At 61.6% G+C, this 57,671-nt stretch carries 49 protein-coding genes and 1 pseudogene (1 of these 50 only partly in view); 29 read left to right on the plus strand and 21 right to left on the minus strand.

Annotation, left to right across the window (positions count from 1 at the left end):
- Positions 1-284: 284 nt before the first annotated feature.
- Complete coding sequence (locus PMX60_RS02405) at positions 285-914, minus strand: response regulator (protein WP_271746744.1); 630 nt, start codon at positions 912-914, stop codon at positions 285-287.
- Positions 911-2,056 (minus strand): sensor histidine kinase, encoded by a 1,146-nt coding sequence (locus tag PMX60_RS02410; RefSeq protein ID WP_271746745.1) that lies wholly within the window; start codon positions 2,054-2,056, stop codon positions 911-913. The genes PMX60_RS02405 and PMX60_RS02410 overlap by 4 nt, the downstream gene beginning before the upstream one ends.
- A 197-nt stretch (positions 2,057-2,253) precedes the next feature.
- On the opposite strand from PMX60_RS02410, the gene PMX60_RS02415 reads away from it, so the two are divergent.
- From PMX60_RS02415 to PMX60_RS02440, 6 genes are all read left to right on the plus strand, one after another.
- Positions 2,254-3,192 carry an ABC transporter ATP-binding protein gene (locus tag PMX60_RS02415; protein ID WP_271746746.1) on the plus strand — a complete coding sequence of 313 codons (939 nt, stop codon included), beginning with the start codon at positions 2,254-2,256 and terminating at the stop codon, positions 3,190-3,192.
- A 9-nt stretch (positions 3,193-3,201) separates the two neighbouring features.
- Positions 3,202-4,389, plus strand: coding sequence for an ABC transporter permease (locus PMX60_RS02420; protein WP_271746747.1), 1,188 nt, complete (start codon positions 3,202-3,204; stop codon positions 4,387-4,389).
- On the plus strand, positions 4,376-5,581 hold the full coding sequence (locus PMX60_RS02425; RefSeq protein WP_271746748.1) for an ABC transporter permease: 1,206 nt from the start codon (positions 4,376-4,378) through the stop codon (positions 5,579-5,581). Before PMX60_RS02420 ends, PMX60_RS02425 begins: the two co-directional genes overlap by 14 nt.
- Positions 5,582-5,834: 253 nt before the next feature.
- Positions 5,835-6,548, plus strand: coding sequence for an ABC transporter ATP-binding protein (locus tag PMX60_RS02430; RefSeq protein WP_271746749.1), 714 nt, complete (start codon positions 5,835-5,837; stop codon positions 6,546-6,548).
- An 8-nt stretch (positions 6,549-6,556) separates the two neighbouring features.
- On the plus strand, positions 6,557-9,223 hold the full coding sequence (locus tag PMX60_RS02435) for an ABC transporter permease (protein ID WP_271746750.1): 2,667 nt from the start codon (positions 6,557-6,559) through the stop codon (positions 9,221-9,223).
- A 109-nt stretch (positions 9,224-9,332) separates the two neighbouring features.
- Positions 9,333-10,538, plus strand: coding sequence for a DUF362 domain-containing protein (locus PMX60_RS02440; RefSeq protein WP_271746751.1), 1,206 nt, complete (start codon positions 9,333-9,335; stop codon positions 10,536-10,538).
- Positions 10,539-10,789: 251 nt separating this feature from the next.
- Here the strand turns inward: PMX60_RS02440 and PMX60_RS02445 are convergent, their stop codons facing one another.
- Entirely contained in the window at positions 10,790-11,755 is a 966-nt protein-coding gene (locus tag PMX60_RS02445) for an alpha/beta hydrolase (protein WP_271746752.1), read from the minus strand.
- Positions 11,756-11,941: 186 nt separating this feature from the next.
- On the opposite strand from PMX60_RS02445, the gene trhA reads away from it, so the two are divergent.
- The 8 genes from trhA to PMX60_RS02485 all read left to right on the plus strand — a co-directional run bounded on the left by trhA (position 11,942) and on the right by PMX60_RS02485 (position 21,213).
- Positions 11,942-12,625: a PAQR family membrane homeostasis protein TrhA gene (gene trhA, locus PMX60_RS02450; protein WP_271746753.1), complete on the plus strand. Its 684-nt coding sequence runs from the start codon at positions 11,942-11,944 to the stop codon at positions 12,623-12,625.
- A gap of 107 nt (positions 12,626-12,732) precedes the next feature.
- Positions 12,733-14,106, plus strand: coding sequence for a hemolysin family protein (locus PMX60_RS02455; RefSeq protein ID WP_022094555.1), 1,374 nt, complete (start codon positions 12,733-12,735; stop codon positions 14,104-14,106).
- Between the two features lie 24 nt (positions 14,107-14,130).
- Positions 14,131-14,964: a cyanophycin synthetase family protein gene (locus PMX60_RS02460; protein ID WP_271746755.1), complete on the plus strand. Its 834-nt coding sequence runs from the start codon at positions 14,131-14,133 to the stop codon at positions 14,962-14,964.
- A 136-nt stretch (positions 14,965-15,100) separates the two neighbouring features.
- Entirely contained in the window at positions 15,101-15,490 is a 390-nt protein-coding gene (locus PMX60_RS02465) for a YtxH domain-containing protein (protein WP_195568958.1), read from the plus strand.
- On the plus strand, positions 15,490-16,245 hold the full coding sequence (locus PMX60_RS02470) for a PRC-barrel domain-containing protein (protein WP_271746757.1): 756 nt from the start codon (positions 15,490-15,492) through the stop codon (positions 16,243-16,245). The genes PMX60_RS02465 and PMX60_RS02470 overlap by 1 nt, the downstream gene beginning before the upstream one ends.
- Positions 16,246-16,317: 72 nt before the next feature.
- Positions 16,318-17,724 carry a polysaccharide deacetylase family protein gene (locus PMX60_RS02475; RefSeq protein WP_271746758.1) on the plus strand — a complete coding sequence of 469 codons (1,407 nt, stop codon included), beginning with the start codon at positions 16,318-16,320 and terminating at the stop codon, positions 17,722-17,724.
- A gap of 373 nt (positions 17,725-18,097) precedes the next feature.
- The gene (locus PMX60_RS02480; RefSeq protein ID WP_271746759.1) at positions 18,098-19,942 is read left to right on the plus strand and encodes a magnesium transporter; all 1,845 of its coding nucleotides are present in this window, start codon (positions 18,098-18,100) and stop codon (positions 19,940-19,942) included.
- Between the two features lie 74 nt (positions 19,943-20,016).
- Positions 20,017-21,213, plus strand: coding sequence for an Nramp family divalent metal transporter (locus tag PMX60_RS02485; RefSeq protein WP_006235731.1), 1,197 nt, complete (start codon positions 20,017-20,019; stop codon positions 21,211-21,213).
- 517 nt (positions 21,214-21,730) lie between these two features.
- Here PMX60_RS02485 and PMX60_RS02490 read toward each other — a convergent pair.
- The gene (locus PMX60_RS02490) at positions 21,731-23,947 is read right to left on the minus strand and encodes an acyltransferase family protein (protein ID WP_271746760.1); all 2,217 of its coding nucleotides are present in this window, start codon (positions 23,945-23,947) and stop codon (positions 21,731-21,733) included.
- Positions 23,948-24,133: 186 nt separating this feature from the next.
- Between PMX60_RS02490 and PMX60_RS02495 the strand changes: the two genes are divergently transcribed.
- The 7 genes from PMX60_RS02495 to PMX60_RS02525 all read left to right on the plus strand — a co-directional run bounded on the left by PMX60_RS02495 (position 24,134) and on the right by PMX60_RS02525 (position 31,649).
- Complete coding sequence (locus tag PMX60_RS02495; protein ID WP_271746761.1) at positions 24,134-25,096, plus strand: ribokinase; 963 nt, start codon at positions 24,134-24,136, stop codon at positions 25,094-25,096.
- Positions 25,097-25,126: 30 nt separating this feature from the next.
- Positions 25,127-26,101, plus strand: coding sequence for a nucleoside hydrolase (locus PMX60_RS02500; protein ID WP_022094391.1), 975 nt, complete (start codon positions 25,127-25,129; stop codon positions 26,099-26,101).
- A gap of 103 nt (positions 26,102-26,204) precedes the next feature.
- Positions 26,205-26,693 carry an S-ribosylhomocysteine lyase gene (locus tag PMX60_RS02505; RefSeq protein WP_270226280.1) on the plus strand — a complete coding sequence of 163 codons (489 nt, stop codon included), beginning with the start codon at positions 26,205-26,207 and terminating at the stop codon, positions 26,691-26,693.
- A gap of 144 nt (positions 26,694-26,837) precedes the next feature.
- Positions 26,838-27,482, plus strand: a complete 645-nt coding sequence (locus PMX60_RS02510; protein WP_271746762.1) for a DUF4867 family protein — start codon at positions 26,838-26,840, stop codon at positions 27,480-27,482.
- Positions 27,483-27,735: 253 nt separating this feature from the next.
- Positions 27,736-29,535 (plus strand): histidine kinase N-terminal 7TM domain-containing protein, encoded by a 1,800-nt coding sequence (locus tag PMX60_RS02515; protein WP_271746763.1) that lies wholly within the window; start codon positions 27,736-27,738, stop codon positions 29,533-29,535.
- A complete protein-coding gene (locus PMX60_RS02520) occupies positions 29,532-31,031 on the plus strand; it encodes a sensor histidine kinase (protein WP_271746764.1) in 1,500 nt (499 codons plus the stop codon). Before PMX60_RS02515 ends, PMX60_RS02520 begins: the two co-directional genes overlap by 4 nt.
- 159 nt (positions 31,032-31,190) lie before the next feature.
- Complete coding sequence (locus tag PMX60_RS02525) at positions 31,191-31,649, plus strand: response regulator transcription factor (RefSeq protein WP_271746765.1); 459 nt, start codon at positions 31,191-31,193, stop codon at positions 31,647-31,649.
- 108 nt (positions 31,650-31,757) lie between these two features.
- Here the strand turns inward: PMX60_RS02525 and PMX60_RS02530 are convergent, their stop codons facing one another.
- The 4 genes from PMX60_RS02530 to PMX60_RS02545 form a co-directional block, all read right to left on the minus strand.
- Positions 31,758-32,600 carry a hypothetical protein gene (locus tag PMX60_RS02530; RefSeq protein ID WP_271746766.1) on the minus strand — a complete coding sequence of 281 codons (843 nt, stop codon included), beginning with the start codon at positions 32,598-32,600 and terminating at the stop codon, positions 31,758-31,760.
- Between the two features lie 80 nt (positions 32,601-32,680).
- Positions 32,681-33,922: an SPFH domain-containing protein gene (locus PMX60_RS02535; RefSeq protein WP_089573532.1), complete on the minus strand. Its 1,242-nt coding sequence runs from the start codon at positions 33,920-33,922 to the stop codon at positions 32,681-32,683.
- 48 nt (positions 33,923-33,970) lie between these two features.
- Positions 33,971-35,293 carry a hypothetical protein gene (locus PMX60_RS02540; protein ID WP_271746767.1) on the minus strand — a complete coding sequence of 441 codons (1,323 nt, stop codon included), beginning with the start codon at positions 35,291-35,293 and terminating at the stop codon, positions 33,971-33,973.
- Between the two features lie 24 nt (positions 35,294-35,317).
- Positions 35,318-36,055, minus strand: a complete 738-nt coding sequence (locus PMX60_RS02545; protein ID WP_271746768.1) for a DUF4428 domain-containing protein — start codon at positions 36,053-36,055, stop codon at positions 35,318-35,320.
- 370 nt (positions 36,056-36,425) lie between these two features.
- Here PMX60_RS02545 and PMX60_RS02550 point away from each other — a divergent pair, with 370 nt between their 5' ends.
- Positions 36,426-36,908 (plus strand): hypothetical protein, encoded by a 483-nt coding sequence (locus tag PMX60_RS02550; RefSeq protein WP_271746769.1) that lies wholly within the window; start codon positions 36,426-36,428, stop codon positions 36,906-36,908.
- A 33-nt stretch (positions 36,909-36,941) separates the two neighbouring features.
- Positions 36,942-37,961: a helix-turn-helix transcriptional regulator gene (locus tag PMX60_RS02555; RefSeq protein ID WP_271746770.1), complete on the plus strand. Its 1,020-nt coding sequence runs from the start codon at positions 36,942-36,944 to the stop codon at positions 37,959-37,961.
- Positions 37,962-38,142: 181 nt separating this feature from the next.
- Here the strand turns inward: PMX60_RS02555 and mgtA are convergent, their stop codons facing one another.
- Positions 38,143-40,911 (minus strand): magnesium-translocating P-type ATPase, encoded by a 2,769-nt coding sequence (mgtA, locus tag PMX60_RS02560; RefSeq protein ID WP_271746771.1) that lies wholly within the window; start codon positions 40,909-40,911, stop codon positions 38,143-38,145.
- Between the two features lie 437 nt (positions 40,912-41,348).
- On the opposite strand from mgtA, the gene pyrE reads away from it, so the two are divergent.
- Entirely contained in the window at positions 41,349-42,032 is a 684-nt protein-coding gene (gene pyrE / locus PMX60_RS02565; protein WP_006236284.1) for an orotate phosphoribosyltransferase, read from the plus strand.
- Between the two features lie 513 nt (positions 42,033-42,545).
- On the opposite strand, the gene PMX60_RS02570 is transcribed toward pyrE, so the two are convergent.
- Positions 42,546-43,100 (minus strand): MurR/RpiR family transcriptional regulator, encoded by a 555-nt coding sequence (locus tag PMX60_RS02570; protein WP_050766130.1) that lies wholly within the window; start codon positions 43,098-43,100, stop codon positions 42,546-42,548.
- Positions 43,101-43,286: 186 nt separating this feature from the next.
- On the opposite strand from PMX60_RS02570, the gene PMX60_RS02575 reads away from it, so the two are divergent.
- On the plus strand, positions 43,287-43,823 hold the full coding sequence (locus PMX60_RS02575) for a PTS sugar transporter subunit IIA (protein ID WP_006235238.1): 537 nt from the start codon (positions 43,287-43,289) through the stop codon (positions 43,821-43,823).
- Positions 43,824-44,059: 236 nt separating this feature from the next.
- On the plus strand, positions 44,060-44,617 hold the full coding sequence (locus PMX60_RS02580) for a hypothetical protein (protein ID WP_271746772.1): 558 nt from the start codon (positions 44,060-44,062) through the stop codon (positions 44,615-44,617).
- 469 nt (positions 44,618-45,086) lie between these two features.
- On the opposite strand, the gene PMX60_RS02585 is transcribed toward PMX60_RS02580, so the two are convergent.
- From PMX60_RS02585 to trxA, 8 genes are all read right to left on the minus strand, one after another.
- Positions 45,087-45,755 carry an HAD family hydrolase gene (locus tag PMX60_RS02585; RefSeq protein ID WP_271746773.1) on the minus strand — a complete coding sequence of 223 codons (669 nt, stop codon included), beginning with the start codon at positions 45,753-45,755 and terminating at the stop codon, positions 45,087-45,089.
- 123 nt (positions 45,756-45,878) lie between these two features.
- Positions 45,879-46,913 (minus strand): hydrogenase expression/formation protein HypE, encoded by a 1,035-nt coding sequence (hypE, locus tag PMX60_RS02590; protein ID WP_271746774.1) that lies wholly within the window; start codon positions 46,911-46,913, stop codon positions 45,879-45,881.
- A gap of 84 nt (positions 46,914-46,997) precedes the next feature.
- Positions 46,998-48,110, minus strand: coding sequence for a hydrogenase formation protein HypD (gene hypD / locus PMX60_RS02595; RefSeq protein ID WP_271746775.1), 1,113 nt, complete (start codon positions 48,108-48,110; stop codon positions 46,998-47,000).
- Positions 48,110-48,370: a HypC/HybG/HupF family hydrogenase formation chaperone gene (locus PMX60_RS02600; RefSeq protein WP_022094793.1), complete on the minus strand. Its 261-nt coding sequence runs from the start codon at positions 48,368-48,370 to the stop codon at positions 48,110-48,112. The genes hypD and PMX60_RS02600 overlap by 1 nt, the downstream gene beginning before the upstream one ends.
- A gap of 134 nt (positions 48,371-48,504) precedes the next feature.
- A complete protein-coding gene (gene hypF / locus PMX60_RS02605) occupies positions 48,505-50,976 on the minus strand; it encodes a carbamoyltransferase HypF (RefSeq protein ID WP_271746776.1) in 2,472 nt (823 codons plus the stop codon).
- Positions 50,977-51,093: 117 nt separating this feature from the next.
- Positions 51,094-51,606 carry a nickel-responsive transcriptional regulator NikR gene (nikR, locus tag PMX60_RS02610; RefSeq protein ID WP_197032176.1) on the minus strand — a complete coding sequence of 171 codons (513 nt, stop codon included), beginning with the start codon at positions 51,604-51,606 and terminating at the stop codon, positions 51,094-51,096.
- 1 nt (position 51,607) lies between these two features.
- Positions 51,608-51,856: a hypothetical protein gene (locus tag PMX60_RS02615; RefSeq protein ID WP_006235225.1), complete on the minus strand. Its 249-nt coding sequence runs from the start codon at positions 51,854-51,856 to the stop codon at positions 51,608-51,610.
- A gap of 231 nt (positions 51,857-52,087) precedes the next feature.
- Positions 52,088-52,408: a thioredoxin gene (gene trxA / locus PMX60_RS02620; RefSeq protein WP_117735375.1), complete on the minus strand. Its 321-nt coding sequence runs from the start codon at positions 52,406-52,408 to the stop codon at positions 52,088-52,090.
- 136 nt (positions 52,409-52,544) lie between these two features.
- Here trxA and PMX60_RS02625 point away from each other — a divergent pair, with 136 nt between their 5' ends.
- Positions 52,545-53,120, plus strand: coding sequence for a hypothetical protein (locus PMX60_RS02625; protein ID WP_271746777.1), 576 nt, complete (start codon positions 52,545-52,547; stop codon positions 53,118-53,120).
- 64 nt (positions 53,121-53,184) lie between these two features.
- Here the strand turns inward: PMX60_RS02625 and PMX60_RS02630 are convergent, their stop codons facing one another.
- The 3 genes and pseudogenes from PMX60_RS02630 to PMX60_RS10215 all read right to left on the minus strand — a co-directional run.
- On the minus strand, positions 53,185-54,462 hold the full coding sequence (locus PMX60_RS02630) for a sensor histidine kinase (protein ID WP_271746778.1): 1,278 nt from the start codon (positions 54,460-54,462) through the stop codon (positions 53,185-53,187).
- Positions 54,462-54,887, minus strand: a complete 426-nt coding sequence (locus PMX60_RS10210; RefSeq protein WP_416377936.1) for a LytTR family DNA-binding domain-containing protein — start codon at positions 54,885-54,887, stop codon at positions 54,462-54,464. Before PMX60_RS10210 ends, PMX60_RS02630 begins: the two co-directional genes overlap by 1 nt.
- Positions 54,830-55,168, minus strand: a pseudogene (locus PMX60_RS10215) (LytR/AlgR family response regulator transcription factor); the annotation flags it as partial. The gene PMX60_RS10210 and the pseudogene PMX60_RS10215, both read right to left, overlap by 58 nt.
- Before the next feature lie 292 nt (positions 55,169-55,460).
- Here PMX60_RS10215 and nadA point away from each other — a divergent pair.
- Both nadA and PMX60_RS02645 read left to right on the plus strand, forming a co-directional pair.
- The gene (gene nadA, locus PMX60_RS02640; protein WP_271746780.1) at positions 55,461-56,486 is read left to right on the plus strand and encodes a quinolinate synthase NadA; all 1,026 of its coding nucleotides are present in this window, start codon (positions 55,461-55,463) and stop codon (positions 56,484-56,486) included.
- A 56-nt stretch (positions 56,487-56,542) separates the two neighbouring features.
- Positions 56,543-57,671, plus strand: partial view of an FAD-binding protein gene (locus PMX60_RS02645; protein WP_271746781.1) — the 5' portion only. Its footprint extends 248 nt past the window's final position; the window shows 1,129 of its 1,377 coding nt (coding positions 1-1,129); it begins with the start codon at positions 56,543-56,545; its stop codon lies off the right edge, out of view.

Genomic DNA, 57,671 nt, shown 5'->3' on the forward strand with positions numbered 1-57,671 from the left:
GGGGACGGAGGAAAACGGATCATTTTGGTCCCGCGAGGCTGGCGGAGGCACTCGTCCAGGGCCGCCCGAACAAAACTATGCCGGTTTACGGGGCTGAGCCATGAGTTCCCAACCATACCGATATTCGTGAAAATAAAACCGCAGGTAGACAAGCCATCATTTGGCGGAAGCAATGGGTGTGGATGGGGGCCCTGAGTTTAGCCCCGTAATCCGGCATAGTTTTGAAATGGCATTAAATCGGTAGCAGCCATTTTGCTATGCCGGGGCGGTCGGTCGTTGGGTAATTACCCTCGCAGATAGGCGATGGCGATCTGCGTGCGGTTGCGTAGGCCCATCTTTGCCAGGATCGAGCTGATGTGGTTGCGCACGGTGCCTTCGCCCATATAGGCGGTGGCGGCAATCTCCTTGTTGTCGAGGCCGCGGGCGATGAGCTCTGCGACTTCGAACTCGCGGTCGGTCAGGCTGACAAAGGCCGCGGGCCGGCGGGTCGTGCCGGCCTCGACGCCCGCCCCATCAAAGTTGATATCCTCGATCGCCTTACCCTCGAGCACGCGTTTGCCATCCATGACCTGTGTCAACGCGGGAGGGATGGCAGCGACGTCGGTTTTAATCAAGTAGCCGCGGGCGCCCAGCTTGAGCGCCGACACAATGTACTCGTCATCCGAGAACGTCGTCAGAAACACCACGCGCGCCGCAGGGTCGTGCTCAAGGATCTCGCGCGCGGCCGAAAGGCCGTCGCGTCCCGGCATCTGGATGTCGAGCAGCGCAATATCGGGTGCGTGCTCGGCGTAGAGCGCCACCGCATCGTTGCCGTTGGCACCGGTGCCCACCACTTCGATCTGCGGCTGGGCGCCCAAGATAATCTTGAGCGAATCGACCACCAAGCGGTCGTCGTCGACAACGATGAGCCTCATCGGCCCTCATCTCCTTGCTGTTTGGGAACGGTGGCAAACACACGCCAGCCGCCGGCGCCGGCACGCGGGCCGGCGGTGAAGGTGCCGCCAAGCGCCTCGATGCGCTCGCGCATGGAGGCGAGCCCCATGCCCTCCGCGGTGCCGCGGCCGCTTGCTTGGACCTCACCCACGCCATCGTCGGTAACAATGAGCTGGTAAAACGACGGATGCTCCATGCACCGTACGGTGACGGTCTGGGCGCAAGCGTGGCGCATGGTATTGGAGAGCGCTTCGCGCAGGACCGCTGCAAAGCAGTTGGCGACGTTTGCGGGCGCATGTTCGGCCATAACTTCAAGCTCAATCTGCGGGCCGCCGTCCGAGCGTGTGCCTTCGACAATGCGTTCGAGCTGCACGGAAAGGTCGACGGCGTTGTCGTTGAGCGCGTGGACGCTGGTGCGCACAAGCTGGAGCGCCTCGTCAACCGTGCGTTTAACGTCGGCGAAATCGGCTGCGACGCCAGGCTCGTCGGCGTGGACCACGCGTAGGGCTTCGGCCTGCAGTGAGGCGCGCGTGAGCTGGTGCCCGACGTTATCGTGGATCTCGCGCGCGATGCGGGCGCGTTCGGCGAGCGTCGCGAGCTCGACTTCGTAGTCCTGGCGATCGGCAAGATCGCGGTTGCGCGCCTCGAGCGCGAGGGCTCGTTCCTGCAGCTCGTCGCGGGTGCGGCGCATGCGCCGCTGCTCGCGCTCCAACTGGGCGGTGCGTAGCGATAGCAAGGTGGCGGCAACCGAAAGGATGGCGGTCAGCAGGAGCGTTCGGGCGGTGAGCGCATCGGCGCGAAGGTCCGCGACGAGCGCAAAGACAAAGGCGATGCCAATGCCCAGCACGACCCAGGCGTGCTCGCGGCGCACGCGTCGCGCGATGTCATAGAGGGCGAGAGGCGCAAACGGCACAAACGGCGGCACGAAGACGGCCGCGATGATGTAAGCGTAGCTCGCTGCCTCGCTTGCGCGCCGGGCGCGTTTCCCCTGCGCGAGCTCGGCCAGCGAGGTGGTAATAACGCCAAGGCAAAACGCTGCGACCAAGCGAGCATCCACAGCATGGCCCGTGGCGGCCGCAATACAGCACGCCAGAACGATCGATTTGTCGAAAAGCCTGTTCATACGGATATTGTACGCGAAGTCGCGCGTGGTGGAGGGGCCATCTGCGCAACCGTGACATTCCTCCCGCGCGGCAAAGTGGGGGCACCGGCGGGCCGCGCGACCAAGCCCTACACTCGTGACAAAGCTCACTGGCGCGCGCCGCCGGCTCCTGCGATGATGCAATCGTACCGGGCCGCAATCAACAGAAGGGCCGCCTCATGACAGACATCGTCCACGTCGAAAACCTCGTCAAGCGCTATGACGACCTTATTGCGCTCGACCACTTTAACCTGAGCATCGCCCCCGGCGAGATCTTTGGCCTGCTGGGCCCCAACGGCTCGGGCAAGACCACGTCCATCAACTGCATCCTGCAGCTGCTCGCCTGCGACAAGGGCACCATCGAGCTGTTCGGCGAGCCCATGACGCCCGCCCGCTACGACCTCAAGCGCCGCGTCGGTGTGGTGCCGCAGCAGGTGGCAGTGTTCGACGAACTCACCGTGCGCGAGAATATCGACTATTTCTGCAGTCTCTACGTCAACGACCGCAAGCGCCGCCGCGCGCTGGTGGACGAGGCCATCGACTTTGTGGGCTTGGGCGACTTTACCAAGTTTCGCCCCGGCAGGCTCTCGGGCGGCCTGGCGCGTCGCCTCAACATTGCCTGCGGCATCGCGCACAAGCCCGAGCTCATCTTCTTTGACGAGCCCACGGTGGCGGTCGACCCACAGAGCCGAAACGCCATACTGGAGGGTATCTGCCGCCTGCGCGACGAGGGCGCCACGGTGGTGTATACCAGCCATTACATGGAGGAAGTCGAGCAGATCTGCAGCCGCATTATGATCATGGACGGTGGCCGCGTGTTGGCGCAGGGCACCAACGACGAGCTCAAGCGCATGATTCAGATGGGCGAGCGCGTGACCGTCGAGGTCGGCGCCGTCGAGCCCGTCACGGTCGAGCGACTGCGCGCCCTCGAGCACGTGCTTTCGGTTGAGCTTTCCGGCGGCGAGCTCGTCTGCACCTGCGAGGCGAGCCCGCACAACCTGGTCGACATCCTCGACACGCTGCGTGCCGCCGACGTGGCACTCGGCCGCGTGTGGAGCGAGCCGCCGACCCTCAACGACGTGTTCCTTGAGATCACCGGCCGCGAGCTGCGCGACTAGGGGGCGGCCATGTTCAGCACCATCATCACTACGGTCAAGACGCTGCTGCGCCGGCCGAGCACGTGGGTCTGGGGCGCTCTCTTTCCCATCGCGCTTTCCACGATGTTCATGTTTATGTTTGCGAACCTCAGCTCCGACGGCACGGTCGACCCGGTGCCGGTGGCCGTCGTCGCCGACGAGGCCTGGGACGCCTCGACCTTTAAGGACGTGGCGACGTCGCTTGCCAAGGAGAGCGACAATCAGCTGCTCGAGATCCACGAGTGCGACGACGCAGCCGATGCGAACCGCGCGCTTAAGGCCGGCGAGGTCGCGGGCATCTATACGGTCGACGCCGAAGGCACGCCCAAACTCACGCTGCTATCGAGTTACGACGGTTCACGTGCGTCGTCGGTGCTCACCGACCGCAGCATCCTTGAGACGGTGGCGAGCTCGTATACGCAAAATGCCGAGCTCATGTCCCAGATTGCCCAGGACAACCCGGCGGCGCTCGCCGACTCCGAGGCGGTTGCGCGCGCCCTGTCGCTCGAGGGCGGCACCCGCCGCGTAAGCCTGACACGCACCACGCCCGACGGCACGGTCATCTACTATTACGCGCTCTTTGGCCTGGTCGCGATGATGTCTGCCGAGTTTGCCGCCTTGAGCGTCGTCGATTTGCAGCCCAATCTGTCGGGCCTTGGCGCGCGTCGCTGCGTGGGCGGTCTTTCCAAGACGGCATCGCTGGCCGGCATCTTTGTCGGCTCGTGGCTGGTTTCCTTTGCCTCGATGGCGGTTGCGATTGGCTACGTGCGCCTGGTCGTTGGCGTCGAATTTGGCGGGCGCGAGGGGCTGTGTCTGGTGGGCGGCGCCGTGTCTGCGCTTGCCGCGACGGGCCTGGGGCTCTTTGTGGGCACGCTTCCCGTTAAGGGCGGCAAGGCGTCCAAGTCCGGTATCCTCACGGGCTTTGCCACCACGTGCGCCCTGTTTGCCGGGCTCTACGGCGAGCCGGCGATGGCGCTTGCCGACGACGTCGCCCGCGCCTGCCCGGCCGAGTGCTGGTTCAACCCTGTCAGGCTCATCTGCGACATGTTCAACCGCCTGTATTTCTTTGAAGACTTGGGACCTTTTGCCGTTCGCGCCGGCGCGCTGGTCCTCATGACGCTGGTGTTTGTCGCCGCCGCTACGCTGATCTTTGGAAGGAGCCGCTATGAGTACCTTTAAGACCGCGCTTCGCATGGCGCTCGCACACCCGTTCTACCTGCTCATCTATACGGTGTTCATCTCGCTCATGGGCGTATTCATCGCGGCCTCGGTGAGCTGGAACTCGTCACAGCTTACCGAGTACAAGCCCTACGACACCAACGTGATCGTGGTCGACCGCGACGACAGCGACCTTTCGCGTGCGCTTACCAAGCATCTGGGTTCGCGTTTTGAGCTGGTCACGGGCATCGGCGACGACACCTACGACCTTGCGGACGCGCTCTCCAAGAGCAACAGCGCCAAGGGCAGCGCCGACTGCGTGTTCTTTATCCCGGAGGGGTTTGAGGACGATCTTGTTGCAGCCGCCCGTGCGGGGGAGGCCCTGCCCAAGCTCGACGTGACCTATGGTTCCGGCACCATGGCGGCGGCGCTTTCGTCTGCCGAGGCCTCGCGCTGGATCTCGCTCGCGGGCGCTGCGGCCGCACTTGAGCCCGCCGCCTCTAACGGTAGCGTCGCCAAGGCTGCCGAGCATGCGGCCGCGAAGCGCGCCAAGGTCGAGATCGAGCAGGTCAAGGTTGACTCGGCTGCTGCCGCCACGCTCGAGTCGTACTTCAACTTTGGCGCGTACGCGATTATCTCGTCGGTCATCGTATCGGTGGGGTTGGTGTTCTCGGGCATGAACGAGCCCGAGCGCGTGCGTCGCATGGACGCCGGCCCAATCTCCGAGCGCCAGCGTTCACTCGCCGTGTTTGCCGCCGCCGCCGTGCTCACCGTCTGTATCTGGTTTGTGTCGAGCATGATGGGCGTCGTGGGCTTTGCCGGCGCGGTCGCCGAGGTCGGCGTGGGCCGTGTGTGTCTGGCGCTGGCGGCGACGTTTGCCCTGGCGTGCACGCCGCTGGCCGTTGGCTTTGCCCTTTCGAGTCTGGGTGCGCGCGAGGAGCTGCTCAACGGTGTGGGCAACTTGCTTGGCATGCTCATGACATTTTTGGGCGGCGCCTGGATGCCGCTGTCGCTGATGGGGCCGGCCGTGCAGACCGTGGCGCACTTTGTGCCGACATATTGGGCGAACGACGCGATCAACAAGGCGCTCGCCTCGGACCTGACGTCTGCCGTGCTGGGCGACATCGCCTGCGACCTAGGCATCACGGCACTCTTCGCCGCCGCCATCGCCGCCGTAGGCCTAGCCCTCGCCCACAACAAATCCCACGCCTAGACACCTACTCATTGGGGACAGACTTAAACGACCAAAAGTATTCATTGGGGACAGACTTAAATGACTAGCCATCGGGGGCAGATAAGGAGCGTCCCCAACTGCCGGGTGGCGAAAGAGCGTCCCTTGTGACTGGTCATTTAAGAACGTCCCCAATGACTAGTCTGAAACAAATCCCCACTCTCGCCCCAAAATAGTTCGCCAAGGTTTACTATTACGCTCATAAAGTAGTACGAGGCTAACAATGGGGGATACCATGGCAACGCGGGAAGCCTATGTCCAGGTTAAGGATCTCAAAAAGCACTACGGCGACGGTGACGCGCGCCTGACGGTGCTCGACGGCATCGACACGTCCATCAATCGCGGCGAGATCTGCGTCATGCTGGGGCCCTCGGGCTCGGGCAAGTCGACCTTCCTTAACCTGATTGGCGGCCTGGAGGATGCCGACGCCGGCTCTATTCTGGTGGACGGCTGCGACCTCACAGTGCTCAAGCCTGCCGACCTGGGTGAGTACCGCCGCCGCGAACTGGGCTTTGTGTTCCAGTTCTACAACCTGGTGCCCGATCTCACCATCAAGGAGAACATCGAGGTCACGGCGCACCTGTCCAAAAACCCGCTCAATGTCGACGGCCTGCTGCGTTCGCTGGGCCTCTACGAGCACCGCAACAAGTTCCCGCGCCAGGTTTCGGGCGGTCAGCAGCAGCGCTGTGCCATCGGTCGCGCGCTGGTCAAAAACCCGGGCCTGCTGCTGTGCGACGAGCCTACCGGCGCGCTCGACTACAAGACCTCCAAGGAAATCCTGCAGCTCATGGAGGATGTCAATCACGAGTACGGCTGCACCATCATCATTGTCACCCACAATGCCGCCATCGCGCGCATGGCCAATCGCGTGCTGCGCCTGCGCGACGGGCGCATCGTCGAGGATGAGCTCAACGATGCGCCCGTCGCGGCCGCCGAGCTCGATTGGTAGGCGGCGCCATGACACCTCTCGCAAAACGTCTCCCGCGCGAGCTGCGCCGCAATATCGGCAAGTACCTGGGCATCTTTTTGCTTATGTGCGGAAGCATCGCTCTCACCTCGGGCTTTTTGCTCGCAGCGCATTCCATCGGCTGCCTTATCGACGACATGCGCGATGCGTACACGATTGAGGACGGCCGCGTGACCACCTCCTTCGAGGCTACCGACGATCAACTCAAGGGCGCCGAGGATGCGGCCGGCGACGTCGGCGGCGTCACGCTCTACAAGAATTTCTCCATCGACGCCATCATCAAAAAGACCGCCGGCGACGATGGCACCAAGCGCACGCTGCGCACCTATGCGCACCGCACTGAGGTCGATATCGCGTCCTACTGCGAAGGCAAACAGCCCAAGGCAGACGACGAGGTGGCCATCGACCGCGTCTTTGCCACCAACAACGACCTCGCCGTGGGCGACAAGGTCGAGCTCGAGGGCCGCATCTACACCATCTGCGGCATCATGACCCAGCCCGACAGCCAGGCGCTGTTCCTCAACAATTCGGACTTTACGGTGAACACCATCACCTATGGCGTGGCCGAGGTCAGCGACGCCGGCTTTGCCGTGCTCGAGGATGCCGGTGGCGCACCCGCCTACACCTACTCCTTTACCTTTAACGACCGCGACCTCTCCACCGCGGACCGCATCGACGCCGAGCAGGATATGGTCGAGGCACTGACCGACGCCGATGCGCGCGTGGATGACCTTATCGACGCCGATTCCAACCAGGGCATTGGCTACGCGCGCGACGACGTGGACGGCGACTCCATGATGTGGATGACGTTGCTCGACATCATCATCGTGATCATGGCATTTGTCTTTGTGGTCCTTACCGACGCCACCATCGAGGAGGAGAGCGCCATCATCGGCACGCTGCTCGCCAGCGGCTATCGTCGACGCGAGATCGTGCTGCATTACCTGGCGCTTCCCGCCATCGTGGGCGTGGTCGCGGCTCTTTTGGGCACCGCGCTCGGCATTGCGTTCTTTACCGAGCCCATGCGCAGCCTCTATTACGGTTCGTACAGCCTGCCGCCCTTCCAGGTGTACTGGAGCTGGGAGATCTTTGTGAAGTGCGCCGTGGTTCCCGCCGTCGCGCTCATCCTCATCACGCTGGTGGGTCTGCTTCGCAAAATGGGCAAGACGCCGTTGCAGTTCCTTCGTCACGAGGCGAGCGGCAAATCGGGTACCAAGCGCGGCTTGCAGCTGCCGGAGCGCATGGGTTTTGTTTCCCGCTTCCGCCTGCGTATCTTCCTGCGCAACCTGGGCAACTTCGCCACGCTCTTTGTGGGTATTGCGTTTGCCTCGCTGCTGCTGCTCTTTGGCCTGGCGATTCTGCCCACGATGACGCACTACGCGGACAATCTCGAGACGAGCCTGGTCGCCGAGCACCAGTACACGCTCAAGGCTCCGCTGGAGCTCGAGGGCACCGCCGAGGAGCGCGAGCAGTGGTCGGCACTCGAGCGCTTGCAGTCGGTTGACGGCGCGCTGCTTTCTGCCGCCCAGGATGCCGATGACGAGCTTGACGACGCGGCCGATGCGGCGCAGACGGCAGCCGATGCCGCGACCGCATCTCCGTCTGCCGAGAGCCTGACCGCAGCGCAGAACGCGCTTGCCAAGGTCCAGGACAAGAAGAATGCACTCTACGCGCGCCTTGACGATCTTGCCGATGCCCTCGGCCGCAACCGCGACGAGGCTATCGACCTAATCGACAAGGCCTCTAAGATCGACACCGACAACGACGATATCCACCCGGTCAATACGACCGACAACGGCGCGGGCGCAATTGCGCAGGCCGAGAAATATGCCGTTTACCAGCTGCAATACAACCGCGGCGATGGTAATGGCGAGGAGACGATTTCCGTCTACGGCATCTCGCCCGATTCGCGCTACTGGAAAGACCTCAACGTCGGCGACGGACGCGTCGTCTTTGGCGGCGGTCTGCTCGATAAGTTTGGCTGGAGCGAGGGCCAGAAGGTCACGCTCAGCGACAAGTACGAGGACGAGCATTATTCCTTTGAGTACGCGGGCAAGGACTGTGCCTGGGGCTCCAAGTCGGACATGAATATCTATATGAGTATCGACGACTTTAACGAGCTGTTCGACAACGACGCCGCCTACTTTAACGGCTATGTGAGCGACGAGAAGCTCGACCTCGATGCGCGTTACTTTGCCGGCGACACCACGCCCGACGACATGCGCGCCGTGGGCGACCAGTTCATCGGCATGATGAGCAAAATGATCGGCATGATGGTTGGGCTCGCGGTGTTTATCTTCCTGCTGTTTATGTACCTACTGACTAAGGCTGTGATCGACCATAGCGCCCGGTCGATTAGCTACATGAAGGTCTTTGGCTATCGCGATGGCGAGATCTCGCATCTGTACATCCGGTCGATCACACTGTGCGTGGCGGCGTCGCTTGTGCTGAGCTTGCCGGTCATTATCGGCTCGCTCACGGCCATCTTCCGCTCGATGCTGCTCGCCTACAACGGCAATATCGAGATCTACGTGCCCGCTTGGTCTATGGCTGCATGCGTCGGCATTGGCTTTGCGACCTACCTGGTCGTGGCACTGCTGCACACGCGCTCCATCAAGCGCGTCAGCCTGGCCGAAGCCCTCAAGGTGCAGGAGTAGTCATTTAAGAACGTCCCCAATGACTAGGTGCCGTACTTGACTTTAACTCTGCTTTAACTGGTACCATCTCCTATGTCTGTAACGCCATATAGACCGAGGGGATAGATCTATGACCGCAACTGCACCCGCAGCACCCGCTAAGGTGTACTTCACCAACCTGCGCACGCATGCTCGCGAGAGCCAGCTCGACAAGCTCAAGCGCCTCATCCGTCATGCCGGAATTGAGCAGATCGACTTTGAGAACAAGTTCGTCGCTATCAAGATTCACTTTGGCGAGCTGGGCAACCTGAGCTTTTTGCGCCCCAACTACGCCCGTGCCGTCGCGGATGTCGTGAAGGAGCTGGGCGGCAAGCCCTTCCTCACCGACTGCAACACGCTCTACGTCGGTAGCCGCAAAAACGCGCTCGAGCACATCGATACCGCCTACCAGAACGGCTTTACTCCGTATGCCACGGGTTGCCAGATCATCATCGCCGACGGCCTCAAGGGCACCGACGAGGCGCTCGTCCCGGTCGAGGGCGGCGAGTACGTGCGCGAGGCCAAGATCGGTCAGGCACTCATGGACGCCGACATTGTGATCAGCCTCACCCACTTTAAGGGTCATGAGCAGGCCGGCTTTGGCGGTGCCATGAAGAACCTGGGCATGGGAGGCGGCAGCCGTGCCGGCAAGATGGAGCAGCATGCCGCCGGCAAACCGAACGTCGCGACCGAGCACTGCATTGGCTGCCGTGCCTGCGAGAGGATCTGCGCGCACAACGCTATCTCGTTTGACGACACCCGCGAGCGCGAGCTTGCCAGCGGCGCTACTCGCACGGTGCACGTGGCCGCCATCGACCATGATCGCTGCGTGGGCTGCGGACGCTGCATTGCGGCATGCAACCAGGACTGCATCAAGCCCGGCTATGACGCCGCGGCCGATGTGCTCAACTGCAAGATCGCCGAGTACACCAAGGCCGTCGTCGACGGCCGCCCGAGCTTCCATATCTCGCTTGCTATGGACATCAGCCCCAACTGCGATTGCCATCCCGAAAACGATACGCCTATCGTCAACGACATCGGCATGTTCGCGAGCTTCGACCCGGTCGCCATCGACCAGGCCTGCGCCGACGCCGTCATGGCGTCCGAGCCGCTGCCCAACACCGAGCTCACCGATAGCGCGGCCAAGATGGAGCACAATCACGAGCATCTGGAGGGCGAGCAGGCGCGCGACCCCTTCTGCATCACGCATCCCGACACCGACTGGCGCGCGTGCATCGTGCATGCCGAGAAGATCGGCCTGGGCACGAGCAAGTACGAGCTCATCGAGGTTAAATAGCGCCTAGCTATTGGACAAAACAAGCGCTTTTGTAGCGTAAGAAGAGCAAAAACCGCCCGCGAGCACAACGCTCACGGGCGGTTTTTCGGAAGTGCGGTGAAAAATCGAATACCGCCGACCACAAACCGATTTTTGGCAACAAAACCCCTGATAAATTCCTGGTAAAACTGTGGTCTGGTCGGGCTTCGCGCGATTTCCCCCGCACTTCCGAAAATAGGGGGTTAGATAGACCAGTAAACCGTGCTTTTTGCCTAAAAATGTTCGTCGAGGAAGTCGTCGACCGTGTTCCAGTAGAGCTCGGGATCAACTTGCGCACTCTTGGCGTGGGTGGCGCCATGGATGGTGAGCTTCTGCTTGACCTTGCTGGCGCACGCGTCGTAGTTTTGGTCGAGCATGTCGTACGGCACAAAGGTGTCCTGGTCGCCGTGGATAAACAACATGGGAACCGTCGCGTGTTTGAGTTGCTCCACGCTGCTCGCCTTATGAAAGTCGTAGCCCGCGCGCACGTTGCACACCAAGTTCGCTACATCGAGCAAGGGAAAGCTGGGCAGGCCGAACACGTCCTTGAGCTGCAGAGAAAACTCGTCCCAAGCACTCGTATAACCGCAGTCCTCGATAATGCATTTTACGTTTGCGGGCAGAGATTCCCCCGCGACGTTCATGGCGGTCGCCGCGCCCATCGACTCGCCAAAGACCAGGATGCGCGCCTCGGGGTCAGCCTGAACGATTCGCTCGATCCATGCGACGATGTCGAGGCGCTCGGGCCAGCCCATGCCGATATAGTCGCCGCCGGAGCGCTCGTGGGCACGGGCGGCGGGTGCGAGTACGTTCATGCCGCGGTCGTGGAATCGCTTGACGTATCGGGCCATACCGATGGGCTCGTTGGTATATCCATGCAGGCAGACGGCGTAGTCGTGCGTGCTCTCCGACGCAGCAAAATACCAAGCGGCAAGCTTGGTTCCGTCATCTGCGGTGAGGCTGCTGCTCTTGCGGTTCTCTTTAAACCACGCCCGCGCCTCGGTGTCCTCGGCATCTGGCTGCTCACCTTCTTTGTCGTTCTTGCTATCCTGCATCATCTTCATGGTGTACGGCGCTTGGGGGTTCAGGGCAAAGTCAAACAAAAAGTTGCCGGCAAACCCCAGCAGCGCGACAACGACTACCAACGTAACAATGCCGGCTATCTTGAGCTTTCGATGGGGGTGTGCGCTTTGAGGCATTTACTGTTCTCCTTAAAGATGTTAATACATCAACATTTAATGCAAGCGCATTATGGACGTTCGCCGTTGATGCGTCAACAGGCAAAGAATGGGTAAACAAAGGGTCACGTATGGTGCAAATTTCGCACGTACCCAGACGCTTTGATATAGTGTTGAGAATTCTTTACGTTGGAGGATGTAACCGGCATGTCCGATTCGAGCGACAGTTCTAAGCCGCGACCTAAGACCGCGGCCGTTCCGCAGTACACGGTGGGCGAGGAGATCATGAACTCCGTCACCCATGGTGTCGGCTGCCTGCTGGGTATCGCGGGCTTGGTGCTCCTGATCGTATTCGCTGCCCTGCGCGGCGGAGGCCCGGCCCACATGGCCGCGGCGATTGTCTATGGCGTCAGCATCATTCTCGAATATCTGGCCTCCACGCTCTATCACGCGATTCAGCCCGCGCGCGCCAAGCGCGTGTTTCGCATCATCGACCACAGCTGCATCTACCTGCTCATAGCCGGCAGCTATACGCCGTTTTGCCTCATCACGCTCGCAAACGACGGCGGCCCTGCGCTGTTCTTTGCCGTGTGGGCCATCGCCATTATCGGCATCGCCCTCGAGTGCTTTATGCGCGAGCGCCAGCCGCACTGGGTAAGCGGCTTGGTCTACCTGCTGATGGGTTGGCTCGTCGTCTTTAAACTGCCCGAGCTCGTGGCGCTGCTGAACCCCGTCGCGCTTGCCCTGCTCGCCGTCGGCGGCGTGTGCTACACCGTGGGCGTGCCGTTCTATATCGCCAAAAACGTGCGCTATCTGCACAGTGTGTTTCACTTGTGGGTGCTCGCCGGCAGTATCTTCCAGTTCATGGCGGTGATCCTCTTCGTAATCTAGCGACCGCGTCCACGGCCCCGCTCGCACGGGCGACCGGCGCAATTGCCGTATCCGCCATCAACGTTTTACCTTAACGTCCCGAATCTTGGAGGTTCGAGAAACTCCCGATGGACATAACCATCTCCCTTATTACCACGCTCGTCCTGACGCTTATCAACGGCTACTTCTCCATGTCCGAGATGGCTCTCACCACGGCAAAGCGCGCCGTGTTGGAGCACGATGCCGAGGAGGGCGATAAGCGCGCCGAGCGCGCCGTCCAGCTCGCCGCCGACTCCGATCAGCTGTTGGCCACCATCCAGGTCGCCATCACGCTCGTGGGCTTCGCCTCGTCTGCCGTCGCCTCGACGAGCCTGTCCGACCCGCTTGCCACGTGGCTCATGAGCTTTGGCATCGCGCCGCTTTCCGCCATCGCGCGCGGCCTGGCGCCGGTCATCATCACCGTCGCCGTCGCCTTTGTGTCCATTGTGATCGGCGAGCTCGTGCCCAAGCGCATCGGCCTCGCTAACGCCGAGGGCGTATCCAAGCAGGTCGTGGGGCCGCTTTCCGTGTTCCAAAAGATCGCCCGCCCGCTCGTGTGGCTGACTGGCGCCTGCTCTGACGGCCTGGCCCGCATCCTGCGCATCAAGAGCGCCGACGACCGCCAAAACGTCTCGGAGGAAGAGATCAAGTACATGGTCTCGGAGCAGGACGACCTGCTCGACGAGGAAAAGCGCATGATCCACGAGATCTTCGACCTGGGCGACACTGTTGCCCGCGAGGTCATGGTCCCGCGCGTGGACACCACCATGTGCGAGGACGACGAGACGGTCGCCGACGTGCTGTCCACCATGCGCCAGACCGGCTTCAGCCGCATCCCCGTCTATCACGAGGACCCCGACAATGTCGCGGGCATTGCGCACATCAAGGACCTGATCCAGCCCGCGCTCGACGGCAAGGGCGACCAGCCCATCGCCGGCTTTTTGCGCGACGCCACCTTTGTGCCCGATACCAAGGACATCCTGCCGCTGCTGTCCGAGATGCAGACCTCGCACGACCAGATCGTGGTCGTCGTGGACGAGTACGGCGGCACGGCCGGCATCATCACCATCGAAGATATCGTCGAGGAGATCGTCGGCGAGATCGAGGACGAGTTCGATCCCGACAACAAGTACCTCACGCGCCTTTCGCGCCGTGAGTGGCTTGTCGATGGGCGTTTTTCGTGCGATGACGCGATTGAGCTTGGTTGGCCGCTCGAGGAAAGCGATGATTATGAGACCATCGCCGGCTGGATTCTGGAGCTTTGCGACTCGGTGCCCGACATCGGAGAGGTGTTTGAGGTCGCGGGGTACAAGTTCAAGGTACAGTCGATGCGTGGCCAGCGCATCTCGCTCATTCGCGTGATCGCTCCGGCCGAAACCGATAAGAAGGATTCCGAGTCCTCGGCAGAGAAGCCGGCGGCGTCGGGTGCGGGCTCTGCGGATCCGCACGATGGGGACGAGTAGGGCAAGGAAGAGTAGGGGAGAGTTATGGCAGGCCTGTTCAACATCCTTAAGGTCACCGTCAGCGAGGACAAGATTTGCGCGCACGTGCTGGTGAACCCCGGCATGCCGCTCATGACCTCGGAGGATATCGAGGCCACGGCGCGCGTGTACTACCTGGTGCCGGCGATTGCCAAGCACCTGTGCCTGGGCGATTCCGGTCGCGAGTTCCAGGACTGCATGGGCCAGACCGAGCTTTGCCACCTGCTGGAGCACGTGACGGTCGAGCTCATGAACGAGACCGGTCTTGCCGGCAGCATCTCGTGCGGCCGCACGCGCGTGAGCGAGCATGACGAGCGTGTCTTTGAGGTTGAGCTTTCGTGTCCCGATGACGCGTTGGCCATCGGCGCGCTGTCGTCGGCGACCTTTATGATGGACTGGGCGTACCTGCACGCCGACCAGCCGGCCCCCGACGTGGAAGGCACGGTCGCGGGCCTGCGCAACCTGGTGCTGGGCATGCGTGCCGAGGCCGAGGGCAAGGACCCGCACGAGGCCGTTGCCGCTGCGAGCGGCGAGGACGTGGCCGAGGATGTGCCCGAGGGCGACGCTCCTGCCGACGCCGACACTGAGCCCGTTGCCGAGGCGCCCGTTGAGCCCGAGTCTGCGGAGCCCCAAGGCGTCCCGAGCTTTGACGACGAGCCGCAGATGCCAATCGATACCGAGGGCGCGGTCGCCGAGAACCACGAGGCCCCCGCGGCCGTCTTTGGCGGTGCGGCAACGGCTCCGTCCGGCTCGGCGCACGAGGGCAACCTGCCGCTGGTCGATGGCGCCGGCGAGGACCCGGCCGCCACGGTCGCCATGCCTGCCATGCCGCAGGAGTAGGTTCGCTCGCTTATCACCATCATGTACCTGCGCTTTTACCGTACGCAGATGAGCGCGACGGCAAGTGTTGCGCTGCGGGTATAATGGACAGCATTCAAACGGTGGGCATCGAGGTGCCCGCAGGAGAGGAATGATCATGGGAAAGACTTTCAGCTTTGTCTCCGGTGCGCTTTTCGGTGCTGCCGCCGGCGCTATCATCGGCGTTGCTCTGGCCCCGCGCTCGGGTGCCGAGACCCGCGCCATGGCTGCCGATATCGCCAACGATGCCTGGGACAACATGCGTGACACCTACGAGCACAGTGCCGAGGAGGCTCGTGCCGCGGTCAGCGACTTTGGTCCGATGGTCGATGCCAAGACCGATGACCTGCGCGCCAAGGTCGATCTGGCCCGCGAGCGCATGGATCAGCTTCGCGAGCAGCTCAACGACGCCATCTCGGGCGGCAACGTGACGCCCGCTGCCGACGTCGTAGTCGAGAACGTCGCCGAGGCCGACACCGAGGCCACGGAGCCCTCGACCGAGGCATAATGCGCGCAGGGGATTTTGTCGGCGTCAAGGTTTATCGTAAGCCTGCCGAAGACAAGCGCACCAAAAAGGACGGCACGCCGCGCAGCCCTAAAAAGCTCGGCAAGATTCACTTTCCCGTCTTTACCCCGGGCGGCACGCGCGTGGTGGGCTTTATGGTCCGCCAGTCCGATATTGCGGGTATGATCGAGCGCCCCGACCGATTTGTGGCGCTCGATGCCATCGGCGTCTACGAGGGTGCTGTCGCGGTCGACGACGTCAAGGGCACCTACGATGCCGCCGCGGCCAAGCGCCTCGATATCAACCTGGACGATTGCATCATCTGGGTTGGCATGGACGTGCGCACGGAATCGGGCGATGTCGTGGGCTACTGCTCGGACGTTGAGTTCAAGCCGCGCTCGGGCATTGTGCAGACGTTCTATGTGACCGCCAGCGCCGCATCGAGCATGTTGGTGGGCGACACGCAGGTGCCGCCGACGATGCTGCGCGGCTACGAGAACGGCGCGATGATTGTCTCGGACGAGGTCAAGTCGCTCGGGTATTCGGGCGGCGCGGCCGCTAAGGCTGCCGAGGCCAGTGTCGTGGTGGGCGATAAGGTCAAGAAGGGCGCCAAGGTGCTCGATGACAAGGGGTCGGTCGCCGTGGACAAGGGTAGCCGCGCACTGGGCAAGCAGCTCGGCAAGACGCGCGGTATGTTCAAGGCCTTTAAGGACGAATATCAAAAGGCGAGCGGGGGCTCGTCAAAAGCTAGCAAATAGCGACGTACCAAATGATGGGAGGCGAGCCGGAGACATGTTGCTCCGGCTCGCTGTGTTTATGGGGGAGGGCACATGCGCCAAAACGGATCTAACTTAAACGGGCGCTCGGGTGCGCGTCCGACGGCGCGCCGCGACCTGGGGCAGCTGCCCAGCGGTCAGCGTCGACGTCGCCGTAAGCCCGGCGCGATGTACCTCAACCATAGCCGTGGGTTTAGCGATCGCAGCGCGCGCATCGGCAACGGGCGCTCGCCGCGCCGACCGTCCCGCCTGCCCTATGCGCTCATCGCCGTGGGTTGCGCGCTCGTGCTGTTTATCGCTGCCGTCGTGGGCTACGTCAACCGCAGTGTGGACGTGGAACTCAACGGGCAAAAGACCGCGGTGCGCGTGGGCTCTACGTTGCAGAATCTTATCGACGATCAAAGCCTGACCGAAACGTACGACGCCGGCGATCTGCTGGCCGTCGACGACAGCGTGCTCAAGCGCCATGGCGGCGAAAAGCTGTCGGTGAAGGTCGACGGCAAGCGCGTGAAGCAAGGCAAATGGGATAGCCGCGAGCTTACGGGTGGCGAGAAGGTGACGGTCAAGGACGGCCGCAACGCGTACGAAAAGCACGAGGTCCAGGCCACGACTATCGAGCCAAAGCTTAAGGTCGAGGGCACGGGTGCCATTGAGTATGTCAAAACCTGGGGCGTTCAGGGCCGCTCCGAGGTATGGGTCGGCGAGCAGTCGGGCAAGACGCAGGACCGCGGCGAGGTCGTGCCCGCCACCGACTGCGTAGTCGAGTGCGCAAGCGTAGCGCCCAAGGGTAACGAAAAGTACGTGGCCCTGACATTTGACGAGGGTCCGAGCGGCGCGACCAAGCAGATCTTGCAGGTGCTCAAGGAAAAGGGCGTCACGGCGACGTTCTTCCTTTCGGGCGATGCTGCGGAAGCCTCGCCTGCTACCGCCAAAGCGATTGTCGATGCCGGGTGCGAGGTCGGCTCCAACAGCTACAGCGATGATTCGCTCAAGGGCGAGGATCGCGAGACGGTGCGCAAGCAGATCACAAAGGGCACCGAGGCGATTAAGTCGGCGACCGGCGTCGAGACGATGTTGCTGCGTGCCCCCTACGCCGCGTTTGACGAGCAAAACTGGATTGACTCGATGGACCTGGTGTCCGCCGTGGTTTCGTGGAATATCGATTCGGGCGACTGGCTGCTCAACGGCGCCGACGAGCAAGTATCGACCGTGCTCGACTCGATGACGCCGGGCAATATTGTGCTGCTCACCGATAGCGATGAATGCGCCGAGCAGACGCTCGAGGCGCTGCCGCAGATTATCGATGGCCTTGTCGCCGACGGCTACAAGATCGTGACGCTCAGCGACCTGGTCAAGACGGACACGGCATTGAGTAAAAAGCTCACCTCGCTCACCAAGGTTTCCATGCCCAAAAACGCCGTGTTCCCCCAACTCCCCGAGGACGACGACACCACAGAGTAGTCATTAAGACCGCCCTAAACGACTGGTCGTTTAGGGCGGTCTTAATCGCTTTGTCCCACCGTGCTCATCTGGCTCTATGTCACGGATACGTCAGCGTTTGGTATGCCTGCGATGTGCAGCGCATAAATTCGGTGCCGCAGTGCGATGCTGATGCTATAGTTACTGCGGTTAATGAGGGTCAAGAGAAAGGTTACAGGTGAAATCCAAACCTCGACCATACAGTCGATGACCCCATGCAGGTGCTTTCTGCGCGTGCACGGGGTGTGAGCGCCGAGCGGCGTGCCGCCCGCGCATGCGTATACATATCTAAAAGTCCACGGATTGCGTGCCGGCATGGTCACGCGGTCCGCAGGAATAATGATGGGGAGCACCATTGAATTATCTGAGTGAGATGCTCAAATTGCCGGTCTTGGACGTCGACGGCGAAAAGCTCGGCGTGGTTAACGATTTTGGCATTGCAACCGGCGAAGTTTTTCCGCACGTGACGTCGCTCGCGTTCCGTGGTCCCGGCAAGACGCCGTTTATGATCAGCTGGCGCAAATGGGTCGACCGTATCGACGAGACGGGTGTACACCTTAAGGCGTCGGCCACCGAAATCCGTTTTTCGTACCTGCAGCCGACCGAACTCTTGCTTGCCCGCGACGTGCTCAACAAGCAGATCGTCGACACGCAGGGCATGAAGGTCGTGCGTGTAAACGACATCAAGTTTTCCATGTCGGGCGAAAATCAGCTGCGTCTGCTGGGCGCCGAGGTCGGTGCCCGCGGTCTGCTACGCGCCATCAGCCCCGCGCTCGAGCATATCGTCGAAGGCTTTATGAAGCACCTGGGCAAGCCGCTCAGTGAGGACATCATCGCTTGGTCCTACATGGACCTGCTCGACCGCTCGACCAAGAACATTCAACTCTCGGTGTCGCACAAGACGCTTGGCGAGCTGCATCCTGCCGACATCGCCGACATTATCGAGCAGCTCGACCCGCGCCTACGTGCGCAGGTGTTTGCGCAGCTCGATACTGCCCAGGCCGCCGAGGCCATCTCGGAGTTCGATGACGACGAGCTTATGACCGAGATGCTCGAGGGCCTGTCCGACACGGACGCATCGTCGATGCTGGCCATGATGGACCCGGACGATGCAGCTGACCTGATCGACGAGCTCGATTACGAGAAGGCCGAGAAGCTCCTGCGCCTGATGGGCGTCAAGGAGGAGAAGGCGATTCGTAACCTGCTGGGGTATGAGGACAACACCGCCGGCCGCATCATGACCTCGGAGTTTGTCTCCCTGCCCGCCACGGCAACGGTCGGTGACGCCATCGAGGCGATTCGCGAGCTCGACGAGGACTTCGAGAGCGTCTACTACGTCTATACCGAGGATCCGAGCGGCATGCTGACGGGCGTGCTTTCGCTGCGCACGCTGATCGTAGCTGACCGCGATGCCACGCTGGGACAGCTGGCCTATCGCGACCTGGTCTATGTGTCGCCCGACGAGGACCAGGAAGACGTGACGGACGAGATGACCAAGTACGACCTGGTTGCCATCCCTGTCTGCGACGAGAACCGCCACATCCTAGGTATCGTGACCTTCGATGACGCCATGGACGTTATCGCCGAGGAGCACCAGGAGGACCTGCAGATCGCCGGTGTCGGCTCGGGCGATAGCGCGTCGGACGACTCGACGAACGTGCTCAGCTGGTTTGTGCATCGCCAGTACTGGGTTGTCGTGTGGGGCATTGCCTCGTGCATCATGGCAACGGTGCTGGGGACGGCGCTCGGCTCCGCGCATCTGGTGGTGTTCCCCATGTGCGCCATGCCACTCGTGCTGCTGGCGGCCTCGCGCATGGTGTCGTTCGTCAAGAACTACTTCCTGGAGTATGACGGTCACGACGACGAGCCCAAGCCGTATCTGGGGTTCTTCTTCCAGAGCACGGGCATGGGCCTGATTCTGTCACTCGTGACCTACCTGTGCGCCCAGCTGGTGCGCACCGCTGCGTTCCCCGATGCGCCCATGTTTGAGGAGCAACTCTTTACCGGGTGCTTTAATATCGCTGCCATCATTTGCCTAGTTGGCAACATGAGCGCCGTGATTTACCTGATGGTGCTGTTCTGGCGTGACGAGCATGACCTCAACACGTCGGGCACCGCCATGAACGTTGTTGCCGTCATGATCTCGTGCGTGGCGTACTGCGCCGCTGCGGTGCTGCTCGCCATGTCGGTCATGGGCTAGGTGGTCGCGTGCAAAATACCAAGCAAAAGTCGGGCACCAAGCAAAAGTTGACCATCGCGGCCATCTTTGGCGCTATGGGTCCCGGTCTGTTGGCGGCGCTTTCGGGCAATGACGCCGGCGGCATTGCAACGTATTCCAGCGCGGGCGCCAGCTATGGCTACAAGATGCTCTGGATGCTTCCCGTCATGACTGTGCTGCTCATCGTGACGCAGGAGACCGCGGCGCGCTGCGGCTGCGTCACGGGCAAGGGCCTGGCATCGCTCATTCGCGAGCGCTTTGGCGTGCGCAAGAGTGTACTTGCTATGGCGGCGCTGTTGATCGCCAACACGGCTGTGACCATTTCGGAGTTTGCGGGCATCGCCAGCGGCCTTGCCCTCTTTGGCGTGCCGGCGAGCATTTCGGTGCCGCTGGTGGCGCTGCTGGTGTGGATGCTTACCATGTCGGGCAGCTTCCAGCGCATCGAGAAGATTCTGCTGCTGGTGAGCTGCGTGTTCGTGACCTATATTGTCGCCGCGTTTATGGCTGGCCCCAACTGGGGTGAGGTCGCGGTCGACCTGGTCGTGCCTAACATTCAAAATGACCCCAGCTACGTGTCGCTCGTGGTCGCAACGATCGGTACCACCATCGCGCCGTGGATGATTTTCTTGGCGCAGAACAACGTGGTCGATAAGAACGCGGGCGAGGACGATATCGTGCTGCAGCGCATCGATACCGTGAGCGGCTCGCTTGCCGCCGATGTCATTGCCGGCTTTATTATCATCACGACCGGTACGGTGTTGTTCCCGGCGGGTATTCAGATTAGCGATGCTGCCGATGCCGCCCGCGCGTTGGAGCCTATTGCGGGTCAGTGGTCCACGGTACTGTTTGCCTCGGGCCTGGTCGCGGCGAGCTTCTTGGCTGCCTGTGTGCTGCCGGGCGTTACGTCGAGCGCTATCTGCGAGGCATTTGGCTGGGAGCGCGGTGCCGACCGCAGCTGGGACGAGGCTCCGGTCTATCGCGGCATCATTACGGCCATCATCGGTATCTCTGCCGTGCTGGTGCTTATGCCCGGCGTCGATCTGTTCCAGATTATGATGACCTCGCAGGTCATCAATGGCGTGCTACTGCCCGTGGTTCTGGTGTTCCAGGTGGTTATTGCCGCTGACCGTCACATTATGGGTGCCAACCGCAACGGCCGCGTGTGGAATGTGCTCACTTGGGCGACTATCGGTGTGATTACGGTGCTCACGGTCGTCATGTTTGTTCTGCAGGCGATGGGCTACAGCGCTTAACGCCCACTTTTGCTTCCGAACAGGCCGCAGCGATGGGCTGCGGCCTGTTTTTTGTCTGCTATAGGGTGTTAGTTATATAGCAATGGACAAAAAATGCCAAATATGAGTACTGTTGCTAAGTGAATAGCATTTACATCCTAAAAGATAATGAACATAGCCTTTAGTATGTTCATTAAAATTGGCTCCAATACGCCTTAAACCAGTCAGGTTGGCTGCTTTAGGGGGTTGTAGGGGTCGCTCGGACGTCATTTTGGGTGGTTTTGCCTGCTACTAAAATGGTAACAGTACTCATATTTGCCCTTTTTTGCCCACAGACCTTTGAGGGTGCGGCGAAAAGGGCTTGTTTTGATTGTTTGGGGCAGGCACGAGGCGCGGAAACGATGTCTGGAGCGACGGAGCGGCCTGGAATTCATCCGTAGAGGTCTTCATTGGCTGCGCCAGGAGTGTCCCTAACTGCCGGAGGGGGTGTCTGCCGTGGCAGACACCCCCTCCGGATGTGGGAAGTTTGCGCTGCAGGTTACTTGTCGGTGCCCAGCTTGTGCGGCTTGAGAGCGAGCGCATTGACGAGTGCGTCGGTGGCAGACTTGACGGCTGCCGGCTGCGGATCGTTGACGTGATCCTCGGGGTGTACGGGCAGGTCCTTCTTGACGGCATCGTGGATCAAGTTGAGGTACTCAGTCACGCCAGTGGTCGATAGGTGCGTGCCATCGCCATCGAACAGGTCGTTGCGGTTGGCACTGTATCCGTACCAATCGATAACGCGCACGTTCTTGTAGCGCGTAGCGGCGTTGGCGATGGCCTGGTTGGTAGAGCCAACCCACGGCTGCGGGCTGCGCGTGTTCACAAACACCACAATACGCTTATCTCCTGCATCGGCCATGATGGCGTCGATCTGGTCGTCGGTTACCAAGCCGTTGGTGCCCAGGGCAAAGACCACGATCTTGCCGGCAAGGTTCTGCTGGATATAGCCCTCAAATGTCGCGCGCCCCGCATCAAACTGGCGGCCCTTTTCGGCATCGATATGGCTGTGCGGGAACACGCCGTCAAAGGTGTCTACGGCACGCAGCGACACGGAGTCGCCGATCATAAGCAGATCGTAGGAGCCATCGGGGAAGCCGCCGTTGTCCTTGTCGGTGTCGTCGGCCGCCTGCTGGTCGGTGGGCGCGGTGTTCTTGGCTTCCTTGTTCAGAACTTCGGCGCCCTCGCCGCTCAGCGCAGACGTCTCGGGCACAAAGATCAGGCCGCCCAGTGCAACGACCAATACGACAGCGCAGGCTGCGCAGACGGGGACGTGCGTGCGTGCCCAGTTGGCGGGCGTGGTGGTGCCATCGCGGAATTCGGCAACGGTGCGCCTAAAGGCGCCCTTCCTAAACGGCGTCTCGATAAAGCGATATGAGCATTCGGCCACGGCGACCACCAACAGCACCTGCAAAATGTACTGCCACCACGGTGTATCGTTGATGTTGGCGACCGGGTTCATGAGCAACAGCAGGGGATAGTGCCACAGGTAGATGCTGTACGAGCGCTTGCCAACCCATACGAGCGGCTCGGCGGACAGCGCGCGGGCAACCATTCCCTGGGGCTGCACGCAGGCCGCGATGACCATGAGTGTGAGGATCGAGCACAGCAGCGTGCCTCCGCGATACTGGAACGCGGTGTAGCCGTTGGTGAGCGCGACCATGGCGGCAAGGCCAACCAGACCCACGACGCCCAACACATCGATGGATGCGGGCGAGGACCAAAAACGCACGAGGGCGCTCGGCTGTGCCGGGGCGGTCTCGGCTGCTTCGTCGGCCTTCTCGCCAGGCTTGCCCTCGGCGTTCTTGCCGTGCTTGGCGGCGCCAGCTAGGCGATTGAGCCCCAAACGACGAGCGAGACGCACCGGCGCCAAGTCGCGATCGGGGATAAAGGCCATCCAGGCACCCAGCAGCAGCGAGAACACACGGGTGTCGGTGCCGTAGTACACGCGGCTGGGGTCGGCGGCAGGGTTATAGAGCACCATCATGGCGATGGCGGAGACAGCAGCCAAGCCCAGAACCACGCGGCGCGTGTTGGGCTTGCTCACATGCATGGATACCATGGCAAACAGCAGTGGCGGCCAAATCAGGTAGAACTGTTCCTCGATGGCAAGCGACCAAAAGTGCGTGAGCGGCGAGGGGTCGCCCAGGGCATTGAAGTACGAGACGTTTTGGGCAATCTGCCACCAGTTGTTGAAGAACAGCAGCGACGGCAGAATGTCGGGACGCATCTTGGTGAGCATCACGTGGTTAAAGATAGTGCACAGCGCGCAGGTTACAAACACTACCGTTACCACGGCAGGGACCAGGCGACGGATGCGGTGAATCCAGAAGCTCTTGAGGTCGATGTGGCCGGTCTTAGCGACTTCGTTGAGTAGCAGGCGTGTGATCAGATAGCCCGAAAGCACAAAGAAGATCGTGACGCCGAGCAGACCGCCCTGCGCCCACGTGAGGTTGAGGTGATAGAGCACCACCGCGACGACGGCAAGCGTGCGCAGGCCGTCAAGGGCGGGGATGTAGCGGGACTTGGGGCGAGCAGGCGTCTGCTCCGCGGCGGGAGTGTTGGCGCGGCCCGCGTTGTTGGCAGAAGCGCGATGGGGGCTCGCGGTGCGTCGCGGCTCGTTGGCACGGCGTTCGCTCTTCACGCGTTCGTGCGGCGCCGGCTCGTTGCCCGTGCGGCGTCGACCGCGCGAGCCCGATTGCGAGAATTGTTCCATAAAACATCATCCAATGACGAGAATAATCAGCACGTATTCATTGTAGCTGCCTGCTCCTGTGAATGCTTGCTGCTGGCGCAACCTCAAGGGTGCGTTCACATCAAAGTGAACTAAAGTTATAGAGGTGCGAAGGCGCGCAATCGACGGTCGACGGTGGGTGCAAAGCCCGCAGATGAGGAGGTTTCCATGGCAGATCGCGGCATCGTTGCGGTGTTCGGCAGCATGAACATGGACCTTTCGGTGGCGTGCGAGCGCATGCCGCGCGCGGGCGAGACAGTCGGTGGTAGCGGTTTTATCACCAACGCCGGTGGCAAGGGCGCTAACCAGGCCGTCGCCGCCGCGCGCATGGGTGCGCGCACGTGCATGATCGGCGCTGTCGGTCGCGACGCGTTCGGCGCGTCGCTCGTGGCGGGGCTTCAAGACGCCGGCGTGGACTGTGACTTTGTAGTGCATCGCGATGACGTGGAGACGGGAACGGCGACCATCATTCGCTGCGAGGGCGACAACCGCATCATACTGTCACCGGGCGCCAACCATGCGCTTGCGTGCGCGGACGTTGCCTGCGCGCTGAGGCGTCTGGTGGCCCATGAGCTCGACGGCGACGCCAGCGAGATTGCCCCGGCTGCCGGAAGCGTCTTTATCGCCCAGGGCGAATGTGACCTTGCGGCGACGGCCGAGGCGCTTGTTTGCGCTCACGAGCTGGGGTTCTATACGGTCTTTAATCCAGCGCCTGCCTGCGAGCTGCCTGCGGAGGTCTGGCCTGCGGTCGATCTGGTCTGTCCCAACGAGACCGAGTGCCAGGTGCTGACGGGAATCTTGCCCGCGGACGATGCAAGCTGCGTCGCGGCGCTCAACGCCCTGCTCGCTAGGGGTGCCGGAGCTGCGGTCGTCACGTTGGGCGGTGCCGGCTCGGTTACGCTCGGCGATGTCGGTGAGCTGCTGCGCATGCCGGCACTTTCGAGTACGGTAGTCGATACCACGGCCGCCGGCGATACGTTTATCGGCGCGTTGGCGGCGGCTCGCCTAGAGGGCTTGCCGCTCTTTGAGTGCATGGCCGCGGGTGCTCGCGCCTCGGCAGTGACGGTGTCGCGCCTGGGCGCTCAGCAATCGATTCCCACGCGCGCCGAAGTTGAACATTGGTTTGGTTAAACGATAAAGACGGAGAAGCGGAGTAGAACAATGGCAATCAAGAAGCTGATCCTTGATCTGGATATGGGAGTGGACGATGCGATGGCGCTGGCCTATGCCATCGCGAGCCCCGAGGTGGAGCTCGTGGGCATCACCACGTGCTTTGGCAACGTGCGCGTCGAGCAATCGGCGCACAATTGCCTGGCGGTGCTCGATCTGCTGGGTCGCCCCGAGGTTCCGGTGTACCTGGGTGCCGACCGTCCTCTGCAGGCGACTGAGCCCTATACGCCGCCGGCGTCCACCGCGCTCATTCACGGCAAGAACGGCATCGGCGGCGCGAGCGTGCCCGCGTCGCCCTACGAGCCGGTGGGGGCGACCTCGGCCGACGGCAACGCTGCGGTCGATTATCTGATCGATGCCGCGCGCACCTATGGTCCCGATCTGGTCTACGTAGCGACTGGCCCGCTCTCCAACCTGGCACTCGCCCTGGAGCGCGATGCGGCGGCGATGATGTCCATCGGCCGCGTGGTCGTGATGGGCGGCGCCCTTACCGTGCCCGGTAACGTGAGCGCGGGCGCCGAGGCCAATATGGCGAGCGACCCCGAGGCAGCCGACGCGGTGCTGCGCTCGGGCCGCAAGCTCACTATGGTGGGTCTGGATGTGACGCATCGCGTGGTGCTCACGCGTCGCGACATTGCCGGTTGGACGGGCTCGGGCACCATGGCCGGTTGCGCGTTTGCGAGTATGGTGGAGCACTACATTGGCTCGTACGAGATGAACGCCCCCTACCTGGGTGGCTGCGCGCTGCACGATCCGCTGGCGGTTGCCGTGGCGATTGATCCCACGCTCGTGGGCGCGCTCGGCTGCAACCTGCGTGTTGATCTGCTGGGCGAGTACCGCGGTCGCACCATCTGCGATGAGCGCCGTCTGTCCGACCCCGACAAGAGCGCACTCGTGGCGCTGACCGTCGACGCCCCGCGCTTCCTGTCCGAGTTCAAGGCGCGCATGGCCCGCGTTCTGGGCTAAGTTGTCTTTTTGGGACGGGGCTTTTTTGACTGGTATGATTGGTGCGACCATTCGAACCAGCTAAAAGAGCCCCGTCCCAATTTGACTATCGAGAGGATCTGCCATGGAGCGCATCGCGAGCTTTTCCGTTGACCATCTGCTGCTTGAGCCCGGCGTGTATGTGAGCCGCATCGACCGCGATCCGGCGACCGGCGCCGCCGTCACCACGTTTGACCTGCGCCTGACCACGCCCAACAAGGAGCCGGTCATGAACACGGCCGAGTGCCACACCATCGAGCACCTGGGCGCGACGTTCCTTCGCAATAATGCCGAGTGGTCGGGCCGCATTGTCTACTTTGGCCCCATGGGCTGCCGCACGGGCTTTTACCTGGTTGTGTTTGGCGAGGTGACGAGCGAGGAGATCCTGCCGCTCGTGCGTGAGCTGTTCGAGTTTGTCGCCGGCTTTGAGGGCGATGTCCCCGGTGCCGCTCCCGAGGAGTGCGGTAACTACCTGGACCAGAACCTCCCCATGGCCAACTGGCTTGCGCGCCGCTACCTCGACCGCGACCTGGCCGATATCGACGAGAAGCACCTGCACTATCAGCAGGCGTAAGGGCTTTATCGCCCAAAACGCGCGCATTGGGCGCCTTCGCTTATGCGGGGGTGCCTTTTTGCTGAGTGGTCGGGACGAGTGTTTAAAATCGCTTATGTTTGTTCTAGAATGTTCATACTGTCACATAAACGAACAGGAGCGAACATGCATATCTACTCTGTCAACGATCCCGAGTTCAAGTCCTATGGCAACGTTTGGGATAACGTTCCGTCCGAGCTTACGTCGCCCGTGCTCGAGGCGCTCTCTGCCACGCCCATTCCCGAGGGCAGCAAGTACGTTGCAAGTGCGCCGGAGCTCGAGGACGTCAAGGATGCCGACAAGCTTGGCTTTCTCATGTTTGGTGGCCGTCCCTTCCAGCTCGGCTGGTGCAACGGCCACAATACACGACTCAACTGCCTGGAGTATCACCGCGCGAGCGAATTCAACTTGGGCGCTCGCGACTTTATCCTGCTCGTGGCGCATCGCTGGGAGATCGAGGACGGCAAGCTCGACACCGCGTGCGTCAAGGCGTTTCGCGTGCCGGCGGGTACGGTCGTCGAAGTCTTCAACACCACGCTCCACTACACGCCGTGCATGGTCGACGACGGTGGCTTCCAGGTGATGGTGGCGCTGCCCGCCGGCACCAACGGCCCGCGCCCCGAGGCCGCGGCCGACATGCCTGCGGCCGGCGACAGCTACTGCTACTGGAAGGCCGACAAGTGGGTCCTCTGCCATGCTGACAGCCCCAAGGCAGCCGAAGGCGGCTACGTTGGCCTCATCGGCAAAAATCTCGACATCACCGTGGACTAGCGCATCGCCCCAAACCACCACAAAGGTGCCTGTCTCCTTTGCGGTGGTTTGGGGCGGGCGGATATCGGGAAGTGCCAGACGGGGGAGGCTGCCGGGCGCCTTGCCGTCTGCGGATTTTGGGACATGCGGCCCGCTTTTTCGACCCATCTGTCGGTACACTAAAAGCACTATGGGTACCCGCGAGCGACATATCGGCCACGCGGCCGCCCGATCCGCACCCGTGGCGGATCCCAGGGGCGGCAGGCTCCTCGCCATGCCGCGATTCCTTGTTGGCATAACACATCAGGTGTACCGTTACCGCGTCTTTGCTATCGCCGGCGCCATCACCGCGCTGTTCCTCATGCTTTTGGCAGTCTTGCCGGCGCTGTTCGCCTTCGACCCCAAGCTTTCCAACGCCGTGCCCGCCTATGGCGAGGTGTCCGAAGAGGTCGTGGATGCGCTCGTCCATTCGAGCTCTCTCCCGCTGCTTGTTGCCGCAATTGCATTTTCGATCTGGGGCGTATCGGTCTATCTGCGCTGTTTGGACTATGTGTTGCGCCGCCGCCTTGTTGCCGTCGCCACCATCTGCGCCCTGTGGATGATTGAGGTCATTCTCAAGTACAAGTCGTTCACGCCGGTCTATGCCACCGTGCTGTGGTACCTGTACTACGTGCCCATGACGCTCATTCCGCTGCTCTACCAGTTGTGTGGTCTGCGCCTTGCGGGCCTGGAGCAACACCGCCTGGGTCGCCGCTACCGTGCTGCGCTGTGGCTTGTGGCCATCCTGCTTATCGGATTTGTGCTCACCAACGATTTTCACCAGCAGGTCTTCCACTTTGACCGTACAAGCGACATCTGGAGCAACGATTACACGTACGGCTGGGGTTATTTCGCCGTCCTCGTGTGGACAGCCTTTGACTTCGTGGCCTTTTTTATTCTGGTTGGTCGGTCCTCGTCCTTTCGCATCCAACGTTTTTCAGGCACGGCGGCGCTCGTGCTGCTGGGTGGCGCTTTCTTTGCCATCTCATATGCTCTGCGTGTGCCCTGGGCATGGAGGCTCAACTTTTCGCTCGTCTATTGCGTCTTGTGCGTGGTGGCGATGGAAATCTGTCTCGATTGCGGTGTCATTCCGTCGTATCACGGCATCGCCGGCATCTTCGACACCTTGCCGCTTGACCTCAAAGTTCTAACGCGCGACCTGCAGGAAGTCTATGCCACGCCGGTGTCAAAGCCAATCCCAGAGGGCGTGTGCGAGGAGTTGCGAGTTCAGGAGCACGGGCGTGCCCATGCCTTTGCTGTGGCGTCCGATCCCGACGTAATGTACCGTGCCTTCCCGCTGCTGGGCGGATCGGCCCTGCTTGCCCAAGACGTGTCGGACCTCAACGAGCTTAACCGTGAACTGGCACACCGTCGCATGGAGCTGCAGCGTCAAAACGAGCTGCTCGCTGCCGACTACGACCTTAAGACGCACCTGGCAGATCAAGAGGCCGAGACCTTGCTGGTCCAAGACGTGGACCAGGCGCTTGCCCGCGCGCTCGAAGGGATGTACGACCTGCTGAGTTCGCTGCCGCCGTTGACCGACGAAGCGTCTTCGCACGAGCGTTACCGCATGCTGCAGCGCGCCAAGATGCTCGTTGCCTATTGCAAGCGCAAAGGGTCGCTCACGTTGGCACAGCACGGGGAGAGCGGTTTTGACCGCGACCGTATTCAGCTCATTGCCAACGAGCTCGCAAGCGACCTGCGCACCATCGATATCGATTGCGCCTCGATTATCGCCATACGGCGCCCGATGCACGCCAGTACGGTAAGCGCCCTGTACGACTGCGTGTATGACTTTGCGTTTTTTGCCTACACCACCGACCATCCGGCACTTATGTATCACTTGGGCGACCATGACCGATGCAGTGTCGAGCTGCGCGCCACGCTTTTTTCCAACGATGATGCAGATCTTTCGCAGACGCCCGCTGCGCAAGAGCTCGAAAGCGCTCTGCAAGGGCGCAACGTGGCATACCGCCTTGAGGGCGAGCCCGGCCAGCTGCGCATGATCGTCTTGATGCCGAGGGCGGGTGAGTGACGATGCAGATTTCGCTCATCCTTCCCCAAATCGTTGCGCTCGATGTTGTCTTTGCCCTGGCTGCGTGTCTGCAGACGATCCACGTCCAGCTCATTTCATCGCGCCGCTCGTCCTATAACCGTAAGGTGATTTGTGCCTACGAGGCGAGCCTTGTGCTTCACCTAGTTATTTCGGCGCTCATCTTGTTCGCGTCGTCTGGCTCATATCTGGTGGCGCCGCTTGACGTTTGCGCCAGGGCAATGGGCGGAGCGCTGTGGCTCAATGCCGTGATCTTTGCCTACGGCGTGGTGCTTATGGTGCGCTATCGTCGCCCCGTCATGCTGGTCGAGCTGCTGCTTGTTGTCACCGTTACACCGCCGGTGGTTTTTGCCATGGGCTCGGCGTGGACCGTTGTCCTTATCGCAGAGGGAGCGTTCTTCCTGTTCCGTTCCATCGCGGCGCTCTTGATGGATGTCCGCAACCGCCAGGAGGATATCACCATGTTCTCGACGATCGAGACCATCAACGTGATTCCCGTGGGCATCCTGTATCTGGACCCGAGGGGCCGTCCGCTGCTCATGAACCGCTGCATGCGCAAAAACCTGGTGGAGCTTCATATGCCCACCGACCTAGGCGATATGAGCGGTACATGGAACGACCTGCGCAAACTCAGCATGCAAATGCCCGAAAGCAGCAGGAACCGTGTGCGGATTAATCTGGACCGCTTTGGTGAGGCGCGCGTTGTGGTCGAGGTTTCTCCCGCCGAGATTCGCTTGTTTGTGCACGATGACGTTATGGTTTCGGGCCGCCTCTTCGAGCGCATTATCGGTCTGGATGTAACAGAGTATGCGCATGCCCATGATCGCCTAGCGCAAGCCAACCACCTGCTTGAGCTTGCGGGCCAAGAGCTCCAAGCCCAGATCGAAGAAGTCAAAAAAGTTGCTGACAATGCGGCCTATCTGCGTATGCGCGCTCGCGTGCACGACGTGATCGGGCAGCGCCTGTCCATTCTCCATCGTTATCTGGAGGAAGGGCGCCTGGATGACGAGTCACTCGAGCAGATCGACCCGCTGCTGCGCTCAATCGCTGCCGATCTGCGCAGCGGGGGCGACACCGAACCGGCAGAGCAATTGGGCGATATCGTCCATGCCTTTGGCCTGGTGAGCGTGCAGATCGATGTGGAGGGCGAGCTGCCAAACGACGCGCGTGTCGCCGTCGCATTTTTGCAGATCATTCGCGAGGCCTCGACCAATGCCACCAAGCATGCGCAGGCGCATCGGGTCCATGTACGCCTGTGGCAGGAGGGGACGGATGCTGACGCCGTCGCGCGCATGACGATTTCTAACGACGGGTCCCCGGCCCCCGTATCGTATCGCGAGGGAACGGGTATCCCAGGTATGAGGCATGTCGCGCAAGATCTGGGTGGCAGCCTGGAGGTCCACGCCGCCCCGCCCTTTACGCTTGCGGTATCCATTCCGCTTAACGCCAGCGACACGTCCCAAAGGAGAAGCTCATGATCCGCGTGTTAATTGTCGAAGATCAGGCCATCCTGCGCGAGAGCCTGGCGCGCTCCGTTGGCGACCAGCCCGATATGACCGTCGTCGCCGCGATCGCTGACGCTTCCGAGGCCTTGGGTGTCGCGCTCAGGGAGCGCCCTGACATGATACTGATGGGACGTGTGCACCGAACACGATTCAAACGGCATCGTGGCGGCGGCGCGCATCAAGGAGCAACTGCCCGAGTGTCGCATCATTATCATGACCGGCATGCCCGAGATCACCTTTGTCGATCAGGCCCGCGAGGCGGGCGTCGACAGCTTTGTGTACAAGAACGTCGGTATCGACGAGCTGTTCGCCGTGATGCGCTCCACGCTGGCGGGCTACTGCACGTTTCCCAAGCCGCCCGAGAGCATTTTTTCGGGCACGGCAGCCCTCGACGATGTTGAGCTGTCGATTTTGCGCCTTGCCTGCGAGGGCAAAAGTCGCCGCGAGATCGCGGCCGAGCTGTTTATGAGCGAGGGCACCATCAAACGCCGCATCTCGGAGATTCTCAATAAGACCGGCTACGACAACATCATGCGCTTGGCCGTGCGCGCAGTAACGGAGGGCAGCATCGTTCCCAACATGGAGCGCTAGCGCTCGTTACGCATCGGCATAAAGCGGCGGGGCCGCAGGATCAACTCCTGCGGCCCCGTCTGGTGTGCGCGGATGTGTCCGCCAATCCGCGGCTATCGGTGTCTGCCGTTACGCGATGGTTGCGCTGTAAGAGGCGACGTCCTCGTAGGAATCGGTCAGGTAGGCGTCGATGCCGATGGTCGTATTGACGAGGTCGTCAAGGCTGTCGAGCGTGCCGTTCGAGAACGTGAATTCCTCGGTGGCGCTGGTGCCGGGCATCAGGTTAGCCGAGAACCAGGGTTCCTTCATAGTGCCGTTGACGTTGGTCTTGCCGGAAGGAGCGTAGAAGGTCAGGTCCTTGTCGCTCTTGTTGGTGATGTTGACGACAAAGCCGATGTCGCCCCAGTCGTCCTTGAATTTCTCGGTGATGGTGATGGTGCACAGATCGTCATCGGCGACGGTGACGGCGGGGGAGATTTCGACACTCTGGACGTCGTCGTCTTCGACGGCCTCATCGACCTCTTCTTCCTTCTCGGCCGCCTCGCGATCCTTCTTCACCGTGCCGGACAGATCCTTGTCGGACTTGGTGAAGATAAGCTTGTCGCCTTCCACCTCAAGGACGAGCTTGTCGTCCTTGAGCTTCAGGTCGTGCGACTCATCTTCGGCGGTGATCGTTACGGTGGTGGCGTCCTTGGCTTCCCATTTCAGGTCGGCGACCTCAAGGAACATATCGAGGGCGCCTGTGCCGTCCTCGTCGAGGATCAGGACGCAGTTGAGGCCCCACTCCTTGAGCATATCCATGTACTCATCGGTGAGCTCTTCGCCATCCAAGGTTCCACCCGAGTACTGCCAGCTGCCGACGAAGTTGGCCTTGGGGTCCTTGCCGCCGCCGCTGCAGCCCGTCAGGGCAAAGGCGAGCGCCAGGACGCATGTCAGAAATGCGAGTACGGGCTTTTTGAACGTTGTCTTCATGGTGTCCTCCTTCATCGAACGAAACCCATAGAAGCAAATGCGGGGGTGGCGGATCCCCCGCCAATTACCAGATAGAGGGGCTAGGGCCGGGGCGTTCCGCAGTTGCTGCAGAACTTGCCGCCGTTTTCGCTGCCGCAGTTGGGGCAGAACCACTTTGCCGGTGCCGGGGCGGGTGCGGGACTGCCGCACTCGGAGCAGAACTTGCCGGTGTTGGTGGCGCCGCAGCTGCAAGTCCACGTGCCGGCCGCAGGTGCGGCGGCGGGAGCCGGTGCGGGGGCGGGAGCCGGAGCCGGCTGCGGGGCGGCCTGCTGCTGTGCCTGGCCGGCGGCGAACAGCTGGCTGGCGTTCATGCCGCCCATGCCACCTGCCATGCCCATGCCCATAAAGCCTGCCATCGCGCCGTTGGGGTTGGCGGCTGCCGCGCGCATCGCATCGCTCTGGGCGCTGGCGATGTTGGCTGCCGCCATGGTGGGATCGCGCATGACCGCTGCTTTCTGCAGGTCCTTGATCATCTGCTCGTCTTCTTGCGAGGCGGCGATGGAGTTGACGCCAAAGCTTACGATCTCAACGCCGCGCAGGTCACGCCAGTCGGCAGAGAGGACCTCGTTGAGCGCGCGGGCGAGCTCGGTGGTGTGGCCGGGGATGGCGCTGTAGCGGATGCCCATCTCCGAGATCTTGGCAAAGGCGGGCTGCAGGGCGGTGAGCAGCTCGGACTTAAGCTGGCTGTCGATCTTGTCGCGCGTGTAGCTATCGGTCACGTTGCCGCATACGTTGGTGTAGAACAGCAGCGGGTTGGTGATGCGGTACGAATACTCGCCGTTGCAGCGCACGGAGATGTCGACGTCCAGGCCAATGTTGTTATCGACCACGCGGAAGGGCACGGGCGAGGCGGTGCCGTACTTGTTGCCGATGATCTCCTTGGTGTTGATGAAGTAGACACGCTGGTCCTTGCCCGCGTCGCCGCCAAAGGTAAAGCGGCTGCCGATATTGGCGAAGGTCTCCTTGATGGAATCGCCCAGGTTGCCGCTAAAGACGCTCGGCTCGCTGCCGGTGTCAAAGACGAACTCACCGGGCTCCAGCGCGACTTCGATGATCTTGCCGTTTTGCACCACGAGCATGCCCTGGCCGTCGTTGACGGCGATGACCGAGCCGTTGGAGATGACGTTGTCCTCGCCGCGCGTGTTGGAGCTGCGGCCGCCGGTGCGCTTGCTGCCCTTGCAGGCCAAGACGTCAGCGGGCATCGATTCGCAGTAGATAAATTCCTTCCACTGGTCGGCCATGACGCCGCCGGCAGCACCCAATCCAGCTTTCAAGAGTCCCATGGTGATCTTCCTTTCTCGTCAAAGGCCGGGTGGTATTGGTCAGGATGGTTAATCGTCCTTGTCGTCCTTCATGACAACGGTGGTCTCGGTGTGGCTGAAGGCGTCGTGTTTCTCGGTCAGGTCGAGCTCGCCACAGTAGCAATCGGCGTGGGTGGCCTCGTTGGCCGTCTTGAGCTGGCCCACCAGCAGCACGTCTGCGATGACCACGATGATCAGCGGCGCGACGATGTTGATGAGGATGCCCTCGATATCAAAGGTGAGGTAATCCGGATCGAAGGCGTTCTCACCCATGAAGAGGATCTGGGAGAGGACAAATCCGATCACAAAGAACAGCACCGAGGCGATAGCGAGCTTGGGCTTGGAGCAAGGAAGCTCGCCGACCATACGGCCGGTTTGGCCGTTCATGGCAAACAGGTAGCTCTTGCCGTTCCACGAGGTGGAAAGCATCCACACGGGGAACAGGGCATAGTCGCTGTCTTCCCAGGTGTAGTCGAGCTGCTTGCTTTCGACCGTGGCATCGTCATATTCGTCGACGACGGTTTCGCGCAGGGCCGAGATCGTGCTTTCCTCCATGCGGCGTTCGGCGCGCGCCTTGCAGGTTTCGCAGTCCTCGTCGTAGCGGTTGGCGATGTAGCCGGGCATATACGCGACCGAAAACGGGCGCAGGGCATCGTAGTCAAACGGCTCGATGGCGTCCATGTGGCCGTCGGGCATCTTGGACGATCCGTCGACGGGCACGCGCTTAAACGAGATGTTTCCCTTGCGGTAGGCGTCGTAGTGGTCGGTGGTCGTGACGGTGCGGTCGGATTCCTCGGTCACGGTCTTGTTGGTCGCATCAAAGTACACTTCGCCGTCCACGCGGGCGCCGTAAAGCCAAAACGGCACGTAGACGCCTTGGACTTCGTCGATGTGGTTGCCGGTGACAAAGCTCTTGGGCAGCAGGATCTTGCCCTTGTAGTGCTCTTTGAGCGCGGCCATAACGTCGTCGCGGCCGAGCTTAAACGGAATCACCAGGTCGGGTGAGAAGTCGCCCGAGAGCTGACCGGGTGCCACGGCGGGGTTGCCGCAGTACGGGCAGGTGGTAACGGCGACGGTGCCATCCGAGATTAGCTCGGCGCCGCACGACGAGCAGATGTAACCGGCGTTTTGAGCCAGCTCCTGCACGGCATCGTCGGCAGCAGGCTTGGGGGCCGCGGCTGCGGCATCGGCTTTGGCATCTGCCTTGTCCTGGCGCTCGCGATAGAGGGCCTCGACTTCTTCGACTTCAAAGCGCGAGTCACAGTAGTCGCAGACGAGCTTTTGCTCGGCGCTTGCAAAATGCAGGGGGCCACCGCAGGCAGGGCACTGATAGTTAACGCTCTCGAAGGCCATGATCGGTCCTTTCGCTGCCGGAGGCTATGCGCCGATGGCGCCGCCGCAGTATTCGCAGCGCCCACTGGCATCGGGAATGGTGGTGGCTCCGCAGAAGGGGCAGGTCACCGCGGTCTTGGGGGCCTTGGCGGCCACGACGCTGTCGCGCGTCTCCTGGCGCAGCTGCACCAGCGCGTCGCGGACCTCGGTTGCCTGGCGCTTGGCCTCGCGATATTCGATGGAGCCGCGCTGATCGATGGTGGAGTCGTTCACGCGCAGGTTGATCTCGGTAAAGTACGGCGTGTTGACGTGGATGGTCAGATTAAAGTCGTAATCCAGGTCGTAGCGCGGCGGGTTGTAGCTCTCGCGCTCGCCGTCCTTGGTCTCGCGATAGATCTCGGTGCGTTGCTCGTCGATATCCATATCGCAGCCGAGTACCTGCGAGAACTCGATGATGTCGGGATTGGCGTCGCGCCAGCGGCTCTGCGAAGTGATGATCAGCAGGCCCGCGTCTTCATCGAGCAAAATATTGGTGCGCCCGGCAGAAAGCGTGCGCGTGGGGTTGAACGAAGACAGGCGCTCGGCGTTGGCCTCGCGGTAGGCGAGTTGCTCACGGATATCGTCCGCGGTGCTGGAGCGATAGCCGTGAAAGTAGGGGGAGAGCTTGCCGGCGCACTCTTTGCACAGGTAGCCTTCATTGATTTTTGTCTTACCTAGAAGTCCCAGCTCGGTACCGCAAATCGCGCACTCTTTCTTCTCGAACATCTTGTCAAAGAAGCCCATGGCTGCCTCCCATCAACAGGTAGCGTGTGTCACTTTTGATGATGGGGGAGTGTGCGATTCTTCGCGATACCCAGACGGCTCAAGGAGTCTCCACAACTGGGACACATGGCCCATTTTTTGATTGGACGCCGGGGACACTCTTCGGCCACTCATTGGGGACGTACTTAAATGAGTGGTAGTTGGGGACACTCCTGGCCGAGCTAGAGATCGCGCGCGTCCCTTCTGGTCCATGCGGCTCAAAATCGCGGCGTGATGTGGACGGCTGGGGTCGAATTGGCAACATTTCGAGCGTGGCTTCGATATTGAGACTGGTTCTTTATTAAAATAGATTTCCAGACAATTGAGCGGCTGGGGGTTAACCATGAGGGGCATGGGAGACACAACTGCATATTTGCGTCGGGGCATTCGGGAGATTATATGCCTGGCGCTGTTCTTCTTCACGTTTTTGGCGTGCGAGTATCTTTTTGATGTGCGCATGGCCGAGTTCGTGTCTCCGAACGAGGTCGTTATTTATGAGAGCCTTGTCATCGGCGCGAGCGTGATTGGCTTTTTTGTGCGTCCCATTCTGTACTATCGCCGTCCCCATGCTATCGACGCAACGAGTGACGTCACGGGCGTTTTGCTGGTGGCGGCATTGCTGCTGTTGATTATGGCGGTTCAGGTTGAGGTGGTAATTGCCGGCGGTTTGGTGGCGTGCTGCGCGCTGGGCTACTGCGGATCGACTGCCTACGCAAACTTTGCACGGCGCTTTGCGCGAACGCCCTGCTTGGCGCGCGCCGCCGCACTTTCTTACGCCATGGGCGTTCTGGTGCAGGTTCTCAACCACATGGTGATGCCTGCCGGCATTCCTTAGCAGGCTGTTCTGGTTGTCTGTGCGATCGCGCAGGTGGCGTTGCTCCACGGTGCCCGACGCGCCAAGCTGCGCGACGAGTCCGACCCCAACTTTGAACCCAGTGCTGCCGGGCTTTCGGTAGATGCTCTGGAATATGGCGCCAAGTGGCATGACGATCCCGAGGCAAAGGCGGCATTCCGTCGCGCCGTAGTTCGCCTGACCGTGGCGACGGCGTATCTTTCCAGCGTATTCGCCGCTCTCAACGCGGGCTTCACGACCTTGCATGCTGTCGGAGCCGTCGATTTGGGCGATTGGCCGCGCCTGCTGCTTGTCGTGAGCTCGTTGGTCGCTGGCGCACTATTTGACCTGCACGGCCGCTCGTATATGAATATCGGCATGACATGTGCCGCCATACTGTCCACGTTTTCGTTCTTTGTGCTTATCGTCGACGGCAATGGTGGCAACGAGCTCGCTGCCACGATCATTTTTTATCTGGGCTCGGGCTTTTTCGTGGTGTTCTTTACCACAAAATATGCCGCCGTCTCGCTCTATGCGCGCTGGTCATATTTTTGGCCGTGCATGGGTCGCGTCGTCAACAACGTGTGCTCGATGCTCGTGACGGCGCCGGCGGTGGCGATTATCTCGAGTCAAAACGTGCTGGCTGCGGTCGGTGCGGCGCTCGTGATGTTTGTGGGCATTGCGATTACGCTGCTGGGGCAGTTGGGGCAACGAGCCGATGATGCCGTGATGCAGGATGGCCTGCCGCTTGCCACCGACGATCTTGGTGGGGATCTTGCGCCCACATGCTTCGACCCCGAGCCCGTGGAGGCAGCGGAGCTCACGTCCGATGAACGCCTCGATGCCTTCGTCGCCACCTTTGGGCTTACAGAGCGCGAGCGCGATATTCTTGAGGTCTTGGTCGTTTCGGACCAGAGCGTTCAGGACATCGCCACAACGCTTTTCCTTTCGCGCTCCACGCTCTATCGTCACATTTCCTCGATCAACAAAAAGACCGGCACCGCCTCGCGTGTAGCCCTTATCAACTTCTTCTGGTCCTGGACACCCAAGGACTAGCTAATCTCCCAATAAGTCGCGGTGGAATAGTCCCTAAATTAAAGTCACGGGGCTTTAAACAGGAACTATTCCACCGCAACTGCTGGGGGGATAGACTGCGGCGGCGGCAGAGGCAACGGCAGCGGCGTTGGTAGCTGTGGTAGTGGCAACGGCAGCTGGCAGGGTGTTTTCCGTCTTCTTGCTACAGCAGCTCGCCGTGGCGGGCAATGTAGCGGCGCTTTGCCAGTTGGGTGAGCGCGATATAGGCGGTAACGATGCCAATGAGCAGCCCAAAAAAGCTCGTGGGCAGCGGCATGAGGCCGAGCGCATCGGCGATGGGGCTTGCCGGCAGCCAGGTGACGAGCGCCAGACCCAGCACGGTGAGAACGCACAGTGCGGGCGCGGCGTGGTCGCGCGGGCTCGGCAGATGCGGGGAGCGCAGCATGTGGACCACGAGTGTCTGCGACCACATGGACTCGACAAACCAGCCGCTCTGGAAGAGTGCGGCAAAGGTCGCCATACCCGCGACGTCGCCCGCGGCGGCAAGCTCGGGCCAGCTTGCGTCCACGGCGGCGGGGCACACGACAAAGAAGAGCGCGGCGAAGGTCACGATGTCAAACAGCGAGCTCACGGGGCCCAGCTCGAGCATAAAGCCCTTGATGGACGCGGCGTCCCAGGCACGCGGGCGGGCAGTCCAGGCGTCATCGACGGTGTCCCACGGCAGCGCGATGCACACGATCTCGTAGACCAGCGACAGCAGCACCAGCTGCAGGGCGCTCATGGGCAAAAACGGCAAGAACAGGCTCGCGACGGTCACGGACAGCACATTGCCAAAGTTGGAGCTCACCGTGGTCTTGAGGTACTTGAGCAGGTTGCCGTAAGTGCGGCGGCCTTCGATGATGCCGCGCTCGAGCACGCCCAGGTCCTTCTGAAGCAAGATGATATCGGCGGATTCCTTGGCAATATCGACGGCCGAATCGACCGAGATGCCGCAATCGCTCGCACGCATGGCGGCGGCGTCGTTGATGCCGTCGCCCATAAAGCCCACGGTGTGGCCGAGCATCTCGCGCATGACACGTACCAGGCGCGCCTTCTGCAGCGGCGAGAGCTTGGCGAAGAGGTGGGTTTTCTCGGCGCGCTCGGCAAGTTCGGCGTCATCGAGCGCATCGATCTCGGAGCCGAGCAAGACGTTGCTCGCATCGATACCAATCTGCTCGCAGACGGTGGCGGCGACGCGGTCGTTGTCGCCGGTTAGGACCTTGACCGCCACGCCCTTGGCCTCGAGGGTGGCGACGGCGCCCGCGGCACTTGCTTTGGGCGGATCGAGGAAGGCCAAAAAGCCCATCAGCACCATGTCGCACTCGTCGGCGATGCCAAACTCGCCCACGCAGCGCGGATTGGTCTTCTGCGCCACGGCAATTACGCGTAGGCCCTCGGCGTTAAGTCCGGCGATCTGCTTGCGAATCTGGGCGAGCTTCTCGTCGGTGAGCGGCTGAGCGATGCCATCGATCTCGACAAAGGAGCAGATCTCGAGCATTTCCTCGGCGGCGCCCTTGGTAACCATCTGGGTTTTGCCTTGGGCGTCGGCGACAACTACGCTCAGGCGACGGCGCGAGAAATCGAAGGGAACCTCGTCGACCTTGGTGTAGCGGTCGCGCAAGCTCTGGCCCAGCATGGAATCGGGTGCGACGGTCGAGGGTGTCACATCGGCACGGTCGATTACGGCCAGGTCGATAAGATTTTTGAGGCCGGTCTGGAAGAAGCTGTTCAAAAACGCATGGCGCAGCACGCGCGCGTCCTCGTTGCCATCGGTGTTGAGGTAGCGCTCGAGCACGATGCGGTCTTCGGTGAGGGTGCCGGTCTTGTCGCAGCACAGGACGTCCATCGCTCCGAGGTTTTGAATCGCCGGCAGCTCCTTGACGATAACCTGGCGACGGGCGAGGTCCTTGGCGCCCTGCGACAGGCTCGTGGTCACGATGACGGGAAGCATCTGCGGCGTGATGCCCACGGCCACGCTCGTGGCGAACAGCAGCGCGTCGATGACGTTGCCCTTGGTGGCGGCGTTGATGGCAAAGACGGCCGGCGCCATAACGAGCATCAGGCGCACCAGCAGCATGGAGACGCTCGAGACGCCGCGGTCAAACGCGCTTTTTTCGCCGCGCCCGTTGAGCATCTTGGCGATGCCGCCCAGGTAGGTGTCCGAGCCGGTGGCAACGACAAGCGCCATGGCGGCGCCGTTTTGCACGGAGGTGCCGGTAAAGACGATGTTCTTGCAGGCAGAGAGTGGCAGTGCGGAGCCGTCGGCGCCCTCGACGACGGTGACGGCGGTGGTCTTCTCGACGGCCTCGCTCTCGCCGGTGAGTGCGGACTCGATCACAAACAGGTCGCGCGCGGTGATGATGCGGGCGTCTGCTGGCACCATATCGCCGGCAGAGAGGCGGATTACATCGCCGGGGACGAGCTCGTCGAAGGGGATCTCGATGCGCCCGCCGTCGCGCAGGGCGGTGCAAGTGTTGGAGACCAGGTCCTTGAGGGCCTCTGCCGCATTGCCGCTGCGGGCTTCCTGGATAAACTTCATGCCGCCCGATACCAGCAGCATGGTGCCGATGACGATGACCGTGGAGGGGTCGCGCTGCGGTTCGGGCACGGCGAGCACGTCGATGTAGAGCGAGACCAGTGCGAGCGCGGCGAGGATGCCGGCGAAGGGATCGATGAACGCGTCGGCGATGCGGCGGGCGAGCGTTTTGGTCGTTGCCTCGATGGTGTTGGGGCCGACGGCGTTCAGGCGCTCAGTTGCCTGCTCGACGGTGAGGCCGTTTGCCGTGGCGTCAAGCAGTACGAGGGCGTCCTCGGCACTATGGGTGGTGGCGAATATGGTGTTCTTGGACAGGCCGGTGTGAGCGGCAGGGCGCTCCGCGCGGCGGCGCTTGGAGATGGCTTCGAGTACCGTGGCGGTTTTGAGCATCAGCATAGGGTCCTCCTTGTTGAAGGGAGTTAGCGTACGTGTCGTATTGAGTTGCAAAAAACCTAGATGTCGCTCACGTCATGCTCACGAACCACCACAAAGGGGACAGGCACCTTTGTGGTGGTTTTGACAATCGGTTGGTGGCGCTTATGCGAATACGGAGTCCTCGCGGCGTGCCGAGGGCGACATGCAGGTTTTTCGACTATGACTGCCTTCCATGGCACACCTCCTTATGGACGGGCGCGGCGCGCTTTGGGTATCTCGTACCCGTTTCAATCCGCCCGTATTCTTGATGAGGGGGTTCGCCGTGTCAACCCCATTGTTCGGAAAACCGTTGCCCCTGACAAAGCCTTTACAGAATGCCGTGGCCTCAAAGCGTACCCGCATCGACGCTTCGCCTGCGCTAAACTGGAAGCACGTACGCGATTACGAGAGGAGCCCGCATGGAGGCTTACAAGCAAGAGTTCATCAAGTTCATGGTCGAGTCCGACGTTCTTAAGTTCGGCAGCTTTACGCTCAAGAGCGGCCGTCAGTCCCCGTTCTTTATGAACGCCGGCGCTTATGTGACGGGCTATCAGCTCAAGAAGCTGGGCGAGTATTACGCCCAGGCCATTCACGATAACTTTGGCGACGACTTTGATGTCCTGTTTGGACCGGCCTACAAGGGTATTCCGCTGGCCGTCGTGACCGCAATTGCCTACCACGAGCTGTACGGCAAGGAGGTCAAGTACTGCTGCGACCGCAAGGAGGCCAAGGACCACGGTGCCGATAAGGGCAACCTGTTGGGCTATGAGCCGCAGGACGGCGATCGCGTGGTCATGGTCGAGGACGTTACCACCAGCGGCAAGTCCATCGACGAGACCTATCCCAAGGTTAAGGCTGCTGCCGACGTCGAAATCAAGGGCCTCATCGTGTCCCTCAACCGCATGGAGGTCGGCAAGGGCGGCGTGACCACCGCGCAGAAGGAGATCGAGGCAAAGTACGGTTTCCCCGTCGCGAGCATTGTTTCCATGGCCGAGGTCGTCGAGACCCTCTACAACCACGAGATCGACGGCAAGGTCGTCATCGATGACGAACTCAAGACGGCCATCGACGCCTACTACGAGCAGTACGGAGCTCGGGAGTAGTTACGGCGTTTTACCAAACGCCGTAACAGCTCGACGCTGCGCGGGCCGCATTTGGACAATCTGACGTTCAACTTCAAGGGCGCGACCAGAAGGTCAGCGCCCTTTCGTTTCACGTCACCTTGTCACAAATGCGACCCGCTCGCTGGCGTTGCCAAAACATCGGCGTTGCCGTGGTAGTCATTGAGGACGTTCTTGTTTGACTGGTCGTTTAAGAGCGTCCCCAATGACTACTTAGGAATGAGCGTGGATAATCTCCCGTTTTTGGCCCCCGTGTGGGCTCAAAGTGGGAGATTATTCACGCTCGTTGGATAGGTGTCCGAAAATCAACGCTCATTCGGTTGGCGCAGGGGCAAGCTGTTTTCCGCTGTGGTGCCACATGTGAGCCTGGCCTCCTATGCCAGATTCTAATAACGAGTTTACGGAATAAATAGTTATTAGAGCTGAAATGGCCGACCTAATGACGAGAAGTCGTTATTAGGTCGGCCATTAGTCATTGGGGACGTTCTTAAATGACTACTTGAGCCCGGGCAGGCGGGCGTAGGGAAACGAGTGCTCTAGGAACTCGGAGCAGCGGGCGTAGTCTTTGGCGAAGTAGCTGCTGTAGAGCGAATCGAGCACGTATTGCACGGCGATGTGGCTCGCGAACTGCGTGATGCGATGCGTCATGCTCTCGTGGTCACTCACCGTGAGGTAGGCGGCAAAGCCAGGGTGAATGCGTGCGCAATGAGGCGTGCCGATAACGATGACCGGGACATGCCGACTGCTGAGGATCGGTAAGATGTCCTTGAGGTTGGGGGCAAGGCCGCTGTAGGAGATGGCGATTGCCACATGGTCGGGGCCCGAGGCGAGCGCCGTGCACACCTGGGGTTCGATATTGTCGTGGCACGTCGCGCTTTTACCGGCGGAGAACAGGCGATCGCGGAACATTCCCGCTGGATAGAGATTGTGCGAGCCCGTGTAGATGTCGACCTGTCGGGCGTTCGCGATGAGTTTGGTGGCGTGGTCGAGCTGCGTGGGGTCGAGCAGCTCCTGCGTCTCGGCCAGCGTGTTCTGGTAGAGCCCCTCCATGCGCTCCATGACCTGCGCAGGCGATACTCGGCTTATCGACCCGCGATGCAAAGGAGATGCTCATCCCACGAGCACTACCGGGAAGGGCTTGCGATTCGAGCCCTCGCCTTAGTATTTTGGCCATTTGGCACTATAATTACTGTAGGCATGCGCACAACGTTGCGCTTAATCAAGAGGAGAAAACGTATGGGTCTGTTTGACATGTTCAAGAAGAAGGCTGAGCCCGCGGCTGTCGCTGCTCCGGCCTCCATCTCTGCTTCTGCTGGCGCCGACGTGCTGTGCTCGCCCGTCAAGGGCAAGGTCATCAAGATGGCCGACGTGCCCGATCCCGTCTTTGGTGGCGAGGTTCTGGGCAAGGGCTGTGCCGTGTGGCCCGAGGACGATCTGGTCTACGCTCCCTGCGACGGTAAGGTGACCGTCACCATGGGTCACGCCGTGGGTCTGCAGTCCGATAGCGGCATCGAGGTTCTGGTGCACGTTGGTGTCGATACCGTCAACATGAACGGTGACGGCTTCGAGGGCTTCGTCAAGGCCGACGACGTCGTGAAGGCCGGCCAGCCCATACTCAAGATCGACCGCGCCAAGATCGCTGCCGCCGGTTACAAGGACTGTGTCGTCGTGGCCGTGTCCAACACCGCCGAGTTCGCCGACGTCGAGCTTGCCGTTGAGGCAGAGTCCGCCGTCGCTGCCGGTGATGCCATCGTCAAGGTCGTCCGCAAGTAAGCTGCGGCATCCAAAGGATGTGCAAGGGTGGTCGGGTTATCCGGCCACCCTTTTTATTGCACCGCGGGGAAGCGTTATATTGCACGTTGGGCGGGCTTGCAAACCGTTCGGATGCTAAAACGAACCGACCGCGCCTTCGCGCTGCCGAGAGTGTTCATAAGTGGATAGTATGGGCTTACTTATTACAACGTGCGCCGTGTCTGGGAAGCACGGTGCCGCTTATTGGGAGGAACAACATGAAAAAGAAGCCGCTGCTTGCGCCCCTCATGGCCGTCTTGGTTGCATGCGTGGTCTTGCTTTCCGGTTGCGGAGGCCCTTCGATCGAGGAACTCATTACCGAGGATCTTACGACGCAGTTTGACGAGGTCAAGAACGGTGGCGAGGACTTCCTCTCTGGCCTAGAGGAGGCTTCGGGCGACGAGTTCGAGCAGCTGGGTATCGATCCCAAGGAGTATGCCAAGACCTATCTCAAGGGCTTTGACTACAAGATCGGCGACGTGACGGTCGACGAGGACAAGGGCGTCGCGACCGCCGAGATCTCTATCACCTGCAAGTCCATGAACAAGATCGTCGAGGACTTCTCCACCCAGTATCAGGAGAAGGTCGCTGCGCTTGACACGGTTCCTTCCGATGACGAGCTGTACAAGATGGCCGGTCAGGTTATGGTCGATGTGACCAAGGCCACCGAGCCCAGGAAGACCACGGTTATCTTCAAGTACACCTGCAACGACGACGGTGAGTGGTCTGCCGACGATTCCGCAACCAACGAGATGATGAATGCGATGATGAACTAGGGGGTTACGCGGTTCTACGAACCGCGTAACCAGTTGACGCTGCGCGCCGCCCAGGACGATAATTTGTCATTCAAAGGGCGAGGCATGACAAGAAGGTCTATGCCTCGCCCTTTTCATGCCAACTTGTTCGTCCTGGACGTCGCTCGCTGTCCGTCCTCTACCTGCGACGTTGCCATTGCTGGGTAGTCATTGGGGACGTTCTTAAATGACGGCAGTTGGGGACGCTCCTTGCACAAGTGTTGCATTGTGGGTGACCGGGAAAATGTGGCCCGGTTTTTGGCCGAATTCCGGGCTGCGGTTTCCGGATGAGATGGGCTGCGGAAAGTGCGACCCGGAATATTGCTCCAAAACGGAATGCAGTTTCCCCGACGCGCCTCAAACGGAAAGCGCATCCCATTCCGGAGCTCCAAAACGGGATGCGCTTTCCGCGCGGAAGAATTGTCGCAGCTGCGTTAAGCAGTGTCGCTCGTTACTCGCCCAGAATCAGCGCCGCTAGCTCGTTCTGGGTGTCCACCACGTAGTCGGCGCCGGCGGACTCCAGCTCTGCGCGGCCGCGGAAGCCCCAGCTGACGCCCGCACTCTTAAGGCCGGCGTTGTGACCGGTCAGGATATCGACATTGGAATCGCCCACATAGAGCGTGGTCGACGGATCGGCGCCTAGCTCTTCCATCACATGCAGCGTAACAGGCGCCTCGGGCTTGGGCGGAAACGCATCGACGCGGCCCTGCACCAGCGCAAAGCGCTCGGAACCAAAATACTTCTCGATAAGCGGAGCCGCCGAGACGTGGTCCTTGTTGGTGAGCACGGCAAGCTGAACGCCCGCGGCGCGTAGGCGGTCGAGCATCTCGATCGTGCCGGCATAGGGGGCGGTGTGGTCCTCCTTGTGCTCGCCGTAGTAAGCCCTAAACTCGGCAAGCGCCTGCTCAAACATGCGGCCGTCGCCCGCATACTCGGCGGGCATAAAGCGCTCAACCAGCTTGAGCATGCCGTTTCCCACCTTGTAGCGGTACTCGTCTACGGCAAACGTGGGCCAGCCGTGCATCTCGCAGGTATGGTTGCCGGCGGCCGCCAGGTCCTCGAGTGTGTTGAGGATGGTGCCGTCCAGGTCAAAGATCACATGGGAAAAAGCTGCTGCCATAAAAACTCCCGTCATTGGGTTTAAAACGCACCCCATAATACTGGGCTTCCGCGTTGGGCGTGCTTGGAATCTGAACATCTCCAGGGGTATCAGGCCGCATCGCGCCGACCGTGTGGTTTCGCCCTAGCAAATCCTCGGCAGCTGTTCTCCCACGAGCATGTCGAGGATGCGGGTCGAGCCCCAGCCGGTGCGCACGCGCACGGCGGGATGGGCGCCCTCGGCAAGTGGCAGCACGCGACCGATGATGGCGGCATTCTCGCCGTAGCGGGCGGCGCGCATGGCGCTCAGCGCGGCATCGGCTTGCTCGGCCGGCACGACGGCAACCATCTTGCCCTCGTTTGCCACCTGCAGCACATCGTAGCCGAGCATCTCGCAGGCTGCCTGCACGTCTGGGCGCACGGGCACATCGACCTCGTCGATCTCCATGGTAACGCCGCTGGCCTGCGCAAACTCGTTGAGCGTCGAGGCCAAGCCACCGCGCGTGGGGTCGCGAAAGCAACGCGTGCCGGGCGCTGCGGCCAGAACGTCGGCAATCAGGTGGTTGAGCGGTGCGGCATCGCTTTCGATCGTGCTCGAAAACGCCAAGCCCTCGCGTTGGCTCATGATGGCGATGCCGTGGTCGCCCAGCGTACCCGATACCAGGATGACATCGCCGGGCTGGCAGTTTGCGCCGCTGAGCGCCACGCCCGCAGGCACCTCGCCCACGCCGGCGGTATTGATATAGACGCCGTCGGCCCCGCCGCGCTCGACCACCTTAGTGTCGCCCGTGATTATGGACACGCCCGCCTCGCGCGCCGTCTCGGCCATCGTCTGCACAATCTGGCGGAGCTTGTCCATGGGATAGCCCTCTTCGAGGATAAAGCCGCACGATAGGTAGCGTACGTTGGCGCCCGAGGTCGCGACGTCGTTGACGGTTCCGCACACGGCGAGACGGCCGATGTTGCCACCGGGGAAGAACTGCGGCGAGACTACAAAGCTGTCGGTCGACATGGCAATGCGCCCGCTCGTGGGCAGCGCGGCGACGCCGGCATCGTTGCCCTCGAGCAACTCGGGCGACCCAAAGGCATCCAAAAAGACCTCATCGATGATGCGTTTCATCATCTGTCCGCCGGAGCCGTGGCCCAGCAAGACAGTGCTATCGGAGACACTATGGGACATATCGAAAACTCCAATCGTGGGTGGAATTATATGGGTGAGGCGCGCCGTCGACTCGTCCGCCGTTCGTTAGAACGGCGGAACCTATTAGCCTCGGTAGCGGAAATATGCTGCGCAGCTGCCCTCGGAGCTCACCATGCAGGGGCCGACGGGATGCTCGGGCGTACAAGCGTGGCCGAACAGGGGGCAGTCGCTCGGCGTAATGGCCCCGCGCAGCACGTCGCCGCAGCGGCACCCGCGTGGCTCGACCGTCGGCTCGATGGGCACGTCAAAGCGCATGCTGGCATCAAAGTGCGAAAACTCGGGACGAATGGCGAGCCCCGAAGCCGCAATCGATCCCAGCCCGCGCCATGTGGTATCGCACGGCTCAAATACCTGCTCGACCAGCTGGCGCGCCACGGGATTGCCGTCGGCATTGACGCCGCGACGGTAGGCGTTGTCGATCGCGGGTTGCCCCTCAACAACCATCTGGACCAGCATGCAGATACCCTGCAAGATGTCGACCGGCTCAAATCCCGTTACCACGCCTGGAGTCTTAAACTCGTCGACCAAAAAGCTAAAGGGCGCCAAGCCCGTGATGGTGGCGACGTGGCCCGGCAGGATAAAGCCGTCGATGGCGGTCTCGGGGTCGTTGGCGATGGCGCGCAACGCCGGCGGCGTGGTCTTGTGGGCGCAATAGACCGAGAAGTTTTGGAGTCCGCGTGCATCGGCCTCCAAAATGGCGGCGGCGATGGTGGGCGTTGTGGTCTCAAAGCCCACGCCCATAAAAATGACCGGGCGATCAGGGTTTTGCTCGGCGATATCGAGTGCATCGAGCGGGGAGTAGACGATGCGAATATCGCGCCCCGCCGCCTTTTGCGCAGCGAGCGAGGTGGATGATCCGGGCACGCGCATCATGTCGCCAAAGGTGGTGATGATGGCGCCGTCTATGTTGGCGAGCGCGATTGCGTGGTCGATGTCGCGGTTGGCGGTGACGCAGACGGGGCAGCCCGGGCCGCTCAGCAGCTTGAGCCCGGCCGGCATAATGGAGCGAAAGCCATAGCGCCCGATGCTCACGGTATGCGTGCCGCAGACTTCCATAAGGTTGATGGCGCGGTCGCCGACAAGCTCATGAATGCGCTCGATGAGCTCGCGAGCCAGCTTGGAATCGCGAAATGCCGAAAAGTCGATACCGGAGCGCGCCGGCTGTCCGGCCGCCACTAGTATGCCTCGGCCGGGTTGCTGGCCAGTTGGTCTTCTTCGGCCAGTTCGGTCATGGCATTAACGAGCTCGAGCGTTTCTTGCGCTTCCTGCTCGTCGACGATCTGGATGCCAAAGCCGGCGTGTACGAGAATATAGTCGCCTACCTGCGCCGTCGGCACGAGTCTCAGCGACACGGGGCGCTCGATGCCCATCATGTCGACGGTGGCCTTGAGGTCGTCGTCGCGTTTGACTACTTTGCCGGGAACGGCAAGGCACATATTGTTCCCCTTTTATACGCTTTGCGCTGGATGGGCGCTTAATAATCCATCAGTTGATGGTAGCGCTCGCGGGGTTCGCGGGCAAACGCGTTACGCCTGTGAGACGGCTGGGCGCGGCGGCGTGCGAGGGCGAGCTACTGTGATGCAATCTGCGCGAGGCGAGCGCGTGCGACTGCCGCCTGACCGTAGGCGATGCAGCCGTCGTTAACGGGCACGGTTTGGGGGACGAGGACAGTAAGGCCTGCGCTTTTGAGCTCGCGGGTGAGGAGTTGAAGCAGAAGTCGGTTCATGAACACGCCGCCCGAGAGCGCGACGGTGTCGATGCCCTCGTGCACGCAGATATCGCTGGCGATGCGCGCCGAGGAGCGCGCGACGGCGACATGGAAGTCGAGTGCGAGCCTGTCGGCGGGCGCTCCGGCTTCAGTTCCTCCCAAAAGTGTCTCAAAGAGTGCTTTCTGATCCAGAACATGGGGGCCGTTCAGCCACGATGGGCCAGATGCGAAATGGCCGGCGTTGTCGTCGGGAAAATGGGCGATTTCGTTGTCGAGCGCGCGCCAGGCGGCAGCCTCAAGCTCGATGGCGGGTTCGCCCTCGTAGGTTGCCTTGTCGCAGATGCCCAGAATTGCTGCCGCGGCATCAAAGAGACGCCCCATGCTGCTGGTACGCGGGCTGTTGATGCCGCGCTCGATCATGGTGGCTGTCACGCTGCGCGTTTGCTCGCCGAGGCTGTCCAAAAGCCGAGCGGCACCTGGGTGCTCGAGCAGGCCGAGCTCACTGAGCAGGGCAAAGGCGTTGCGGCAGGCGTCGCGCACGGAGGCCGCCCCGCCGGGGAGCGCCCAGGTGCGCAAATGCGCGGCGCGCTCAAAGCCGCCAAGGCTGGCAACAAGAAACTCGCCGCCCCAAATGGTCCCATCGGTGCCGGCGCCGGTGCCGTCAAAGGCGATGCCAAGGACACGCGCGTCGGTTGTAAGCTGGCCCGCGGCGATGGCTTCGGCCATTACGCTCGCGATATGCGCATGATGGTGCTGCACCTCGACGAGCGGCAGATTGCATTTTCGCGCCTGCTCGCGCGCCCACTGGCCCGATAGATAGCTGGGGTGTAAATCGCAGGCCAAGGCGGCGGGCGCCAAATCAAAGAGATCTTCCAAGCGCGTGCGCGCAGCGTTCCAGGCATCGAAGGTCCCGCCGTTTTCAACATCGCCGATATGCTGCGACACAAAACAGGTTGCCTCGCCGTTCGTCCCTTCACGCGTGAGCGCAATCGTGGCCTTTTGTTGTGGCCCGCAGGCGAGCACGCAGGACGGAGCGCGGTCGAGCGCCGGCAACGGCAGCGGCTGGGGTGCATATCCGCGAGCGCGGCGCACGGGCATAACGGCGCCGTCAACCACGCGCACCACGGAATCGTCATAGCGCGAGAGAATCGCTCGATCGTTGCCGAGCAGCGCGTCGGCAATGCCGGCGGCAACGAGGCGTTCCCAGGCAAGATCGTCATCGGTCTCGATGGGCTCTTCGCTCAGGTTGCCGCTGGTCATGACGAGCGCGTGCATGCCGTGCGACGCGGCAGCTGCAAGCAGAAGATGCTGAAGCGGGGTGTAGGGGAGCATAACGCCAAGCTCGGGCAGGTCGTGCGCGACGGACGGTGCGAGTACGAGGGCGTCGGGAGAATCGCCGTTGCCCTCGCCAACAGTGCGTCGGCGCAGCAGCACAATGGGACGGATGCTGCCGGCGAGAAGCTCGCGCTCAGCGTCGTCGATATGGCACAGGCGCCCGGCATCGGCAAGACTGCGCACCATGACGGCAAGTGGTTTGTTACTGCGGCGTTTGCGATGGCGCAACTCGGCCACCGCCTGCTCGTTGGCAGCATCACAGGCTAGATGGAATCCGCCCAGGCCCTTGATGGCGACGACGCCACCGCTGGCCAGCAGCTCAACGCAGCGCTCGATGATGGCGTCGCTGGCCTCGCGTGTGGTGCCGACGGCCGGTGTCGCGGACGAATTTCCGCACGCATCGCCGTTCACAGCCTCACGCCACGTAATATGCGGCCCGCAATCAAAGCAGGCATCGGGCTGCGCGTGAAAACGCCGGTCGAGCGGATTGGCATACTCCGCGGCACACTCGGGGCACATGGGAAAACGGTCCATCGAGGTAGCCGCTCGATCGTAAGGCAGCGAGCGGATGATGGTAAAGCGCGGTCCGCAGTTAGTGCAGTTGATAAAGGGGTAGTGATAGCGTCGGTCGGCGGGATCGAACAACTCGCGCAGGCAATCGTCACAGGTGGCGATATCGGGCGAGACAAGTGTGGTGTGCGCGGTCTGGTCCTGCGACGCCACAATGTGAAAGCCCTGCTCATCGGCAGTGCTCCAACCGCCAGGCTCCAAATCCGCAATATCGACTCGCTCAACGCGAGCCGCCGCGGGCGCATGCTCAGAAAGCGCAGCGACAAATCCGTCAACCGCCTCGGCACAAGCGTGCGCCTCGATATGCACGCCGTCGCCCGCATTGAGCACCCATCCGCAAATGCCATGCGCCATGGCCTCGCGATACACAAACGGTCGCATGCCAACGCCCTGCACAATGCCCGTCACATGAATATGCACATGCCGCATGCGACACCCCTCATCAAAACCGACCAAAAAAGGACAGGTTTGTTTTGGTAGGTAAAACTTCTAAACCTGCCAAAACAAACCTGTCCCTTTTTGGCAGGTGCGCTGCGGGAAATCCCGCTACAGCCCCAGGCTCTGCTTGGTGGCGGCGCACGTGAGCTCGCCGTGCTTAACGCCGCGCAGGCCCAGCAGGCGGTCGGCTAGTTCGTAGACGCGCTCGCCGCGACCCTTGAGCGCCAGAATCTCCAAGCAGTTGTGGTGATCCAGATGCACGTGCATGGTCGACACGATCTCGTCGGTGTAGTCGTGCTGCACCTCGTCCAGGCGGCGCGTCAGATCGCCGGTGTGATGGTCGTAGATCATGGTGAGCGACCCGATAACGTGCTCATCGGGCGTGCGCATCTGCTCTTTGGCGATCGAGGCGCGAATCAGGTCGCGCACGGCCTCGGAGCGGTTGGCCACGTCGCCGCGGCGCGCGATCTGTTCGTCAAAACGGCGCAGCAGGTCGTCCGGTGCGGTAACCGAAAAGCGGACCAGCTCGGAGCCGGAGCCACTACAGTGGCAGTCCGCGTCACCGTCCGCCCCGTGCGGGTGCTCGTGCTCGTACCCGCAGCCGTGCTCGTGTTCGGCCACCTTACACCAGCTTCACGGAGCCGACGGAGTTGTGGTCGGCCTCGATGGCTTCCTCGTAGCCCTCGAGTGCGTCGTGGGCCTCGTGCAGCGCGGCCATGGCGGCCTCGAGCTTGGCGCCGATGCGCTCCATGTCAAAATTCTCGGTCGCATGCAGCAACTGATGGCTCCATTCGTGAGCGAGCTCGATGGTGTCGTCGACCTGCTTGACGCTCATGGCAAGCTGGCTCATGTTCATTCCAACATCATGCATGGGAAATCTCCTTTTGTATGGGGCAGTTCAGTGGTTCAGATTTTACTACGCCCGCTCTGCGCGCAGTTACATAAGAAAACGGGTACGAGTCTGTGCGACCCGCACCCGTTCACTGGGGGCTGTTTGTGACTACCATACTATCCGCGGTTGCACTCGGTGCATTCAGAAGTCCGGCGAGCGGCGTAAAAGCGCTCATGGACGGCAGGCAGACGGCAATATGTAACAAGCGTATTACAGATGCTTTTCCAGCAGCGCCTGCAGCCTCGCCTTGGGCAGAGCGCCAACCGAGCGGTCAATCTCTTCGCCGTTCTTAAACACAATCAGCGTGGGGATGCTCATGACGCCATACTTCATGGCCAGGTCCTGGTTGTCGTCGACGTTGCATTTGGCAACGGCAAGCTTGCCCGCCAGCTCATCGGCAACCTCGTCAACGATGGGCGAGAGGGAGCGGCAGGGACCGCACCACGGTGCCCAAAAATCGACCAGCACGGGCAGGCTGTCGTTAACGACGGAATCGAAGTTCTCGGGGGTAATCTGCTTAATGTCAGCCATGGTGACCTCCATAATGCGACGCGGCTCAGCCGCGTAAAACTCAGTACGACCGTGCTTATACCCAGCCGCCCGCAAAGCAACCACTCGCGGGCAGCTCTTTTATATAATGGTGGGCACGCAAACGATTGGAGAGCGCATGCCCACGTCACAAAGCCAGAAAAAAGAAGCCATCGCCCAGGCGACCGAGCAGGAGCTCGCATCGCTCGCGGGTCGTGGCGTGCGTATCGCGGGCAACGCGTGCTCGCCGATCGTGCTGGTCAAAGGCGATTTGGACGAGGCCGAGCGTTCGGGTGGCGAGCTTGCCGCCGGCCCGGATGGCGCGGCGTTGCGCAAGGCGCTTGGGGCCATCGGCTACGCGCCCGAGGATTTTTGCGTGCTGGCAAGCGTCGCCGGCGTGGGTGACGGAGCGGTCGCGGTGGGCGAGACTCTGCCGTGCGAGCTGTTCCGTGAGGCGCTTGAGGCTTTGGACCCCGAGGCGGTGCTACTGCTCGACAACAACGCGGCTGACGCCATGCGCGAGACCTACGCCGATATGCTCGTGGCGATCGATGACTTCGACACCGCCATGCTCAGGCCCGGCTTGGTCGCCCATGTGCAGGGTCGCCGCGTGCTCGCGCTCGACGGTTTCGAGGCGGCGCTCACCGACAAGGCCGCTAAGCAGCGCATGTGGGCCTACATCAAGCAGCTGACTCCGGCGGCCGCCCCGCTGTAGCGGATTGGCGCCGGCGAGCGATTGCCTGGCGGGCAAGGCGCGCCTCGAGATCGGCGCCGCACTTCTACATCACAGCGCGCAGCTCAAACCGATCGCCGTTAATGCGGAACTGACAGTTGCCGTTCATGCGCTCCACGGCAAGTTTGATGCTCTTGGTGCCAAAGCCGTGGCCCGCATGCCGGGTTACGGGCATGCCGTCGACCATGCGCGGCGCGCGGTCAAACGTGTTGGAAACTAACAGCAGCAGCTGGCCGTCCTCTAATCGCAGGTCAAAGTCGACGAATCGCTTTCCTTGGGGTGCGGCGCTTGCAGCGGTGATAGCGTTTTCCAAGGCATTTGAGAGCACGCTAAACAGGTCGGCTTCACCTACGTGGATGGTTTCGGGTACGGCGGCGCGCAGGTTGGCGGTAATGCCGTTTCTATTGATATCCGAGTTAAATGACGAAAGCGCGATGTTTACGGTCTCGTTGGCGCAGAAGCGGCGTACGGCGGTGCGGTCGCCGGCTTCGCAGAGTTCGTCGATGCGATCGAGCGCCTCGTCGGTGTGGCCCTCCTCAATTAAAGCGGCCAGGCCGCGTAGGAAGTGGCGCATGTCGTGGCGAAGAATCGACAGCTCGCGCCCAGATTGACGCCAAGCCTCGAGCTCTTTGATGGCGGCGCTGTCGCGGGTTTCGAGCATCCAGCGCTCTCGCTCGGCGGTTTCCTTTTCTTCGTATTCGCGCAGGTAAACGGCAAGAAACATAAGATAGAAGGCACAGAGCGCAAATGCCAAAAACTCAACCGTTACCACCGAGCCCGAGTGGAACAGCGTGGTGTAGACGTTGGTGGCATAGTCAAAGACGTAATAGACGAGCGGCAGGATTAAAAGGATGCCCAGCTCGGTGGTGCTTTTAATCGCCAAGCGCGGACCGATGTCGCCGGCCCAATGCAACAGGACGGCAAAGACGGCGAGTGTGGTCGCGATGCGCGCCAGATAGTACGCGATCTGAGAATCGGTTGCGGCAAATGCGGCGATGCCCATCCAATTGCTGAACTGGCAGCTCAGATAGGCACTCGTAATGCCGAGCACGGCAAGCAGCGGGCTCAGGCGGTAGCGCGCGCACAAATAGATGACGAGCGGCAGATGCACGACGATCGGATATACCTGGCGGGCGAAAAGCTCGCCGCCGACGGCATTGGCGAGGCCAAATGCGCATCCGGTTACGGCACCGACCAGCACCAGTTCAAGCGCATGACGCCGGTTGATCTCGACACCGCACAGCGCCGCCGAGGCAAAGACGCCAAAGAGCAGCGTCGTGGCGTGGTGGATTGCCCAAAGGACCATTTCGACCGAGGAGACCATCAGTGTCTCCCACCCTCAAAGCGCGCCGCAAAGTAGGCGTCTTGGAATCCCTGCTTGCAGCTGCGCGAAAGCGGGATGCACGCGCCCGAGCGCATGACGATGTCCGTGCGGTCAAAGTGATCGATATTGCGCAGGTTGACCTGGTAGCTGCGGTGGCATTTTGCACCAAACGGTCCTCGACGCTGCGGAATGACTCGAGTGCCTCGATATCGCGTCCGTCGCGCAGGTGGAAGACCACGTGCTTGTTGCGCGCTTCGGCATATTCGATGTCGGACAGGCGCAGGGCGTGGTAGCCAAAGGAAGTTTTGATCACGAGCTCGTCGGTTGCCGCCGGGCGCATGCTCGAAAGCTCGTCGAGTAACTGCGCCAGGCGTTCGTAAGTCACGGGCTTGAGCAGGTAGTCGAAGGCGCGGACCTCGTAGGATTCCAGCGCGAACTCGGGCGACGAGGTGAGGAACACCAGGCGCACGGCGGTGTCGGCCTGGCGCAGTTCGCGTGCGGTGTCCATGCCGTTGACGAGCGGCATGATCATATCGAGTAAGATGATGTCGGCGCGCGATGCGGCATGGCGGGCCAGCAGGTCCTCGCCGCGCGTGACGAGCGCAACATCGACCGCCGTGCCCGTCTCGGTCGACCAACGGTCGATCATCCGGTGCAGTCTATCTAGAAAAGTGACATCATCGTCGCAGGCAATAATCTTGAGCATTCGGCCCCCTTAAGTAGTTCGATTTTGCCACATCGGGCACGCGCCGCTTGCGGGGGTACGGACCGTTTGCGCCCCACGGCGTGCAGCTCGCGCCAAGCGGTGTTGCGGTGGCGAAAGATGCCTCCTGCGCTATCGAAAGCCCGGCTATCCTCAGCTTGCCAGTTCGAAAATGGACTTGCCACATGATTGAATCTTTATTTCAACTTGACACCTAGGTTTACAGCTGTCTTGTCAGCTGTAAACCTAGGTGTCATACTAAAGCCCCAAGATTCGCCAAAAGAGAGGGGCCTTGATGGCACAGAGCGCGAACATGGATGCGTCGGAGCTTGCACGCGATATCGCGGCCGGCCTGGCATCGGCAACGACGGCAACGGAGCGTGCGGCGCTGGTGCCCGCAGAGCTCGTCGAGGCCATTCATCAACTAAAAACCCAACGTGACGCGGTAATCCTGGCGCACTATTACGTGGCGCCCGAGGTCCAAGCCGTTGCCGATTACGTCGGCGACAGCTTCTACCTGGCAAAGCTCGCCAAAAGCCTGCCGCAGCAGACCATCGTGCTGTGCGGCGTGGAGTTTATGGGCGAGAGCGCCAAGCTGCTCAATCCCACTAAGACCGTGCTGCTGCCCGAGCCGGGCGCGGACTGTCCCATGGCGCACATGGTCAAGCGCGAGACGGTCGACGCGGCGCGCGCCGAGTACGGCGACGACCTGGCCGTGGTGTGCTACGTCAACTCCACGGTCGAGATCAAGAGCTGGAGCGACGTGTGCGTCACCAGCTCCAACGCCGTTAAGATCGTGTCCGAGCTGCCGCAGCAGCATATCCTGTTCATTCCCGACCAAAACCTGGGACGCTTCGTAGCCGAGCAGGTGCCGCAAAAGCACGTCATCCTCAACAACGGCTACTGCCCGCGCCATCACATCATCACCGTCGAGCAGATCGTCGACGCGACGGAGGCCCACCCCGACGCGCTCGTGCTGGCGCACCCCGAGTGCAAGGCCGACGTCCTGGCCGAGGCCGACTACATCGGCTCCACCGCCGGCATCATCAAGTATGCCGAGGAGTCCGACGCGAGCGAGTTCATCATCGTGACGGTCCGCGGCGTGCTCTACGAACTCGAGCGCCGCTGCCAGGGCACCGGCAAGAAGTTCTACTTCCCTGCGGTGCGGCCCACCTGCGTCAACATGGATCTCATCACGCTCGAAAAGCTCGTGCACTGCCTGGAGACGGGCGAGGGCGAGGTGCAGATTGGCGTGTCGGAAGAGGCCGCCGATCAGGCCAAGCTCACACTCGACCGCATGCTCGAGTACGCGACGCGCTAAGCCAATGTGACATGAGGGACCATCCCTTATGCCACATTACAAGGGAGAGGATTCCTGTGGAAACCAAACAATACCCCGATATGGAGTGTGACGTCGTCATTGCCGGTTGCGGCGTGGCGGGCCTGTATGCGGCTCTCAATCTGCCGACGAGCACGCGCGTAATCATGCTCTCCAAGGGCGCCATCGACGAGTGCGATTCGATGCTCGCGCAGGGCGGCATCTGCGTACTGCCCGAGGGCTCTGACTACGATGCCTTCTTTGAGGACACCATGCACGCCGGCCATTACGAGAACCGCCGCGAGAGCGTTGACATCATGATCCGCTCGAGCCGCTCGGTCATCAACGACCTGCTGGCGATGGGCGTGGACTTTGAGCGCAAGGCCGACGGCAGCCTCGACTTTACCCGCGAGGGCGCGCACAGCCGCCCGCGCATCGCCTTCCATGCCGATATTACGGGCAAGGAGATTACGACCAAGCTGCTCCAGGCTGTCCGTAAGCTGGACAACGTGCAGATTCTCGAACACGTTGCCATGACCGACATCCTGACCGCCGAGCGCGATGACGCCACGGTGTGCACCGGCGTTGTCGCCGTTGCCGTGGATGAGGGCGATTCGGCTCGCCCCGCCGACGAGCTGGCAAATGCCGCTGAGGGCGTGCATGCCGGCGAGCCTTTTAAGATCCATGCCCGCCACACGCTGTGGGCTACGGGCGGTATCGGCGGCGTATACGACCATTCGACTAACTACCCGCAGCTCACGGGCGATGCCTGCTACATTGCTCAGGAGCATGGCATTAAGATGGAGCACCTGGACTACGTGCAGATTCACCCCACGGGACTGTTCTCGCCGCAGCCGGGCCGCACCTTCCTGATCAGCGAGAGCTGCCGCGGCGAGGGCGCGATTTTGCTCAACGCCGCCGGCGAGCGCTTTACCGACGAGTTGCAGCCGCGCGATGTGGTCGCCGCTGCTATTCGCGAGCAGATGAAGCAGGACGGCACCGAGCACGAATGGCTGAGCTTTGCCCCCGTCGAGCGCGATGTGGTGACCGGGCACTTTACCAACATCCGCGCGCGCTGCCTGGAGGACGGTCGCGATATCTTGGACGAGACCATTCCCGTTACGCCCACGCAGCACTACTTTATGGGCGGCGTGTGGGTCGACAAGGACGGTCGCACCTCGATGCCCG

It is taken from the genome of Collinsella aerofaciens (assembly GCF_028206995.1).
Lineage (GTDB): Bacteria > Actinomycetota > Coriobacteriia > Coriobacteriales > Coriobacteriaceae > Collinsella > Collinsella aerofaciens_AQ.

What these genes read in the sequence shown, in the direction of transcription:
- PMX60_RS02410 (WP_271746745.1), bottom strand. Translation starts at nt 2,056, where the DNA reads ATGAACAGGCTTTTCGACAAATCGATCGTTCTGGCGTGCTGTATTGCG.
- PMX60_RS02540 (WP_271746767.1), bottom strand. Translation starts at nt 35,293, where the DNA reads ATGGCCTTCGAGAGCGTTAACTATCAGTGCCCTGCCTGCGGTGGCCCC.
- nadA (WP_271746780.1), top strand. Translation starts at nt 55,461, where the DNA reads ATGGCACAGAGCGCGAACATGGATGCGTCGGAGCTTGCACGCGATATC.
- PMX60_RS02625 (WP_271746777.1), top strand. Translation starts at nt 52,545, where the DNA reads ATGCCCACGTCACAAAGCCAGAAAAAAGAAGCCATCGCCCAGGCGACC.
- PMX60_RS02630 (WP_271746778.1), bottom strand. Translation starts at nt 54,462, where the DNA reads ATGGTCTCCTCGGTCGAAATGGTCCTTTGGGCAATCCACCACGCCACG.
- PMX60_RS02470 (WP_271746757.1), top strand. Translation starts at nt 15,490, where the DNA reads ATGCGCGCAGGGGATTTTGTCGGCGTCAAGGTTTATCGTAAGCCTGCC.
- PMX60_RS02415 (WP_271746746.1), top strand. Translation starts at nt 2,254, where the DNA reads ATGACAGACATCGTCCACGTCGAAAACCTCGTCAAGCGCTATGACGAC.
- PMX60_RS02530 (WP_271746766.1), bottom strand. Translation starts at nt 32,600, where the DNA reads ATGAAGACAACGTTCAAAAAGCCCGTACTCGCATTTCTGACATGCGTC.
- hypE (WP_271746774.1), bottom strand. Translation starts at nt 46,913, where the DNA reads ATGTCCCATAGTGTCTCCGATAGCACTGTCTTGCTGGGCCACGGCTCC.
- PMX60_RS02535 (WP_089573532.1), bottom strand. Translation starts at nt 33,922, where the DNA reads ATGGGACTCTTGAAAGCTGGATTGGGTGCTGCCGGCGGCGTCATGGCC.
- PMX60_RS02505 (WP_270226280.1), top strand. Translation starts at nt 26,205, where the DNA reads ATGGAGCGCATCGCGAGCTTTTCCGTTGACCATCTGCTGCTTGAGCCC.
- PMX60_RS02460 (WP_271746755.1), top strand. Translation starts at nt 14,131, where the DNA reads ATGGCAGGCCTGTTCAACATCCTTAAGGTCACCGTCAGCGAGGACAAG.
- PMX60_RS02495 (WP_271746761.1), top strand. Translation starts at nt 24,134, where the DNA reads ATGGCAGATCGCGGCATCGTTGCGGTGTTCGGCAGCATGAACATGGAC.
- pyrE (WP_006236284.1), top strand. Translation starts at nt 41,349, where the DNA reads ATGGAGGCTTACAAGCAAGAGTTCATCAAGTTCATGGTCGAGTCCGAC.
- PMX60_RS02545 (WP_271746768.1), bottom strand. Translation starts at nt 36,055, where the DNA reads ATGGGCTTCTTTGACAAGATGTTCGAGAAGAAAGAGTGCGCGATTTGC.
- PMX60_RS02580 (WP_271746772.1), top strand. Translation starts at nt 44,060, where the DNA reads ATGAAAAAGAAGCCGCTGCTTGCGCCCCTCATGGCCGTCTTGGTTGCA.
- PMX60_RS02435 (WP_271746750.1), top strand. Translation starts at nt 6,557, where the DNA reads ATGACACCTCTCGCAAAACGTCTCCCGCGCGAGCTGCGCCGCAATATC.
- PMX60_RS02485 (WP_006235731.1), top strand. Translation starts at nt 20,017, where the DNA reads ATGGGTCCCGGTCTGTTGGCGGCGCTTTCGGGCAATGACGCCGGCGGC.
- PMX60_RS02600 (WP_022094793.1), bottom strand. Translation starts at nt 48,370, where the DNA reads ATGTGCCTTGCCGTTCCCGGCAAAGTAGTCAAACGCGACGACGACCTC.
- PMX60_RS02615 (WP_006235225.1), bottom strand. Translation starts at nt 51,856, where the DNA reads ATGCATGATGTTGGAATGAACATGAGCCAGCTTGCCATGAGCGTCAAG.
- PMX60_RS02500 (WP_022094391.1), top strand. Translation starts at nt 25,127, where the DNA reads ATGGCAATCAAGAAGCTGATCCTTGATCTGGATATGGGAGTGGACGAT.
- PMX60_RS02405 (WP_271746744.1), bottom strand. Translation starts at nt 914, where the DNA reads ATGAGGCTCATCGTTGTCGACGACGACCGCTTGGTGGTCGATTCGCTC.
- mgtA (WP_271746771.1), bottom strand. Translation starts at nt 40,911, where the DNA reads ATGCTGATGCTCAAAACCGCCACGGTACTCGAAGCCATCTCCAAGCGC.
- PMX60_RS02425 (WP_271746748.1), top strand. Translation starts at nt 4,376, where the DNA reads ATGAGTACCTTTAAGACCGCGCTTCGCATGGCGCTCGCACACCCGTTC.
- PMX60_RS02445 (WP_271746752.1), bottom strand. Translation starts at nt 11,755, where the DNA reads ATGCCTCAAAGCGCACACCCCCATCGAAAGCTCAAGATAGCCGGCATT.
- PMX60_RS02570 (WP_050766130.1), bottom strand. Translation starts at nt 43,100, where the DNA reads ATGGAGGGGCTCTACCAGAACACGCTGGCCGAGACGCAGGAGCTGCTC.
- PMX60_RS02510 (WP_271746762.1), top strand. Translation starts at nt 26,838, where the DNA reads ATGCATATCTACTCTGTCAACGATCCCGAGTTCAAGTCCTATGGCAAC.
- PMX60_RS02455 (WP_022094555.1), top strand. Translation starts at nt 12,733, where the DNA reads ATGGACATAACCATCTCCCTTATTACCACGCTCGTCCTGACGCTTATC.
- hypF (WP_271746776.1), bottom strand. Translation starts at nt 50,976, where the DNA reads ATGCGGCATGTGCATATTCATGTGACGGGCATTGTGCAGGGCGTTGGC.
- PMX60_RS02430 (WP_271746749.1), top strand. Translation starts at nt 5,835, where the DNA reads ATGGCAACGCGGGAAGCCTATGTCCAGGTTAAGGATCTCAAAAAGCAC.
- trhA (WP_271746753.1), top strand. Translation starts at nt 11,942, where the DNA reads ATGTCCGATTCGAGCGACAGTTCTAAGCCGCGACCTAAGACCGCGGCC.
- PMX60_RS02465 (WP_195568958.1), top strand. Translation starts at nt 15,101, where the DNA reads ATGGGAAAGACTTTCAGCTTTGTCTCCGGTGCGCTTTTCGGTGCTGCC.
- PMX60_RS02515 (WP_271746763.1), top strand. Translation starts at nt 27,736, where the DNA reads ATGCCGCGATTCCTTGTTGGCATAACACATCAGGTGTACCGTTACCGC.
- PMX60_RS02440 (WP_271746751.1), top strand. Translation starts at nt 9,333, where the DNA reads ATGACCGCAACTGCACCCGCAGCACCCGCTAAGGTGTACTTCACCAAC.
- PMX60_RS02550 (WP_271746769.1), top strand. Translation starts at nt 36,426, where the DNA reads ATGGGAGACACAACTGCATATTTGCGTCGGGGCATTCGGGAGATTATA.
- PMX60_RS02585 (WP_271746773.1), bottom strand. Translation starts at nt 45,755, where the DNA reads ATGGCAGCAGCTTTTTCCCATGTGATCTTTGACCTGGACGGCACCATC.
- trxA (WP_117735375.1), bottom strand. Translation starts at nt 52,408, where the DNA reads ATGGCTGACATTAAGCAGATTACCCCCGAGAACTTCGATTCCGTCGTT.
- PMX60_RS02490 (WP_271746760.1), bottom strand. Translation starts at nt 23,947, where the DNA reads ATGGAACAATTCTCGCAATCGGGCTCGCGCGGTCGACGCCGCACGGGC.
- PMX60_RS02575 (WP_006235238.1), top strand. Translation starts at nt 43,287, where the DNA reads ATGGGTCTGTTTGACATGTTCAAGAAGAAGGCTGAGCCCGCGGCTGTC.
- PMX60_RS02475 (WP_271746758.1), top strand. Translation starts at nt 16,318, where the DNA reads ATGCGCCAAAACGGATCTAACTTAAACGGGCGCTCGGGTGCGCGTCCG.
- PMX60_RS02420 (WP_271746747.1), top strand. Translation starts at nt 3,202, where the DNA reads ATGTTCAGCACCATCATCACTACGGTCAAGACGCTGCTGCGCCGGCCG.